50 protein-coding genes (2 of these 50 only partly in view) are annotated in these 57671 nt (G+C 38.2%); 22 read left to right on the forward strand and 28 right to left on the reverse strand.

The genetic code is table 11. From position 1 onward, the window contains the following. From ACFPVY_RS06975 to ACFPVY_RS07030, 12 genes are all read right to left on the reverse strand, one after another. A protein-coding gene (locus ACFPVY_RS06975; protein ID WP_379791251.1) for a translocation/assembly module TamB domain-containing protein crosses the window boundary here: on the reverse strand, positions 1 to 2919 show its 5' portion. 2199 nt of this gene lie to the left of the window's left edge; 2919 of the gene's 5118 nt are visible here — the first part of the coding sequence; the start codon lies at positions 2917 to 2919; its stop codon lies off the left edge, out of view. Positions 2920 to 3045: 126 nt separating this feature from the next. After that, on the reverse strand, positions 3046 to 5685 hold the full coding sequence (gene ligD, locus ACFPVY_RS06980) for a DNA ligase D (RefSeq protein WP_379791252.1): 2640 nt from the start codon (positions 5683 to 5685) through the stop codon (positions 3046 to 3048). A gap of 3 nt (positions 5686 to 5688) precedes the next feature. After that, positions 5689 to 6477: a non-homologous end joining protein Ku gene (ku, locus tag ACFPVY_RS06985; protein ID WP_379791253.1), complete on the reverse strand. Its 789-nt coding sequence runs from the start codon at positions 6475 to 6477 to the stop codon at positions 5689 to 5691. 105 nt (positions 6478 to 6582) lie between these two features. Next, positions 6583 to 6852: a hypothetical protein gene (locus ACFPVY_RS06990; RefSeq protein WP_379791254.1), complete on the reverse strand. Its 270-nt coding sequence runs from the start codon at positions 6850 to 6852 to the stop codon at positions 6583 to 6585. 16 nt (positions 6853 to 6868) lie between these two features. Beyond that, positions 6869 to 7546: a YciE/YciF ferroxidase family protein gene (locus tag ACFPVY_RS06995; protein WP_379791255.1), complete on the reverse strand. Its 678-nt coding sequence runs from the start codon at positions 7544 to 7546 to the stop codon at positions 6869 to 6871. Between the two features lie 152 nt (positions 7547 to 7698). Further along, entirely contained in the window at positions 7699 to 8463 is a 765-nt protein-coding gene (trpA, locus tag ACFPVY_RS07000; RefSeq protein ID WP_379791256.1) for a tryptophan synthase subunit alpha, read from the reverse strand. Between the two features lie 2 nt (positions 8464 to 8465). After that, positions 8466 to 9653: a tryptophan synthase subunit beta gene (gene trpB / locus ACFPVY_RS07005; RefSeq protein ID WP_379791257.1), complete on the reverse strand. Its 1188-nt coding sequence runs from the start codon at positions 9651 to 9653 to the stop codon at positions 8466 to 8468. Next, the gene (locus tag ACFPVY_RS07010; protein WP_379791258.1) at positions 9650 to 10240 is read right to left on the reverse strand and encodes a phosphoribosylanthranilate isomerase; all 591 of its coding nucleotides are present in this window, start codon (positions 10238 to 10240) and stop codon (positions 9650 to 9652) included. The genes trpB and ACFPVY_RS07010 overlap by 4 nt, the downstream gene beginning before the upstream one ends. Positions 10241 to 10269: 29 nt before the next feature. After that, positions 10270 to 11061, reverse strand: a complete 792-nt coding sequence (gene trpC, locus ACFPVY_RS07015) for an indole-3-glycerol phosphate synthase TrpC (RefSeq protein ID WP_379791259.1) — start codon at positions 11059 to 11061, stop codon at positions 10270 to 10272. Positions 11062 to 11063: 2 nt separating this feature from the next. Continuing rightward, positions 11064 to 12056: an anthranilate phosphoribosyltransferase gene (gene trpD / locus ACFPVY_RS07020; RefSeq protein ID WP_379791260.1), complete on the reverse strand. Its 993-nt coding sequence runs from the start codon at positions 12054 to 12056 to the stop codon at positions 11064 to 11066. Between the two features lie 113 nt (positions 12057 to 12169). Then, positions 12170 to 12736: an anthranilate synthase component II gene (locus ACFPVY_RS07025; protein WP_379791261.1), complete on the reverse strand. Its 567-nt coding sequence runs from the start codon at positions 12734 to 12736 to the stop codon at positions 12170 to 12172. Positions 12737 to 12748: 12 nt separating this feature from the next. After that, positions 12749 to 14149, reverse strand: coding sequence for an anthranilate synthase component I family protein (locus tag ACFPVY_RS07030; RefSeq protein WP_379791262.1), 1401 nt, complete (start codon positions 14147 to 14149; stop codon positions 12749 to 12751). Positions 14150 to 14464: 315 nt separating this feature from the next. On the opposite strand from ACFPVY_RS07030, the gene ACFPVY_RS07035 reads away from it, so the two are divergent. Continuing rightward, positions 14465 to 15154 (forward strand): SRPBCC family protein, encoded by a 690-nt coding sequence (locus tag ACFPVY_RS07035; RefSeq protein WP_379791263.1) that lies wholly within the window; start codon positions 14465 to 14467, stop codon positions 15152 to 15154. 80 nt (positions 15155 to 15234) lie between these two features. On the opposite strand, the gene ACFPVY_RS07040 is transcribed toward ACFPVY_RS07035, so the two are convergent. Next, complete coding sequence (locus tag ACFPVY_RS07040; RefSeq protein ID WP_379791264.1) at positions 15235 to 15426, reverse strand: hypothetical protein; 192 nt, start codon at positions 15424 to 15426, stop codon at positions 15235 to 15237. Positions 15427 to 15771: 345 nt separating this feature from the next. On the opposite strand from ACFPVY_RS07040, the gene ACFPVY_RS07045 reads away from it, so the two are divergent. Next, a complete protein-coding gene (locus ACFPVY_RS07045; RefSeq protein ID WP_379791265.1) occupies positions 15772 to 16218 on the forward strand; it encodes a hypothetical protein in 447 nt (148 codons plus the stop codon). A 12-nt stretch (positions 16219 to 16230) separates the two neighbouring features. After that, positions 16231 to 17811, forward strand: coding sequence for an FAD-dependent oxidoreductase (locus tag ACFPVY_RS07050; protein WP_379791266.1), 1581 nt, complete (start codon positions 16231 to 16233; stop codon positions 17809 to 17811). On the opposite strand, the gene ACFPVY_RS07055 is transcribed toward ACFPVY_RS07050, so the two are convergent. From ACFPVY_RS07055 to ACFPVY_RS07065, 3 genes are read right to left on the reverse strand one after another with little or no spacing between them, the layout of a single operon-like run. Next, positions 17812 to 18216, reverse strand: a complete 405-nt coding sequence (locus ACFPVY_RS07055) for a VOC family protein (protein ID WP_379791267.1) — start codon at positions 18214 to 18216, stop codon at positions 17812 to 17814. It lies immediately after the preceding gene. An 18-nt stretch (positions 18217 to 18234) separates the two neighbouring features. Next, positions 18235 to 18657: a VOC family protein gene (locus ACFPVY_RS07060; protein WP_379791268.1), complete on the reverse strand. Its 423-nt coding sequence runs from the start codon at positions 18655 to 18657 to the stop codon at positions 18235 to 18237. Between the two features lie 54 nt (positions 18658 to 18711). Then, a complete protein-coding gene (locus ACFPVY_RS07065) occupies positions 18712 to 19101 on the reverse strand; it encodes a VOC family protein (RefSeq protein ID WP_379791269.1) in 390 nt (129 codons plus the stop codon). A gap of 212 nt (positions 19102 to 19313) precedes the next feature. Between ACFPVY_RS07065 and ACFPVY_RS07070 the strand changes: the two genes are divergently transcribed. Beyond that, the gene (locus tag ACFPVY_RS07070; protein ID WP_379791270.1) at positions 19314 to 20276 is read left to right on the forward strand and encodes a GlxA family transcriptional regulator; all 963 of its coding nucleotides are present in this window, start codon (positions 19314 to 19316) and stop codon (positions 20274 to 20276) included. Here ACFPVY_RS07070 and ACFPVY_RS07075 read toward each other — a convergent pair whose 3' ends face one another. Then, positions 20277 to 21782, reverse strand: a complete 1506-nt coding sequence (locus tag ACFPVY_RS07075; RefSeq protein ID WP_379791271.1) for a PAS domain-containing sensor histidine kinase — start codon at positions 21780 to 21782, stop codon at positions 20277 to 20279. It abuts the gene before it with no gap. A gap of 146 nt (positions 21783 to 21928) precedes the next feature. Here ACFPVY_RS07075 and ACFPVY_RS07080 point away from each other — a divergent pair, with 146 nt between their 5' ends. Next, a complete protein-coding gene (locus tag ACFPVY_RS07080) occupies positions 21929 to 22834 on the forward strand; it encodes a magnesium transporter CorA family protein (protein WP_379791272.1) in 906 nt (301 codons plus the stop codon). Positions 22835 to 22892: 58 nt separating this feature from the next. Here the strand turns inward: ACFPVY_RS07080 and ACFPVY_RS07085 are convergent, their stop codons facing one another. Both ACFPVY_RS07085 and ACFPVY_RS07090 read right to left on the reverse strand, forming a co-directional pair. Beyond that, complete coding sequence (locus tag ACFPVY_RS07085; protein ID WP_379791273.1) at positions 22893 to 23108, reverse strand: hypothetical protein; 216 nt, start codon at positions 23106 to 23108, stop codon at positions 22893 to 22895. A gap of 95 nt (positions 23109 to 23203) precedes the next feature. Next, positions 23204 to 24304: a DNA alkylation repair protein gene (locus tag ACFPVY_RS07090; RefSeq protein ID WP_379791274.1), complete on the reverse strand. Its 1101-nt coding sequence runs from the start codon at positions 24302 to 24304 to the stop codon at positions 23204 to 23206. 143 nt (positions 24305 to 24447) lie between these two features. On the opposite strand from ACFPVY_RS07090, the gene ACFPVY_RS07095 reads away from it, so the two are divergent. The 3 genes from ACFPVY_RS07095 (at position 24448) to ACFPVY_RS07105 (ending at position 27834) form a co-directional block, all read left to right on the forward strand. Continuing rightward, positions 24448 to 26076, forward strand: a complete 1629-nt coding sequence (locus ACFPVY_RS07095; RefSeq protein ID WP_379791275.1) for an NADP-dependent glyceraldehyde-3-phosphate dehydrogenase — start codon at positions 24448 to 24450, stop codon at positions 26074 to 26076. 294 nt (positions 26077 to 26370) lie between these two features. Then, the gene (locus ACFPVY_RS07100) at positions 26371 to 26766 is read left to right on the forward strand and encodes a (R)-mandelonitrile lyase (RefSeq protein ID WP_379791276.1); all 396 of its coding nucleotides are present in this window, start codon (positions 26371 to 26373) and stop codon (positions 26764 to 26766) included. A gap of 9 nt (positions 26767 to 26775) precedes the next feature. Further along, the gene (locus tag ACFPVY_RS07105; RefSeq protein ID WP_379791277.1) at positions 26776 to 27834 is read left to right on the forward strand and encodes an NAD(P)-dependent alcohol dehydrogenase; all 1059 of its coding nucleotides are present in this window, start codon (positions 26776 to 26778) and stop codon (positions 27832 to 27834) included. A 53-nt stretch (positions 27835 to 27887) separates the two neighbouring features. Here ACFPVY_RS07105 and ACFPVY_RS07110 read toward each other — a convergent pair whose 3' ends face one another. Then, a complete protein-coding gene (locus tag ACFPVY_RS07110; RefSeq protein ID WP_379791278.1) occupies positions 27888 to 28517 on the reverse strand; it encodes a nitroreductase family protein in 630 nt (209 codons plus the stop codon). A 117-nt stretch (positions 28518 to 28634) separates the two neighbouring features. On the opposite strand from ACFPVY_RS07110, the gene ACFPVY_RS07115 reads away from it, so the two are divergent. The 6 genes from ACFPVY_RS07115 (at position 28635) to ACFPVY_RS07140 (ending at position 32995) form a co-directional block, all read left to right on the forward strand. Next, complete coding sequence (locus tag ACFPVY_RS07115; RefSeq protein WP_379791279.1) at positions 28635 to 29195, forward strand: flavin reductase family protein; 561 nt, start codon at positions 28635 to 28637, stop codon at positions 29193 to 29195. Between the two features lie 122 nt (positions 29196 to 29317). Further along, on the forward strand, positions 29318 to 30166 hold the full coding sequence (locus ACFPVY_RS07120; protein WP_379791280.1) for an SDR family NAD(P)-dependent oxidoreductase: 849 nt from the start codon (positions 29318 to 29320) through the stop codon (positions 30164 to 30166). A gap of 126 nt (positions 30167 to 30292) precedes the next feature. Then, a complete protein-coding gene (locus ACFPVY_RS07125; protein ID WP_379791281.1) occupies positions 30293 to 31195 on the forward strand; it encodes a helix-turn-helix domain-containing protein in 903 nt (300 codons plus the stop codon). Positions 31196 to 31204: 9 nt separating this feature from the next. Beyond that, positions 31205 to 31588, forward strand: a complete 384-nt coding sequence (locus ACFPVY_RS07130; protein ID WP_379791282.1) for a helix-turn-helix domain-containing protein — start codon at positions 31205 to 31207, stop codon at positions 31586 to 31588. Between the two features lie 78 nt (positions 31589 to 31666). After that, on the forward strand, positions 31667 to 32431 hold the full coding sequence (locus ACFPVY_RS07135; RefSeq protein WP_379791283.1) for an SDR family NAD(P)-dependent oxidoreductase: 765 nt from the start codon (positions 31667 to 31669) through the stop codon (positions 32429 to 32431). A gap of 195 nt (positions 32432 to 32626) precedes the next feature. After that, positions 32627 to 32995 carry a hypothetical protein gene (locus ACFPVY_RS07140; protein WP_379791284.1) on the forward strand — a complete coding sequence of 123 codons (369 nt, stop codon included), beginning with the start codon at positions 32627 to 32629 and terminating at the stop codon, positions 32993 to 32995. Between the two features lie 31 nt (positions 32996 to 33026). Here ACFPVY_RS07140 and ACFPVY_RS07145 read toward each other — a convergent pair whose 3' ends face one another. From ACFPVY_RS07145 to ACFPVY_RS07175, 7 genes are all read right to left on the reverse strand, one after another. Next, the gene (locus ACFPVY_RS07145; RefSeq protein WP_379791285.1) at positions 33027 to 33257 is read right to left on the reverse strand and encodes a hypothetical protein; all 231 of its coding nucleotides are present in this window, start codon (positions 33255 to 33257) and stop codon (positions 33027 to 33029) included. Positions 33258 to 33289: 32 nt separating this feature from the next. Next, the gene (locus ACFPVY_RS07150; protein ID WP_379791286.1) at positions 33290 to 34015 is read right to left on the reverse strand and encodes a DUF72 domain-containing protein; all 726 of its coding nucleotides are present in this window, start codon (positions 34013 to 34015) and stop codon (positions 33290 to 33292) included. Then, positions 34012 to 34743 (reverse strand): DNA-formamidopyrimidine glycosylase family protein, encoded by a 732-nt coding sequence (locus tag ACFPVY_RS07155; protein ID WP_379791287.1) that lies wholly within the window; start codon positions 34741 to 34743, stop codon positions 34012 to 34014. The genes ACFPVY_RS07150 and ACFPVY_RS07155 overlap by 4 nt, the downstream gene beginning before the upstream one ends. A gap of 81 nt (positions 34744 to 34824) precedes the next feature. Continuing rightward, positions 34825 to 35460 carry an alpha-ketoglutarate-dependent dioxygenase AlkB family protein gene (locus tag ACFPVY_RS07160; RefSeq protein WP_379791288.1) on the reverse strand — a complete coding sequence of 212 codons (636 nt, stop codon included), beginning with the start codon at positions 35458 to 35460 and terminating at the stop codon, positions 34825 to 34827. A 35-nt stretch (positions 35461 to 35495) separates the two neighbouring features. After that, on the reverse strand, positions 35496 to 38669 hold the full coding sequence (locus ACFPVY_RS07165; RefSeq protein ID WP_379791289.1) for an error-prone DNA polymerase: 3174 nt from the start codon (positions 38667 to 38669) through the stop codon (positions 35496 to 35498). Continuing rightward, entirely contained in the window at positions 38669 to 40159 is a 1491-nt protein-coding gene (locus ACFPVY_RS07170; protein ID WP_379791290.1) for a Y-family DNA polymerase, read from the reverse strand. Before ACFPVY_RS07170 ends, ACFPVY_RS07165 begins: the two co-directional genes overlap by 1 nt. Beyond that, the gene (locus tag ACFPVY_RS07175) at positions 40159 to 40893 is read right to left on the reverse strand and encodes an ImuA family protein (protein WP_379791291.1); all 735 of its coding nucleotides are present in this window, start codon (positions 40891 to 40893) and stop codon (positions 40159 to 40161) included. The genes ACFPVY_RS07170 and ACFPVY_RS07175 overlap by 1 nt, the downstream gene beginning before the upstream one ends. Positions 40894 to 40977: 84 nt before the next feature. Between ACFPVY_RS07175 and ACFPVY_RS07180 the strand changes: the two genes are divergently transcribed. Then, positions 40978 to 41739, forward strand: coding sequence for an XRE family transcriptional regulator (locus ACFPVY_RS07180; RefSeq protein ID WP_379791292.1), 762 nt, complete (start codon positions 40978 to 40980; stop codon positions 41737 to 41739). A gap of 507 nt (positions 41740 to 42246) precedes the next feature. Here the strand turns inward: ACFPVY_RS07180 and ACFPVY_RS07185 are convergent. Further along, positions 42247 to 42774 (reverse strand): hypothetical protein, encoded by a 528-nt coding sequence (locus tag ACFPVY_RS07185; protein WP_379791293.1) that lies wholly within the window; start codon positions 42772 to 42774, stop codon positions 42247 to 42249. Between the two features lie 1534 nt (positions 42775 to 44308). Between ACFPVY_RS07185 and ACFPVY_RS07190 the strand changes: the two genes are divergently transcribed. The 7 genes from ACFPVY_RS07190 to ACFPVY_RS07220 form a co-directional block, all read left to right on the forward strand. Continuing rightward, positions 44309 to 45868, forward strand: coding sequence for a vitamin K epoxide reductase family protein (locus ACFPVY_RS07190; protein WP_379791294.1), 1560 nt, complete (start codon positions 44309 to 44311; stop codon positions 45866 to 45868). Between the two features lie 78 nt (positions 45869 to 45946). Then, complete coding sequence (locus tag ACFPVY_RS07195) at positions 45947 to 46132, forward strand: bacteriocin (RefSeq protein ID WP_379791295.1); 186 nt, start codon at positions 45947 to 45949, stop codon at positions 46130 to 46132. A 230-nt stretch (positions 46133 to 46362) separates the two neighbouring features. After that, positions 46363 to 48552, forward strand: coding sequence for a peptidase domain-containing ABC transporter (locus ACFPVY_RS07200; protein ID WP_379791296.1), 2190 nt, complete (start codon positions 46363 to 46365; stop codon positions 48550 to 48552). A gap of 64 nt (positions 48553 to 48616) precedes the next feature. After that, complete coding sequence (locus tag ACFPVY_RS07205; RefSeq protein ID WP_379791297.1) at positions 48617 to 49138, forward strand: hypothetical protein; 522 nt, start codon at positions 48617 to 48619, stop codon at positions 49136 to 49138. 555 nt (positions 49139 to 49693) lie between these two features. Next, positions 49694 to 51364 (forward strand): T9SS type A sorting domain-containing protein, encoded by a 1671-nt coding sequence (locus tag ACFPVY_RS07210; protein WP_379791298.1) that lies wholly within the window; start codon positions 49694 to 49696, stop codon positions 51362 to 51364. A gap of 3 nt (positions 51365 to 51367) precedes the next feature. Then, entirely contained in the window at positions 51368 to 54706 is a 3339-nt protein-coding gene (locus ACFPVY_RS07215) for a hypothetical protein (protein WP_379791299.1), read from the forward strand. Further along, positions 54681 to 57671, forward strand: the 5' portion of a protein-coding gene (locus tag ACFPVY_RS07220) for a DUF6443 domain-containing protein (RefSeq protein WP_379791300.1). It continues 555 nt past the right edge of the window; 2991 of the gene's 3546 nt are visible here — the first part of the coding sequence; its start codon is at positions 54681 to 54683; its stop codon lies beyond the right edge, outside the window. Before ACFPVY_RS07215 ends, ACFPVY_RS07220 begins: the two co-directional genes overlap by 26 nt.

Below are 57671 nucleotides of genomic sequence, written 5' to 3' on the forward strand. Positions count from 1 at the left end.
CACGATATTTTCTCGGTCGATATCCCAAGGTTCATAGTTCAAAACCAAACCGTCTGGCTCTAATGAAATCTGCGTATTTCCGTCTTCGGCTTTCAAACTTCCGGCCAAAAGATATTGGTCTTCGTCTTTAATATCGCGAATTAACAAAGTGTAATTTACTTTATTTTCAGCAACTTGGCCAGAAATACTGGTGTAAGGCAAATGAATTTGACCGGCATCAATATCGTCAATGACCAAGCTATAAATCAATGCATTTTCGTCGGTTTCAATGTCTAATTGACCATTTGTAATTGTATTGTTGCCATAAATTATCTTCGGAATTTTTCCGTTTACATTAATCGAATCGCCTTCAGAATTGTATCTCGCATTGATTTCAATAGGCGAGAGGCTTTTCAATTCTGGCATTAATTTCATTAAAATAGGTTCGTCTCTTACCACTAAAGTCAGGTCAAATTGCTGTGGCAAATTTGATTTTTTCGGAGCTGTTGGATTCGTATTGTAATATTTTGAAATCGAATTTGTCAAAGCAGTTCCGATTTGGTCATATTGAAAATTCCCAGTCATCAAGGCATTTGCGAACTGCGATTGAATGCGAATTGTGTCGCTTTCCGCGGAAGAAATCGCATCGACTTTAATTGAATCTAACGAATAAGTTTCCTTAGAATCCACAATCAAGAAATTGTAAACTCGAATTTTTCCATTCAAATTTTCTGGACTGGAATCGGTAATATCGGCAAAAATATCGCCTCTCAATTTCAACGGACCAGCGTGAAGGTTCAGCTTTTCTAAATCAGCAATATCGGTGTTCAATTTCAATTTTACAGCCGGATATTTTCCTTTGAAATTTCCTTCGGCGACCATATCAAAAGTCAAATTGACATCGTTCATTCCTGCGGTTGCGTTGAAATTTCCGTTTTTGATTGCACCTTTTAATTTTAAATCTCGGTATGTATATCGGTTGAAATCGGCCTTTATCAAAGTTCCATCAATAGAAGCATTTGCCGTCTGCGGATTCAATCCGGTTCCTTTTACTTTGGCTTTCAAGCTGATTTTTCCGAGCGAATCATTTTTCAATAATTTGCCTATATCAAAATTGTCAATCGTAGCGTCGGCATCGTATTTTTCGTAATTTTTTCTTATTTGGTCAAAAGTAGCCTTGATTTTCGCTTTTCCAAAACTGCTCGCCAAATACATATCGGTATTAAAATTCGAAATTCCTCCTTTAAAGAATCCATTCAAAGACAATTGCGAAGGAAGCTGAATATTCGCTGGAATCGTTCCTTTTGGTACAAACATATTAATGTCTTTCGAAGTCGATTTCAACTGATTTATCTTCAAATCAAAATACGCTTTTTCCACATCAGGAAGCCCCGTAATTCTTCCGCTTGCGGAAACTACAGTCGAACCAATGCCACTGATTTCTAATTTTGGAATTGAAATATCGCTGACTTTTCCAGAAACTTCGCTGTTGATGTACAAAATCGCATTCGGATTACTTTTGAATGGATTTTGATTTTCCAATGTTGGCACAAATAATAAGATATCTTTGAACCCGATTTGGCTGTTTTCTAACGACGCATCAATTCCCAAATCGCCCAAATTTTCGGCAATTTTAGACAAATCATTATAAGTTACATTGATTTCGTCTTTGACCAAAGTTTGCGGTGTTTTTAAGTATAAATTTTTAAGCGAAGCTCGTTTACTTCCATAAAAAAAGTTGGTTTTCAAGGATTCGATATCCAAACCGCTTTGGTCTTTCACCGAAAATTCTTGAATATTTCCATAAATAGAATCGGTGCTATAATAGAATTTTTCGCCTTGCAATTTGACATTTTCCAAGTTCAAATGCTTGTAATCCATTCCTTTTTTGACTCTTGGGGAATTTTCATCATCAAATCGAAAAGCAATGTTTTGAAGCGAAGTTTCGTTCAATTTCACTTTCCATTTTGGACCAGTCGCTTCCAAAGATTCTGGAGCATCAACTTCAATCGCTTTGTCTAATTTTCCAAAAGTCAATCCGCCAGAAATGTCATCAATTTCGAATTTTTCTAAATCAATAAATTGCTTTTTCAGATTGATTTCGTTGAATTCCAAAAGCAATTTTTTAAGCTTGATTCCAGTATTCAACGCCGAACCTTTATTGTCAAAACCAATGTCAATATTGGCCAATTGAATTTCTCCCAGTTCCAAGTTCAAATCAGGACTTTTAACCGCTTCGTCAGTAACTTCCACGGTATTTTGGGCAACTTCCTGAACAATTTCGCCTTGTTTCAGCATTACTTTAAATCCGTCCAAATTTATTTTTGGAACGGTAAAATCCATTTTGTCCAAATCAAATTTTGTAATTTTTGTATCAAAATGATTGACGTAAGCATTCAAATCATTCTTAGAAATCGCATCTTCAAAACGTACTTTTATTCTATCAAGATTTACATTTTTCACCGAAATTTTCATCGGTGCTGAAGTCGTGTCTTTCGGTTCGTTCGAAGCAAACGCGTCAATAATATAATCGAAATTGAAGATCGAATCTTTGTTACGCTTTACGGTCGCCGTAATTCCTTGCAAATCGATAGAATTTAATTCCACTTCGTTGTCTAAAAGCTTGAAAAGGCTGATGTCAACTTTTACTTTATCGCCAGCCAAAAGCGTATCGCCAGCTTGACTTTCAAAATAAATATCTTCTAAAATAATGTATTTTGGAAGTCCGATTTCTATTCTTCCAACTTTGACCGGAGTTTTTATTTTTCCTTCCAAATAAGTAACGGCTTTATCTTTTATCAGATTTTGGAAATATGGAATTTGTATTAAAATGACAATCAAAAGAAAAAGCCCCAAAATGGAGCCAATAATCCACGCCAAAATCTTCAACCATTTTTTGACGTATTTATTTAATTTGAATGATTTCGTAGGTTTGTTCAAAATTCTAATGTGTTTTGCGAAATTGGTTTTATGGTTGCTCGTTAGGCTACTTAAAAATACTACTTATAACATAGATTTTTATTAAAAAAAACACAAAATTGACAGAAAACGCTTAGCAAGAATCTGCTAAATTCTTTCTAGAATTGATTTCAAATCTATAGCATCATCGAAGAAATTTGACCACAAATCGCCTTTTTCTTCCAATCTTTTTGGAAGCGTTTTGATGTTAAAATCGCTGATTTTTAGTTTGTCATTAATTTCGTCCCAATTCAAGGGCGTGCTCACATTGGCGCCCTCGCGTGGACGAAGTGAGTAGATACTCGCCATCGTTTTTCCCTTTCCATTTTGCAGAAAATCGAGATAAACTTTTCCTTTTCGCTTGGATGGACTTCTTTCCAAACTGACAATTTCGGGCAATTTTTTCAAAACCATTTGACTAACCAAATGTGAAAATTCTCGAGTTTTATTGTAGGAATATTTTGGTAAAACCGGAATAAAAACATGAATTCCCTTTCCTCCGGAAGTTTTTACATACGCCGGAACTTTCAGCATATCCAAAATTTCTTTCAAAGTCAAAGCCGTTTTGACAATCTTTTTCATGTCGGCTTCGTTCGGATCCAAATCAAAAATGATGTAGTCTGGATTGTTCAAAGTTCCAACGCGACTGCTCCACGGATTGAGTTCGATGCAACCCCAATTGGCCAGAAAAATCAAAGTATCGCGGTCTTGGCAAAGCAAATAAGTAACGCTTTCCTCGGTCGATTTTGACTTTAATTTTCTAGTTTTTATCCAATCTGGTACTTGGCCTTCCACATTTTTCTGGAAAAAACCAGGCTTTGAAATCCCGTTTGGCGTTCTCAATAAAGATTGCGGACGGTCTTTTAAATAGGGTAGGATGTAATCGGCAACGGAATTGTAGTATTCAATCACATCGCCTTTTGTGTATTTTTCTTTGGGCCAAAAAACTTTGTCTAAATTAGAAAATTCTACTTTGTTGTCGCTAATTTCTTTAGTCGCTTCAGATTTTTTGTTGGTTTTTGAACTAGTTTTTTTCGTATCTTTTTCTTCCGATTTTATTTCTGAAACAATCTTCTCTGTCGCCACTTCTTTTTCGCGAATCACATCTTTTGCTTCTTTATCAGTTCGCAAGCCCAAATAAACCGGATGGCGCAGACTTCCCGAATCGGTCCATTCTGAAAATTTTATTTGCGCAATCAATTGTGGCGAAACCCAATGTGTTCCCTGCAATTTTGGAGGTGTTTTGAAAGGAGAAGTTTTACGTTCTATTTTATTCAATTTGGCACGAAGTTCTTTCAAGATTTCGTCTGAAAATCCTGTCCCAACTTTGCCAGAATAAATAAAATCATCGCTTTCGTAAAAGCCTAAAAGTAAGGCTCCGAGTCCGGTTCTGCTTCCGCTTGGTTCTGTAAAACCGCCGATGACCATTTCCTGTTGTTTGCTGGTTTTAATTTTCAGCCAGTCTTTTGAACGTCTGTCTTGGTAATATTTTGACGAAGCTTTTTTCGCAATAATTCCTTCGCCACCCAATTTTTCAATAGCCTTGAAAGTTTCCAGACCTTGCCCGATTGTGTGCGAAGAAAAAATGATATTTTTCAATTTTGGAAGAATCGCTTTTAAGATTTTTTTCCTTTGGATTAATTCCAAATTTCGTAAATCATAGCCTTTGAAATAGAGGATATCAAAAACATAAAACTTTAAAGTTCCGTTTTTTGGGTCTTCGTCAAAATGCTGTAACCATTGAAAATGACTTTTTCCTTTGGTATCTTCCACCACAACTTCGCCATCGAGAATCATATCGTCGTTGACTTTTTCTAACGTAGTTACGATTTCCTTATATTTTGAATTGAACGAAATTCCGTTCCGGGAAATCAAGTTCACTTTGTTGTTTTTTATTTGTGCCAAAGCGCGGTAACCGTCAAATTTATTTTCAAAAATCCAATCGTCATTATCAAAAGGTTCTTCGGCTAAAGTGGCCAATTGCGGACGCCAATCTTCCGGAAAATCTTTTATCTTCGCAGCTTCTGCCAAATCTTCTGCCGAAAATTCCGCGTCATTTTTTTTTAATTTCGGCTTTGGTTTTTCTTCTTCGGCTTCTTCTTTTTCTTGTTTTTCGATGACTTTTTTGGCTTCTGTTTTGGTTAATTTCTTTCTTTTATCAGAACTATAAACGTTTCCGTTTTCTTCAATTCCTTTGAAATCTAAACCAGAAACCGCTGAATTTTCATCAAAATTCACTTTTGTACCCGCAAATTCATCCTTTGATTTCATCAAAAGCCACATGTTTTCTTTGCCTTTCATTTCGACCAAATGCCAAGCGCCTTGCAGTTTTTTTCCTTTCAAAATAATTTTTATGGAACCGTCTGCGAGCTGTTTTTTCATCAATTTATTGTCTTGAGAAATAGTTCCGTCGGGATTTTCTGGGCGATACGTTCCATAATCCCAAACCATCACGGTTCCGCCACCATATTCGCCTTTTGGAATTGTGCCTTCAAAATCAAAATAATCCATAGGATGGTCTTCGGTCTGAACTGCCAAACGTTTGTCAGCGGTATTTGCCGAAGGTCCTTTTGGAACCGCCCAACTTACCAAAACGCCGTCAATTTCCAATCTAAAATCGTAATGTAAACGTGATGCGTCGTGCTTTTGAATCACAAAAGTCAGCTTTCCTTTAGAAGTTTTTTTAATGCCTTTTGGCTCTTTGGTTTTGGAAAAATCTCGTTTTTGATTGTATTTTTCGAGTGCCATAATTTAGTTTTTTATAGCCTCTAAACTTGCTTTCAATTGTTCTAATAAATCATCAGAAGCGCCTTTTTTGGCTTTCGGTTTTTCTTCAGTTTTTTCTTTTTTGACTGGTTTTCCTTTGGTTTTTGCTTTCTTTTTGATAAGTTTTACCAATTCATCTTTATAGGTGTCTTTGTATTTTTCAGGCTCAAATTTCTCGGTCAATTGGTCGATAATCGTCATTGCCATATCCAATTCTTTTTTCGAAATTTTCACGTCATCAGGGATTTTAGCTTCCTTTGGGTCGCGCAAATCCTGGTCAAAACGAATTTGAATCAATAAAATAGCATCTTCTTCAACTTTCAAAATTCCAAGATGTTCTGTATTTCGAAGCACGAATTTCGCCAAGCCCACTTTTCCTGATTTCTTCAAAGCTTCTCGAAGCAACGCGTAGGTTTTTTTAGCTTCCTTCGCAGGCTCAACGATATACGGTTTTTCCAAATATTGCGACGGAATTTCTTTCTCCAACACAAATTCGAAAATGTCAATTGTTTGTGTTTTTTCGGGCATCGCCTTGGCAAAATCGGCTTTATCGAGAACCACATAATCGCCGTCCTCTTTTTTATAACCTTTTGCAATTTCGTCCCAAGGCACTTCTTTTCCGTCTTTTTTGCACACGCGAACGTATTGGATTTTGCACTGATCTTTCTTACGAATCATATCCAATTCTACGTTGTGCGTCGTTGCACCACTATAAAGTCTAATCGGAATATTGACCAAACCAAAGCTGATTCCACCTCGCCAAATTGCTTTCATAGTCTAATTTTTTAGTTAAATTTATTCCTTTTTAAGCAGAAAAAACAGTGATTTAACACGGCTTAAACAAAAAAAGTGAAGCTTAAAACTTCACTTTTTTGATTACTATCTTTCCTCGATATTGCCACCAGTGCGCTTTTGGTAGGGTTTTGTTTCGTTTGGATCATCATCCGCGTCTTCGTCATCCGTCAGCGAATGTTCATCGTCGAGTCCGTTGGTGTGAAAATCATCGTTTTCATCTTCTTCCTCGGTATCTTCGTCAAAATCTCTGTCTTTGTCGTGAACATTTTTCTGATCACGGTTTAACTCCGGATTGTCAATGCCGCGTTTGTCATTTTCGGCAAAATTTTCTTCGTTATTTCTATCGTTTATCATAGCACTAATTTTTAGATTATTCTTCGTCGATATCGTCTGCAGCATCAAAGTTAATTGTGTTGTAAGCGGCTTCAGTCAATGTCACGTCAGCTTCTTTTTCTTCTGCTAAAGTTGCTTCCAAAAGCTGCATCGCTTCATCTTCGCCGAGTGTTTTTGCGAAAGCACAAAGCGTTCCATAAGTGGCAATTTCGTAGTGCTCAATTTTTTGCGAAGCGGCAATAATTCCGGCATCACGAACGGCGCCTGGTTGGGTTTCTTCCATAATGCTTTCGCCTTCTTTAATCAAACCTTCCATAGCATCGCATTTTTTTGCAGTAGCTTTTTTTCCGATGATTTCAAAAACTTGCTCCAATCTTGAAACCTGTTCTTGTGTTACATTTAAATGGTCTTCTAACGCTGTTTTTAGATTTTCAGAAGTAGCGTTTTTAGCCATTTTCGGAAGCGCTTTTGTCAATGCTTTTTCTGCCCAATAAATATCTTTTAATGAGTCGATAAACAATTCTCTTAAACCGTCTGCCGCGCTCGCTTTTGGTTTAATTGTTCTTGTGGAATTCGCTGTTTTTGGAGTCGCTTTTTTAGCAGTTGTTCCAGTAGATTTTGATTTTGTAGCCGTGCTTTTTGAGTTGGAAGCCGTACTTGATTTTGTAGCCGTAGTTTTGCTGTTCTTTGAACTTGTAGCATTTGAATTTTTCATATTGAGATTTTTTAAAAATGTTTCTTTCTCAAAGTTCATCATTCGATAGCCAAATCGATTACATAATTTTTTAATTAGCTTATAATATATTTTGTTTTGTAAGTTGTTTATTAATAAGTAGTTGAATTGTGATTTCTTTAACTGAAATTCCTCTAATTTTTTATATTTTCTAAATATTCATTGACTTCTGTAGTTCCAAATTTATTCAGAAAGTTTACAAAATGACTTCCGATGATTGCTCCATTTTGAAATTTTGTAGCTTGATCAAACGTCGTTTTGTTGTTGATTCCAAAGCCAATTATTTGCGGATTTTTCAAATTCATGTTCGAAATCCTTTCAAAATAAGCCATCTCTTTATCTCCAAAACCATTCGTGCTTCCGGTTACGCTCGCGCTGCTGACCATATAAATGAAAGCGTTTGAGTTTTCATCAATTTCAAGAATTCGCTTTTCAGAAGTTTGTGGCGTAATTAAAAAGATGTTGGCCAAATCATATTTTTCAAAAATCGATTTGTATTCAGAAAGGTAAATTTCCAAGGGCAAATCTGGAATTATCAAGCCGTCGATTCCAGTTTCTTGACATTTTTTGCAGAAATTTTCAACTCCAAATTGCAGAATCGGATTAAAATAACCCATAATCAACAACGGAATTTTTACGCTTTCGCGGATGTTTTTCAACTGGCTAAAAAGCAATTCAGAGGTCATTCCGTTTGCCAAAGCTTTTGTTGAACTTGCCTGAATCGTAGGTCCATCAGCCAAAGGATCGCTGAACGGAAGCCCAATTTCAATCATATCGACTCCGGACTTTTCAAGATTTTTAATAATGGTTTTGGTGTCGTTTAAATTTGGAAATCCAGCCGTAAAATAGATGGAAACCAATTTTTTATTTTCTCGTAATTTATCTTGGATTCGTTTCATTTTTAAAGCTTGAAATAATTAATGTAAGTGTTTAAATCTTTGTCGCCACGACCAGAAAGATTGATGACAACGACATCTTTTGGCTTGAATTTTTTGTGGTTTAATACGGCAAAAGCGTGCGCACTTTCAATCGCGGGAATAATTCCTTCTAATTTTGCCAAATCCATTCCGGCTTGCATCGCTTCATCGTCAGTAATAGCTAAGAATTCGGCGCGTTTTGTCTCAAATAAATTGGCGTGCATCGGACCAATTCCCGGATAATCTAAACCGGCAGAAATTGAGTAAGGTTCGGTAATTTGTCCGTCGTTAGTTTGCATCAAAAGTGTTTTGCTTCCGTGAATAATTCCGATTTTTCCAAGCAAAGAAGTCGCCGCACTTTCGCCAGAATCAACGCCTTTTCCGGCCGCTTCCACAGCAATTAATTTGACATTTTCATCGTCTAAAAAATGATAAAAAGCGCCTGCAGCATTGCTTCCTCCACCAACGCAAGCGATGACATAATCAGGATTTTTACGATTTTCTAGTTCCAAAAGTTGGATTTTAATTTCCTCAGAAATCACGCTCTGAAAACGCGCCACCATATCTGGATAAGGATGCGGACCCACAACCGAACCGATGATGTAAAAAGTGTCTTCAGGATTATTTATCCAATCTCTAATAGCTTCATTCGTAGCGTCTTTCAGCGTTTTTGAACCCGAAGTCGCGGGACGAACTTCAGCGCCAAGCATCTTCATTCGCGCCACATTTGGCGCTTGTCGTTCAATATCAATTTCGCCCATGTAAACGATGCATTTTAAACCCATCAAAGCGCAAACCGTGGCCGTCGCAACGCCGTGTTGACCAGCTCCAGTTTCTGCTATAATTCGTTGTTTTCCAAGTCGTTTTGCCAATAAAATTTGCCCGATTGTGTTGTTGATTTTATGCGCGCCCGTATGACACAAATCTTCTCGTTTCAAGTAGATTTTCGTTCCAAATTTTTCAGAAAGTCTTTTGGCAAAATAGAGCGGAGTAGGTCGCCCGACATATTCTTTCAAAAGCGATTGAAATTCCTCTTTAAAAGAATCTTCTTCAGTGATTTTTAAATATTTTAATCGCAATTCTTCCACATTTGGATAGAGCATTTCTGGGATGAAAGCACCGCCGAATTCGCCATAAAATCCTTTTTCGTCTGCATTGTATTTTGAGCTCATAATTTCGATTTAAATTCGATTATTTTTGCTGTATTTTTTAATCCGGGTTGTTTTTCAAATTGGCTGTTGATGTCGATTGCAAAACAGTTTTCTGCGGATTTTGTTTTTAAAAATTCTAAAAGTTTTGGAGCATTTTCTAAACCGATTCCGCCACTTAAAAAATACTTTTTGTCTATTTTATAGTTATCCAAAAGCGACCAATCAAAAGTGATTCCGTTGCCACCGTGATTTTTTCCTTTGGTATCAAACAAGAAATAATTACAGGAATTTTGATATTCATTTAAAGTTCCAAAATCAAAATCTTCATCAATTGAAAAAGCTTTAATTACCGGAATTTCTGTTTGGATTTCATTGCAAAATTCAGCCGATTCGTTTCCGTGCAATTGGATAAAATCCAAATTGTGTTGTTTCGCTTTTCTCAAAATTTCTTCGGAAGAAGCATTTACAAAAACTCCCACTTTTTTAATTTCTTTCGGCAAGTCTGGAATTTCACTTTCAAAATTTCTTGGCGATTTGTTGTAGAAAATAAATCCTAAAAAGTCAGGTTTTAATTGGCTGATTTCTAAAATATTTTCGGAAAATTTCATCCCGCAGATTTTCAGTTTTATTGGCATAATCAAGAATTTTTTAGGTCTAAATCTTCGATAAATTGTCCCAAATATTTTCCTGGATTATCGGTTTTCATAAATGTTTCGCCAATCAAAAATCCGTTGAAACCGTATTCTTTTAAAACCAAAACATCTTGAGGCGAATTGATGCCACTTTCTGAAATTTTTAAAAATTCATTCGGAATCATTTCGGCCAAATCAAAGCTATTTTTCAAGCTGATTTCAAAGTTTTTCAAGTTTCGATTGTTCACTCCGATTAAATCCAAGCTTGGCATTAGCGCTTTTTCAAGTTCTTCTTGGTTGTGAATTTCGAGCAAAACTTCTAATGAAAGTGCCTGCGCAAACTCTGACAATTGCTTGATTTCACTTCGAGTCAAGACACTTGCGATGAGCAAAATGGCATCAGCTCCGTTTGATTTTGCTTCTAAAATTTGATATTTGTCAATGATAAATTCCTTGCGCAAAAGTGGCGTATTTACAGAAGCTCTTGCCAACTGCAAATCTTCCAAAGAACCACCAAAATATTTGGTATCCGTCAAGACAGAAATTCCGGAAGCACCAAATTTTTCATATCCTTTTACCACTTCTTCCACAGAAAAACTGCTGTTGATTGTCTGTTTTGAAGGCGAACGACGCTTGTGTTCCGCAATAATTCCGGAAGAATTTTTGATGCTTTCTGACAGTGAAATTGTTCTTTTTCCGAACAAATCTGAAACTTCTAATTGCTTTGCCGAAATGATGGATTTTTTCAGCGCTACTTCGCGTTTTTTGTCTTCGATTATTTTGTCTAAAATGGTCATAATTATCGGCTTAATTGTTGTAGTTTCTTTAATTTCTCTAAGGCTTTCAAGCTTTTTAAACTTTCTTCAGCTTTGTGATAACCTTCTAAAATCGTGCAGTTTTCAACCGTTGCAATCGCCAAACTGGCATTGGCCAGAACCACTTGATTCTGAGCTTCGGTTCCTTTTCCGGAAATAATATCTAAAAACATTTTTGCTGACGCTTCGGTTGTAGTTCCGCCTTTGATTTCTTCTTGATTTAATGTGGAAAGATTAAAGCTTTTCGGATTTAAAATGGCTTCTGAATTTTTGGAAATCATCTTGGCTTCGCCAGTTAAGGAGATTTCGTCATAACCGTCAAGCGAATGCAAAATCGTGTAATTTACATCTGTATTTTGGTATAAATAAGCATACATTCGAGCTAATTCCAAACTAAAAACGCCTACGATTTGGTTCTTTGGAAACGATGGATTTACCATTGGTCCGAGCATATTAAAGAACGTTTTTATGCCTAATTCTTTTCGAATCGAGCCCACATTTTTCATAGCCGGATGAAAAAGTGGAGCGTGAAGTATCGCGATGTTAGCTTCAGAAATACAGCGTTTTAAAAAGTCTTCATCATTGCTGAATTTCACTCCAAGATTTTCCATCACATTACTTGAACCTGAGATGGACGACACGCCATAGTTTCCGTGTTTTGCGACTTTGATTCCGGCGCCAGCGACGATGAACGAAGCTAAAGTTGAAATATTAAAAGTGTCTTTTCCGTCGCCACCGGTTCCGCATAAATCGATGGTGTTAAATTCTGAAAAATCAACTGGAACGCACAATTCTAACAACGCTTCACGGAATCCAGAAAGTTCGTCGATTGTGATATTTCGCATCATAAAAACGGTCAAAAATGACGAAATCTGACTTGGATTGTATTGTCCAGATGAAATATTGACCAAGACTGATTTTGCCTCTTCTTTGGTAAGTGTTTCTTGATTTATAAGGCGGTTTAAGATATATTTCATTTTATTTAAATTTAAAGTTTTCTCGCTAAGGTGTGGAGTCGCAAAGTTTTGATACTCAATATTTCTTCGCGTCTTTGTGACTTAGCTAGAATATTATCAAGCTAATTTAGATTCTAACTTTCTAACCAATTCTTCAAAATCGTTTTTCCATGAGGCGTTAAAACACTTTCTGGATGAAATTGCACGCCTTTTAAATCGTATTTTCTGTGGCGCAACGACATAATTTCTCCGTTTTCATCTTTGGAAGTTATCTCTAAATCTTCCGGAAAACCTTCGTTTGAAACTACCCAAGAATGGTATCTTCCGACTTCAAATTCCTTCGGAATATCTTTAAATAAATCTTCATCATCTACTTCAATTTTTACTTTAGTTGCAACGCCGTGATATACTTTTTCTAAATTAGTTAGGCTTCCGCCAAAAACTTCACCAATGGCTTGCTGTCCGAGGCAAATTCCCAAGATACTTTTGGTCGGGGCAAAATGCTTTATGACCTGTTTCAAAAGCCCAGCTTCATCAGGAATTCCGGGTCCGGGAGAAAGCAAAATCTTTTGGAACGATTCTAACTCTTCCAAATCAAATTCGTCGTTTCTCAAAACGATGACTTTTGCACCCAAATCTTCCAAATAATGAACAAGATTGTACGTAAAACTGTCGTAATTATCGATAACTGCTATTTTCATTTCTGTATTTTTTTAGATATTTTGAGCCAAATCAAGCGCTTTTGTCAACGCTCCTAATTTGTTATAAACTTCTTGCATTTCGCTTTCTTCGCTTGAACTTTCGACGATTCCCGCGCCAGCTTGATAATGAAGTTGGTGGTTTTTACTCAGGAAAGTTCGAATCATAATTGCGTGGTTAAAATTACCTTGAAAATCCATAAAACCAATCGCTCCGCCATAAAATCCGCGATTTGTTTTTTCAATTTTTTCTATTAACTGCATCGCTTTGTGTTTTGGAGCACCACTTAAAGTACCAGCCGGAAACGTGTTGGCTACCAATTTCATAGTGTCTGCATTTTCTTTTAAATTTCCGGTCACTTTTGAAACCAAATGAATTACGTGAGAGAAATATTGCACTTCTTTATAATTTTCGACTTGGACATTAGAACAATTTCGACTCAAATCATTTCTGGCCAAATCCACGAGCATTACGTGTTCGCTATTTTCTTTTTTATCTTCTGATAATTTCTTTGCTAAAATGGCATCTTGTTCATCGTTTCCGGTGCGTTTGAACGTTCCGGCGATGGGATGAATTTCGGCTTTATTATCCTTAACGATTAACTGTGCTTCGGGCGAAGAACCAAATATTTTAAAATTTCCGTAGTCAAAAAAGAAAAGATAAGGTGACGGATTGATACTTCGCAAAGCTCTGTAAACATTGAATTCGTCGCCCTTAAAATCTTGCGTAAAACGTCTTGACAAAACCAACTGAAACACGTCGCCACGATGGCAATGCTTTTTGGCCAGCGCCACATTTTCCTTAAATTCTTCGTCGGTCAAATTTGATTGTGGATTTCCTTGTTTTGAAAAGGAATAAGAGGCGAAGTTTTTTGCGACAAGCATTTTTTCAATTTCGACGATATTATTCGTTTCATCAATGCTGTGACAAAAAATATAAGCTTCATTTTTAAAGTGATTGATGACGATTATGTTTTGATATACGGCATAAAAAATATCTGGAATTTCAAGATTTTCTTGTTTTGAATTGATTTCAATTTTCTCGAAATAACGAACTGCGTCATAACCGATGTAGCCAAATAAGCCATTGTTTATAAATTTAAAATAAGAAGTTTCTTGCTGGAATTGGCTTGCAAATTTTTGGATTTCCTGTGGAAGATTTGTATCTGAATTAATTTTGATTTCTTCAGAAGTTCCATCTGGAAAAGTCTTCGAAATAACTTCAGAAGCTACTTTTATTGATGCAATAGGGTTACAGCAGATGTATGAAAAGCTGTTATCGCTGGCATGATAATCAGAACTTTCGAGTAAAAGACTGCTTGGAAATTTATCTCTAATTTTCAAATAAATACTCACCGGCGTAATCGTGTCAGCCAGAATCTGCTTGAAATTTGTATGTAATTGAAATGTTTTCATAAGTTGGGTTTTGGCAATAAAAAAAGGCTTGTCGTGATTGACAAGCCTTATTATATTTTGATTTAAAAATACAGATAGAAGGATTCGCTCACGAAGTCTGACGTAAGTTTTTCCACCACCAAGTATTGTTTAAAATTGTGTTCATCTGAAATATTGTTGGGACAAATGTATAAATGTTTTTTTAATAAAAATCATTTCTGCAATTTTTTTTGAATTATTTAGGATTTCGATTTCTGACGTTAAAGGTTGGTTAATAGTCTAAAAAGTGTTAACTTTTGGTGTTAAATTTATAGTAATCAACCAAAAACTGAATCTATGGAAAATCAATTACACACCACGCCACACAAGCATTTGCAGACTTTAGGAACAGATTTAGAAGTAAATGTTTCTACGACAGAGCGCGTAGTTTCACTACTTTCGGGCTCGTTAATGTTGTATAATTCTTTGTCTAAGAAAAATAGAAATTATCCGAGAGCTTTGTTATCGGCTTACATGATTTATCGTGGCGCAACTGGCCATTGTGCGGGATATAAATTAGCTGGAAAAACGCTAGACCCGCCAAAAGTGTCGAACATCAATATTCGGTTTTTTGTGACGGTGAACAAGCCAGTTTATTTTGTGTATCAACATTGGAGAAATTTGGAAAATCTTCCATCGATTATGAAGCACTTGGAAAATGTTACTTTGATTGACGAAGAAATTTCTGAATGGACGGCGAGAGTTCCGGGAGATATTGGGCAATTAAAATGGAAATCAGCAATCACAAAAGACGTTGAAAACAGAGAAATTCATTGGCGTTCTTTTGGCGAAGCTTTGATTCACAATGTAGGAAAAGTAGAATTTCATGATAATGGAAACTTTGGAACAAAGATGGAAGTTATGATTTCATATCGCGCTCCGATGGCTGAAACTGGCGAAATGATTGGAAAAGTCTTAAATCCGATTTTCGCAAATATGATTGAGCAAGATGTGAATCGTTTTAAAGATTTTGTAGAAAATAGCTAAGAAATAAATTTTATGAAAAAAAAAGCAGTTCTTTATCAGAACTGCTTTTTTGCTGAATATATGTGGATTATTAAGAGAATTTATTTGAATTTTTTGCTCACATTTCCTTGTTCTCCTTTTGGAATCAAGTCGCAATAATCAGAAAGTTTTCCTGTCAAACCGTCCGCTCTGCAGAGAATTTTATCCAATAAATGTAATTTTTTAATGATTAACGCTCCAGCTACCAGGGCAACCGCTCCCGCAGTTATTCCTAAAACAACAGTTTTTTTCATAATGTATTTGATTTTGGTTAACAGCGAAAAAAAAAAATTAATTTAAAAATCCCCATCATTTTCACAATGGGGATTTCAAACAAATAATAAACCTCAAAAAACAATACAAACTCAAGAATTCTTGATATTGGAATTTAGTAATATTGAAATTATTATCAGTTGTATTAAAGATTTTCCAATTCTTATATTTCAAAGTTACCACATCAAAAAGCAAAATGCCTTACACAATTTTGCCTTTTGATTACATTATTATTGAATTCAGAAAAATCAGGTATAAATCTTAACCCAAATTATATAATAGAGCTTCCAGATTTTATGACAAACTTTATATGAAAATTCGGTCGTATGGAAATTCTAATAATCATTTTAGCGACAATTGCCGGAACAACGGTAATGACGGCGTTCAGCTATTTTGCGTCGGAAGCTTTCAATAAACTTTGGAAAGAACCGGTGCTATTAAATATCGTAATTTCTCGAGCAAATATTGAACTTTCGCCAAAACGAAAAAGTGCTTTTGGATGGGCAATTCATTATTTAATTGGATTGGCTTTTGTGCTTTGTTATGAGTTTATTTGGAACAATTTCGACGTTGATCCTACTTGGTTTTGCGGACTAATTTTCGGCATGATAAGCGGTTTTATCGGAATTTTTAGTTGGTATTTTTTATTCAAGCTTCCAAAGGAAAAGCCAAAAATTAAATTCAAACAATATTATCTACAACTTTTCATCGCCCACATCTTTTTTGCGCTGACCGTGATCGCGATTTACAAGCTTTTCAATTACAACCAATAAACCCCAAATTTTATGAATAATCCAGAAAAAATCAACGAAGATAAAACCAGTGGCGTTCACAATTCTTATTGGATGGACAGCGTGGAACCACTTTCCTTTAAAAAATTAAGCGCCGAAATGGCAACAGACGTTTTGGTAATTGGCGGCGGAATCGGCGGATTAACCACAGCATATTGCCTTGCAAAATCTGGAAAAAAAGTGATTTTGGTCGAAGACGGATTTTTAGGAAGTGGTGAAACCGGACGAACAACGGCACAAATAGCCTACGCTTTAGACGACAGATATTATGACATCGAAAGTTATTTTGGCCTAGAAAAAACTAAAAAAGTAGCCCAAAGTCACAAGGAAGCTATTGATTTCATAGAAAGAATCGTCAAAGAAGAAAATATTGATTGCAATTTTAAGCGCGTGAATGGTTATTTATTTTTAGATCCAAGTGATAAAGAAGAGAATTTAGACGAAGAATTTGAAGCGACACAACGACTCGGTCTTCCAACGGAAATGTTGTATGATATTCCAGATTTTATTGGAGAATATAGAGAAAAATGTATTCTGTTTCCAGGTCAAGGTCAGTTTCATATTATGAAATATCTCAAAGGTTTGGCCGATGCTTTTGTAAAATATGGAGGCGAAATTTATACTGAATCAAGAGCTTCTGATATTGACAAAAACGGAGCAAAAGTCAACGGTTTTCAAGTCAAAGCAAATCATATTGTGGTGGCAACAAATTCCCCGATCAACGATATTTTGACGATGCACACCAAACAATGGGCATATCGAACGTATGTAGTTGCGGTTAAAGTTCCCAAAGGAAAACTGCCGTATGCAATGTGGTGGGACACCGGAAACCAAGAATCAAAATGGAATGCAAAACCTTACCATTATGTGCGTTTAGAACCTTTTGATGACGAAAATGATTTGCTGATTTCAGGTGGGGAAGACCATAAAACAGGCCAAGCCGACGAAGAAAATTTACCCGAAGAACATCGTTACGCTTCGTTGTTAAGCTGGACAAAAAGGCATTTTCCTTATTTTATTGAAATCGTTTATAAGTGGTCAGGGCAAGTTATGGAACCGATCGACTGTTTGGCTTTCCTCGGAAAAAATCCCGGCGATGAAAATATTTACATCATCACTGGAGATTCTGGAAACGGAATGACGCATTGCACCATCGGAGGAAACTTAATTTCTGATCTAATTAATGGCAAAGAAAATCTTTATGAAGAAATTTACAATCCAAGCCGAATGACTTTTAAAGCCGGCGTAGATTTTATTTCTGAAGTAGGAAGTATGGCTTACAAAATGGCCAAAGATTGGGTGAATGCTGATATCAACATGCCTTCAGAATTGAAAGCAGGCGAAGGGGCAATTATGTCAAAAGGCTTGCGAAAACTTGCCGTTTACCGTGATGAAGCTGGAAAATTGCACAGTTGTTCTGCGGTATGCCCACATTTGGGAGGCGTTTTACAATGGAACAATGACGAAAAATCATTTGATTGTCCGCTTCACGGTTCCCGTTTTACAACTGATGGAACCGTGATTAATGGACCCGCGATTTCAGACTTGACAAAAGTTGACGTTCGCGATGAATAATTATTGAGGCATTGCGCCAAAATCCATAAAAGAAAATTCCCAATAATGACCGTCTAAATCTTGAAAACCGTGGCCATACATCCAGCCGTGGTCTTGCTTTTCGTTTGGAATTGTGGCTCCGGCATCTTTTGCTTTTTGAACCAATTCATCGATTTCTTCGCGACTTTCTGCTGATAAGCAAGTTATTGATTCGGTATATTTTTTGGTATCGCAGATTTCGTTTTTAATGAAACCCTTGAAAAAAGTTTCGGTCAAAAGCATCACGAAAATGGTGTCGCTGATTACCATACACGTTGCGTTTTCGTCAGTAAAATCAGGATTGAAAGCATATCCTAATTTGGTAAAAAAATCAACTGATCTGTTCAAATCATTCACGGGAAGATTTACAAAAATTTGCTTTGGCATAACTTATATTTTTAAAAATTAATTTTTTGGATATTCATAATTTATCATCCATTGGATGCCGAATTTATCAGTAAACATTCCGTATAAATCGCCCCAAAACATATCTTGTAGCGGAATTTCAACAGTTCCGTTTTCAGAAAGTTTGGCGAAAATATCACGCGCTTCTTGCTCAGTATCTGTATTTATTGAAATGGAAACACTCGTACCGTTAACCGCTTTTGGACGATTTGGAGGAATATCAGTTCCCATCAAAATATTGCCACCAATCGGAAGCGAAATGTGCATAATTTTTCCTTTTTCAATTTCGTCTAAATCTTCACAGCCCGGCGTATCGCCAAAGCGCATTATCGTGATAAATTCAGTTTTGAAGCAATTTTTGTAGAAGTTGAAAGCTTCCTCGGTAGTTCCGTTGAAGTTCAAATAAGTGTTCATCGTTGCCATTATTCAGATTTTAGATTGTTAGACTTTCTGTAATTCGTAATTTCAAATTCATAATTATTTCCCTTCTTCAATAAGAGAAAGTATATTTCCCGCCGGATCTTTGAACCAAGCGATTGCCATTCCGTTGTCTCTAAAAATTCCTTTTTCATCAGTTTTGATATCTTTTGTATCGTATTGTTCGAAAGTAACGCCTTTAGAAATCAACGAATCGACCTCTTTGTCAATGTCATTTACTGGGAAATTTAAAACGGTGTAAGTAGCTGGTTCGTGGTTTTCCTTCGGATAAATCAAGACGTTATTGCCACCTTCAATTTGCAGATTTACCATTCCTTCCATTTCAGTTTGCTCTTTCACGTTTAAGCCTAAAACTTCTTTGTAAAACTTTTTTGCTTTTTCAGGATTATCTACCGAAAATCCGCTGAATGCTTTGCTTTTTCCTAACATAACTTTTATTTTAATTATTCAATTCTTCAATTCTTATCTTTTGATTTTATTATTCCTAAATTTAGTATAAAAAAATTGTCGGATATTTTATCTATCAATTGATTTAGTAAATTTACTGTAACAAATTCACTTTTGTGCTGTGGTTAAAAGTCATTGTGAGGGGGTATTTAGGACAAAATTTTTATATTTGTTGGGCTAAAAATTCAATCCGTATGAAATTAGGAATCTTATTAACCAATGAGCACCGACTTTTGAGCGTTGCTGCAATGCTAGACGTTTTTGAAACCGTAAATCGTTTTCACGAAGAAGAAAAAGGAACGCCTTATTTTAAAATTTATCTGTTGCATTTTGGAGATGTTTCTCAAACATATTCTGATTATAAACTTAAAAATGCAAGTAACGCAGACACTTATGACATCGTTTTGATTCCGGCTTTCAAGCAAGATTCGATGCCAATTGCGCTACAAGAAAATAGAAAATGGGTTTCGTGGCTTTTAAACCAATATGATTCTGGTGCGGCAGTTGCGAGTTTTTGCACGGGCGCGTTTCTTTTGGCGTCCACAGGATTGCTTGACAACAAACCAGCAACCACGCACATCAACGCTGAATATGCCTTTGCAAATGCGTTCCCAAATGTTCGTTTGCAGGCGGATGCAGTGGTCACTGAAGAAGATAAAATTTACACGAGCGGTGGCGCGACAAACAGTTTCCATTTGATGATGCGCTTGATCGAAATTTATTGCAGCAGAAAAATGGCGGTCAAAGCGGCAAAGGTTTTTTCAATTGATTTGGATAGAACGCAACAGTCTTATTTTGGGACATTTGCGCCAATTGAAGACCACGGTGATGAATTGGTAAAACAAACTCAAGAAGAAATCAAAAAGAATTTTAGGGAAGCAAATACCATCGAGGAAATTATCACGGATGTTCCCGCGAGCCGAAGAAATTTGGTGCGAAGATTCAAGCAAGTCACCGGAATCACGCCAATCGAATACCTCCAAAAAACTAGAATTGAAGCGGCGAAGCAATTGCTGGAACACTCGCGTCAAAGCATAATGGAAGTGATGTTTGAATCGGGTTACAACGACCTGAAATCCTTCCGTTCGCTGTTTAAAAAGAATGTGGGAATGACTCCGACGGCATATCGTGAGAAATTCAATAACTTGGTGGCATAATTATTTTATAGGAACAAACACCGAAAAAGTGGCGCCAATTCCAGGATTTCCAATCGCTCTGATGAAACCGCCGTGTTTTTGGGCGATTTTTTTGCAAATGGCAAGGCCAATTCCGGTTCCTTCATAATCCGTTTTTCCGTGGAGACGCTTGAAAAGTTCGAAGATTTTGTGTTCGTATTCTTGCTCAAAACCAATTCCGTTATCAGCAACATTTATTTTCCAGAAATTTTTTCCGGCAAATTCTTCCAAAGAAATAATCTCGGCATTTATTTTAATGTGAGGCTTGATTCCGGGCTTTCCATATTTAATTCCGTTGGAAATCAAATTAGACAAAAGCTGTTGAAACTGAACCGGAATCACAGCTAAAGTCGGAAGATCTTCCACTTCAATTCGTGCGTTTCTTTTCTCGATTAATTCTAACATATTGCTCTTAATTTCATCAACGGCTTTGTTTAAATCCAAAGGAATAAACTTGATTTCAGACGCATCCATACTTGAATAATTCAAAAGTGATTCGATCAAATTTTGCATTCTGTTGGCCGCATTCGTGATGCTTTTAAAATATCCGACGGAAGAATCGCTAAAATTTTCACGCTCGCGTTCAAGAATTCTGCTGGTAAACAGCTGAATCTTGCGAAGTGGTTCTTGCAAATCGTGGGAAGAAACATACGCAAATGAAGCCAATTCCACATTTTGTTTTTCTAATTCGGCGTTCATCGCTTCGATTTCAAGTGCGGCCTGTTTTTCGGCAGTAATATTTTTTGAAGTAACCGCCACTGAATTATTTACTTTTTCAATAGACGCACTCAGCCACATTTCGCGACCTTCGTGCGTTGCCAGAATTTCATATTTTTCTGGAATTCCGGTTTCCATACAATTGGCCATTTTTTCGAAGATTCCGTTGTCAAAAATTCCGGGATAAACTTCACTACATTTTTTTCCGATGACATCTTTTGGGTCAAGCCCAAAATTTCTCGGAACTTCAATATTAGTATAAGAAATTTTAAAATCGATCAATTTTCCGGCATCATTTCTCACGGCTTCATAACTCGCAATTCCATAATTGGTCGAATTTAAAACCGAACTTAAAAACGATTGCGTTTGGCACAATTGCTGGTGTTGTTCGCTATTTTTGTCTTTTTCTTTGAAAGCTAAAATTTTAAAATTATTGCTTCCGTCAGAACTATTTTGGATGTTCAAAAGGAATGTTTTCTCACCAAGAAGCGGAAAATTTTGGGTAAATTCTAAATTCTGAACCAAACCATTTTCGGATAATAAAACCAGAAAAGCGTTTTCAATTTCGCTAATATGAAACGATTTGTAGTTTATTTCGAACAAATGTTTCTCGATAATTTCTTCTTCGGATAAATTAAATTTGGTTAAAAAAGAGCCATTTGCGTTGCTAATTTTGTTTTCAGCATCAATGACAATCATTGCTTCATGCGCCACAGCAATGATGTTGGCGACAGAAATAACAGGTCGTGTAGTTTTTTGGAATTCTGACATCGTTTTGGGCTTCTGAATCAGTTAGACCAAAGTTAATAAAATCTTAAAATATAAAGGTAAAGTGATGATGATTTTTTTGCAATTTCTTCACAAAATGCGATAAAATAAAAGCGTAAATTTAGATAACAAAAAATCCGTACAAAATTATGGCTGTTGAAACCTGCAAGCTGACTGACACTGAAATCGTGTGGACAGATATCACGAATCCCACTCAAGAAGAACTCGAAGAAGTCAGTAAAATGTATGATTTGAATCCTTACACTTTGATGGATAGTTTGGATCCAGACCATCTTCCAAAGTACGAAGAACACAATAATACACACTTTTTTATCGTCAGGATTTTGCAACATTCAAAAGACGAACATGAGCAAACCGTTCGGGAATTGAGCAGTAAAATTGCGGTTTTTTACAATGATAATTTTATTATCACTATTCATCGTTCGGCACAACCGATTATGGAACAAATTAAGGAACATTGCATCAAATTAGGGAAAGTAAAAAGTGCTGCAGGAATGGCCGTTCGCGTGATTTGGGAAACATTACATTCGTATGATGCGCCTGCTTTTGAACTTTCGGATGAAGTTGATTTTTATGAATCAAAAGTGTTTTTGAAGAAAAATATTCCGGCTGATATGATCGAAGGAATTTATTATCTCAAGCGTAAATCTGGACTTTGCAAGAAATTACTTTTGCTCACAAATGAAGTCTTAAACTCAGTGAGAGTCGATGATAAAGACAAGCCGGCCTTGCAAGATGCGCGAGATTTGCACGTAAAATTAGTGACGCTTTATGACCAAGTTCACGAAGATACGAACAACTTGCTGAATATTTATCTGTCGCTTTCTGCCAGAAAAACAAATGATGTGATGAAGATTTTGACAATATTTTCGGTATTTTTCATGCCGTTAACTTTTATCGCCGGAATTTATGGAATGAACTTTAAATTTATGCCAGAACTCACAGCAGAATGGGGTTATCCGCTGACTTTGTTATCAATGGGAATTATTGTGGTTGTGATTTTCATTTGGTTCAGAAGAAAACATTGGCTATAAAAAAAGTGGAAACTTGCGCTCCCACTTTCAAACAATAAAATTAAAACTCTAAATTGTTTTAAGGAATTCCCACGGTTTCATCGCCTTGGGATTGATCTTTTTTAGTCTTTTCTTCTAATTCGGTTTCTTTTTCAGGCATTGTTCCGCCTTCACTTTTTTTGTAATCCTCGTCGTCGTCCAGCTTTTCAACCTGAATATCTTTTACGTGAATGTATTTTTCGTCAGGAGATTTTCCAGAATCTCTGTTTTCCATTTCGTGATTTTCTGTGTCCATCGTTTTTGTTTTTTTGATTTATCTAAAGATACTTAAAGTTCGTCAAACCAAACAGAAACGAATTATAAAATTCAACCGAAAATTTGCAAAATTGATTAGGTAATCAACTGAAATTCGCCAATTATTTTTTCTTCGCCATTGACAATTACCGAAACTTTGTGCAAACCAGAATAAAATTTTTTAGTCGTAATTAATTTGAAAGATTGCCTTTTTATGACCAAATCTTTCTGCTTCGGCTGATAAATTCTTTCGCTTATTTTAAAGACTTTTTTTGAGAGTAATCCATTTGCTTTGTTGTAATAAATCGCATATTCCAAACGAACAATTTTTGGAACTTCATATTTGTTTTTTACGTCAAAAGAAAACTGCAAAGCATCTGGAACTGTGACTTCAGGAGTATCAATCTTGAAATTTGTCACCTCAATTTCTCTGCTGTCCAAACCATAATGCGAAAGGATTTCAGGATGACCTTGTTTCAATAAAGTGCGACATCCGTGTTTGATAATCGCATCGGTTTCCTTGCTTAAATTTTTCCAACTTTGGGCTAATTTCAAAACAATTTCTGGATGATCTTTTGCAATGTCGTTCAAGTTATTCGCCACACTTCTTCGTACAAAATCTGACGGATCATTTTTCAAATTTTCTAAAATCGGAAGAATTTTTTCTGGATTTTTCTTTAAATCAGGCAAACCCATCGCCCAAGGAAGTCGCGGTCTGCATCCTTCTGTCGCCAATCTTCTCACTTTGTGATTTTCGTGTTTTGACCAAGCCAGCATTTGAGGCATCATTTTGTCAAAATACTTCAATATAAAAGGACGAATTCCGAATTCACAAGTAATAAACTGTGTTGTAAATTCAATAGCTTTCACGGAATTTTCATAATCCTCTAAACCATAAATTTCGATATAATCTGGGAAAAATATAAAAGCCAAGCTGTCTTCTCCGATATTGTTTCGTCGCAATTCGTCGATGGTTTTTTCAATGATTTTCACTGCTTTTTCAAAATCTTCGGGCATAAATTGATGCAAAACTTTTGTTGTATGTCGCATTCTTTCTTTCAATTCCATTTGGTTGAAATCATCCGTAAAAATCTTAGAAACAAAATTTTTCTTATCAAATGAAGGAATCGTTTTGACAAAAACATCTGATAGTTTGTCATAAAATCGTGGAGAATAAATGTCTTTTAAAGCGCTCATCGGCAAATATTTTTAAGGTTTAAATTTGTGTAAATATAAAATTTTAGGCATTTAAATCTATCCTAAAATATACAAACTTTTAAAGATTTTCTGACTATATTTACAAGACAACCAACTGATTTTATCATTTCAAAAAGACAATTATGGAAAACACTTTTGAAGAAAAATTGAATAATTTATTTATAAGAGAAGATCAAATTCCGGAGCAATTTAAAATTGAAGAAATTCACCAAAAAGAATATTTAAGTAACGGAGAAATGAAGCAATGGAGTGGCGATGTTCACGAGGTTTATTCTCCGGTTTACATAAAAAATGGCGAAGAATTAAAGCCGAAATTAATCGGAAGTTATCCGGTTTGCACTGAAAAAGAAGCGCAAGAATCACTCGATGCCGCGGTGGAAGCTTATAATGATGGTCGAGGCGAATGGCCAACGATGAGTGTTTCTGAACGAATTGAACACGTGGAGCAATTTACCCGAAAAATGATTGCTACGAAAGACAAAGTGGTCAAATTAATTATGTGGGAAATTGGGAAATCGCACGCTGATTCGGTGAAAGAATTTGATAGAACAGTTGAATATATTTATGCGACGATTGATTCCTTGAAAAATTTGGACAGAGATTCTTCCAAGTTTGAAATTGCCGAAGGAATCGCCGCACAAATTCGCCGCTCACCATTGGGAGTCGTGCTTTGTATGGGACCGTTTAATTATCCGCTAAATGAAACTTTTACGACTTTAATTCCGGCTTTGATTATGGGAAATACGATTCTTTTCAAACCGCCAAAATTCGGAACTTTGTTACATTATCCTTTGCAAGAAGCGTTTCAGGAAGCATTTCCAAAAGGCGTAATAAATGTAATTTATGGACGTGGAAACGTGATAATTCCAGGTTTGATGGAATCGGGAAAAATAAATGTTCTAACATTAATTGGTTCAAGCAAAGTCGCAAATGAATTGAAAAAACAACATCCAAAAGTGAATCGTCTTCGTGCGGTTTTAGGTTTGGATGCTAAAAATGCTTCGATAATTACGGCGAATGCAGATTTAAATTTGGCAGTAAAAGAAACAATTACGGGTTCGCTTTCGTTTAACGGACAGCGTTGCACGGCGCTGAAAATCGTTTGGGTTCACCGAAGCAAAGCTGATGAATTTATAGAAGGTTTCAACAAGGCAGTTTCTGAATTGAAATTTGGATTGCCGTGGGAAGAAGGCGTTTCGCTGACACCGCTTCCAGAACCTTATAAAATTGATTATTTAAACGAATGTATCGCTGACGCGGAAGCAAAAGGAGCGAAGGTGATGAACGAAAACGGAGGTGTTTCAAAGGCTTCATTTTTCTTTCCGGCGGTTGTTTATCCGGTAAATTCTGAGATGAAATTGTACCACGAAGAACAATTCGGACCAATAATTCCGATTGTGCCTTTTGACGATGTCGAAGAAGTGATTCAATATTTGATTGATGCAAAATTTGGCCAGCAAGTTAGTATTTTTAGCATGGATGCCTCTGAAGTTGGTTCATTAATTGATCCGTTGGTAAACCAAGTCAGCCGTGTAAATATCAACAGTCAGTCGCAACGCGGACCAGATATTTTTCCGTTTACAGGAAGAAAAGACAGCGCCGAAGGAACACTTTCAATTCCAGATGCGATTCGCTCGTTTTCAATTCGTTCGCTCGTTGCATTTAAGATGAATGATGCTAATAATCAATTGATTAATGAAATTGTAAATGATGATAAATCGAAGTTTTTAAGCACTCGATTTATATTTTAATTCGATACCAAAATTTTAAAAAGAGGACAGATAAGTCCTCTTTTTTAGTTTTAACTAAGATTTTTATTGCACTCAATTCACAATCGAATACAAATCAGTAATAATGGTTAGTATTTCAGTAATTGGTATAATAATAGTATAAAAATTAGGCGGAAATTTGTTGGAATTAAAATTTTGCTACCAAAATGAACTACAATATATAGTGATGAAAAATATTGTAACTTTAATATTGGGTTGACGCTGTGGATTTCCCCCAAAGCCGTGGCGCAAGTTCCAACCAAAAACTCGAAAAAGATGAATTTTATTTTAGACAAAGGAAATCCAGCACCAAAGGAATATTTCACAGGAACGGTTTGGGTAAATACGGCGGTAAGTCCCGATGATAATTTGAACAGCTCTATTGGAAAAGTGACTTTTGAAGAAAAAGCTAGAACCAATTGGCACCAACACCGAAACGGACAAACGTTGATAGTCACTGAAGGAATTGGTTATTACCAAGAAAAAGGGAAGTCGATTCAGATTATTCAAAAAGGTGATGTCGTTAAAATCCCAGCAGATGTTGTACATTGGCATGGCGCGTCAAAAGAAAATAGCATGACGCATATCGCCGTTGTTGCAGATGCTGGAAAAGAAGCAACCGTTTGGCTAGAACCCGTGACTGACGAAGAATTTAACAGCGATAAAAATTAAAAACAGACTATGAGTACAACAAACGTTAAAGCTTTTGGGACAGAATCTCGAGAAGCTGATTTACAACAAATGAACATCGAGCGCAGAAATGTGACGGCAAAAGATGTTGAAATTGAAATTTTATTTTGTGGCGTATGCCATTCTGATTTGCATACCGCAAGAAATGACTGGGGCGGAACCATTTATCCGGCAGTTCCAGGTCATGAAATCGTTGGAAAAATTACTTCGGTTGGAAACGAGGTTTCAAAATTTAAAGTTGGCGATATCGTCGGAGTGGGCTGTATCGTTGATTCTTGCAGAACTTGTGAGAGTTGCAAACAAGATTTAGAGCAATATTGCCTTAATGGTTTTACAGGAACTTACAACGGAAAAGACAAACATTTAGGCAAGCAAACTTTTGGCGGTTATTCAGAAAAAGTGGTTGTTGATGAAGGTTACGTGCTTCGTGTTCCAGAAAATTTAGATTTGGCTGCTGCGGCTCCGTTGCTTTGTGCGGGAGTTACAACTTGGTCACCTTTAAAGCATTGGGATGTAAAAGAAGGTAGCAAAGTGGCTGTCGTTGGACTGGGCGGTTTGGGTCATATGGCAATTAAACTGGCAAAAGGTTTGGGTGCATCGGTTACGTTGTTTTCAAGAACTCCAGATAAAACTGCTGACGCGAAAGAGCTTGGCGCTGACGAAGTGGTCATTTCTACGGATGCTTCTCAAATGAAATCTGTTGCAGGAAAATTTGACTTGATTATTGACACCGTTCCTTATGTTCACGACGTAAATCCTTATGTATCAACATTAAATATCAACGGAACCTTAGTTTTAGTTGGATATCTTGGACCATTAGATCCGTTTTTAAATTCAGTTCCAATGATTATGGGAAGAAAATCTGTGGCAGGTTCTGTCATCGGAGGCATCGCTGAAACACAAGAAATGTTAGATTTCTGCGGAAAGCATAATATTGTTTCAGAAATTGAAATGATCAATATGCAGGATATCAACGCGTCTTATGAAAGAATGCTAAAAAGCGACGTGAAATATCGTTTTGTAATTGATATGGCTTCGCTAAAATCATAAAAAATAAAGCATAAAAAAATACCCTCGCGAGATTTTGCAAGGGTATTTTTATTTTAGTCTAATTCTTTGATGAAATCTTCTTTTGGTTTTCTGACCTTTTTCAGATTAACAAGCCAGTCGTTATTTTCTTCTCTGTAACCAAGCGGCAATAACAAAACGCTACGAAGTCCTTTTTCTTTTAAGCCTAATAATTCATCAACAGCTTCCGGTTTAAAACCTTCAATTGGCGTACAATCTACTCTTTCTAAAGCCGCCGCCGCAATGGCAAAGCTAAATCCAATGTAGGCTTGGCGCGCCGCATGTTCAAAATTTTCTTTAGCATCACGACCCACATACATGTCGATTAATCGCTTGCGGTAGTTGTCCCAATCTTGATTAAAACCTCTAATTTCAGTAGAAATTTTAAAGGCGTGATTGATTCTTTCCTCAGTATAATCGTCCCAAGCAGCGAAAATTAGCAAGTGCGAACAGTCTGTAATTACCGATTGATTATTGGCAATTGGCTTAATTTTTTCTTTTAGTTCAGAATTTTTGATAACCAAAACTTCGAATGGTTGCAAACCACTTGATGTTGGTGCTAAAATTGTGGCTTCCAGAATATTGTCAATTTTTGAATCATTGATTTTGACGCCATTCATCGCTTTTGTAGCATAACGCCAGTTTAAATCGTCTATATATTGCATTTGGATTTTTTAGGAATTTAATTTATTGCAAAAATAAATCTAATTATTAAATGAAGCGGTGTTAAATTTTAGGAATTATAAAAATCAAAAATTCGTAAATTTATAAGAAAACAGTTTATGAAAAGGAATTACAAAAAAGAAGAATTTCCGGTAGAAAATATTCGCAAATTTCTAGAACCGGGGCCAATTGTTTTGGTTTCTTCCAAATGGAACGAAAAAACGAATATTATGACGATGGGTTGGCACACGGTTTTAGAATTTTCTCCTTCATTAATAGGATGCATGATTACTGCGGCAAATCATAGTTTTGAAATGATCAAGAATTCAAAAGAATGTGTGATCAATATTCCAACGGTTGATTATATCGAAGAAATCATTGCAATTGGAAATTGTTCTGGCAGAAACACCGACAAATTCAAGAAATTTAAGCTGACAATCGAAGATTCTAAAAAAGTGGAAGCGCCTTCAATTAAAGAATGTTATGCCAATTTTGAATGTAAAATTGTGGACACGACGTTGCTTGCGAAGTATAATTTTTTTATAATGGAAGTTGTTAATGCCAAGGTTGCCAGCTTCCCAAAGTATCCCAAAACTGTACATTATAGAGGAGAAGGAACTTTTATGGTTTCTGGAAAACACATCTCGCTTCCCGAAAAATTTAAACCTCAAAATCTTTAAAATCTTCTGATAAATTAAAATTGTTTGAATTTTGCAAGTTATGATTTGTTCATTGCAATATCTAAAGTCTATTCTCGCCATAACTTTGCCTTATCAAAATCAACAATTAATTTATTAGAAAAATGAAAAATTCAAATCAAAAAGTATGGTTTATCACGGGAGCTTCTAAAGGTTTAGGCTTGTCTTTGGTAAAACAATTATTGGAAGAAGGAAAAAAAGTTGCCGCCACATCCAGAAATATTTCTGACCTACAAAATGCAATTGGCGAACACGAAAATTTCTTGCCATTGGCGATGAATTTAAAAGATGAAGCCAATGTTGGTGAGGCAGTTGACCAAACTGTAAATCATTTTGGGAACATTGATGTCGTGGTAAACAATGCTGGTTATGGACTTGTGGGAGCAATCGAAGAATTGACAGGCGAAGAATCTAAAGAAAATTTTGAAGTCAATGTTTATGGAACTTTAAACGTGATTAGAAAAGTTTTGCCTTATTTACGCGAACAAAAATCAGGTCATATTTTTAATATTTCTTCCATCGGAGGATTTACTGGAGCTTTTCCAGGATTCGGAATTTATTGCGCCACAAAGTTTGCAGTTCAAGGACTTACAGAATCTTTGGCAACCGAAGTAAAAGATTTTGGCATAAAAGCAACGGTAGTTTTTCCCGGATATTTTAGAACTAATTTCTTGAACCAATCGTCTTTAAGTACTCCAAAAGTGCAACTTGCAGAATATGAAAGTGTGAGAAATGTACAAAAAGCACACGAAGAAGAAATCAACGGAAACCAGCCTGGCGATCCTGTGAAAGCCGCTAAAGCGATGATTGCCATTGCAGAAAGAGAGCAACCTTTGGTACACTTTTTTCTTGGCCAAGACGCTTACGATTTAGCTTATGCCAAAATGAAAACGGTAAAAACCGACTTAGAAGACGCCAAAGAATTGTCAATTTCCACTGGATTTTCAAAATAAAAAGCTTACTTTTAAAATGAATTACAAACCGAATAAATATTTGAAATTTACAATTTATTCCAAATAAGATTCGATCCAGACCTGCAATTTAGCAGGTTTTGGAGTTTGTACTAAATGTCAAAGATTATGTCAAGAATAGAAACAATCGAGGATTTTTACAATCACAAATTCAATTATCTTCCTGATAATTTGAAGAACGATATTGGTCATTTTAACGTTTTTAAAATGGAAGATTGTTTCATGGAAGGAGCGAAGCCAATCGTTTACACAAGGCGAGATTACTATAAAATCACGATGATTCGCGGTAAAAATATTTATCATTATGCTGATAAAAGTATCGAAGTTGACGGAACCGCATTGGTTTTTTTCAATCCGCAAGTTCCTTATACTTTTGAATCGCTTTCTGATGAAAAAACCGGTTTCTTCTGCATTTTCAAGGAGTCATTTTTCACAGAATCGCTCAGAAGTAATATTCACGATTTGCCGATGTTCAAGATTGGCGGAAAACCCGCGTATATTTTGACCAAAGAACAAGAAAGTCAAATTGGCGGTATTTTTGAAAAAATGCTTGATGAAATTAATTCTGAGTATCAATATAAGTATGATTTGATCAGAAATTATTTGACGGAAATCATTCACGTGGCGATGAAAATTGCGCCTTCAGAAACTATTTTTCAGCACGCGGACGCCAACTCCAGAATCACGGCAGTTTTTACAGAATTACTTGAAAGACAATTCCCAATTGAGTCACCGTCACAGCGTTTTGCATTTCGTTCGGCCAAAGATTTTGCTGAAAAATTGTACGTTCACGTCAACCATTTGAACCGTGCAATCAAAGAAACAACCGGAAGAACGACCACAAATTTAATTGCCGAAAGAATGACGAACGAAGCAAAAGCTTTATTGAAACACACCAATTGGAATATCTCAGAAATAAGTTATTCGCTTGGTTTTGAAGAACCATCACATTTCAATAATTTCTTCAAAAAGCACACCGAAATTTCGCCTTCCGCTTACCGAACTGCTTAAAAATTAATTATGTCGATACCCACAAAATTACTCACCCGAAAAGATGAAATCACGGCTGATTTTTTAAAATTATTTGACAATCACGTTTCTGATTTGCTTAATTTAAAAACTGAAAAGCGATTCAGCACAAGCGATTACGCCTCGATGTTATTCATTCATCCAAGACATTTGACCAATACGATAAAGTTGACCACAGGAAAATCTCCATGCAATATTATGGAAGAAAGACTGGTAGATGAAGCCAAGAAAATGATTTTGGAAACCGATCTTTCGATGGCAGAAATCGGGCAGAAAATTGGTTATGATGAACCAACTAATTTTGTAAAATTCTTTAAAGGAATGGAAGGAATCACGCCATTACAATTTCGAAAATTACAATTGCAATTAAAATAAAATACTGAAGTCTTCATCATTTTTCGAGCGATTTTCAAGCGTAAATTTGCATAGATATAAATTTTAAAAAATAATAAAATGTCAGATAAATCAAAAATTGCCTTAGTAACCGGAGGAAGTCGCGGACTGGGGAAAAATATGGCTTTGAGCATTGCTAAAAAAGGTTTGGACGTAATCTTAACTTACAACAGCAAAAAAGAGGAAGCCGAAGAAGTTGTAAATCAAATAGAAAAATTAGGCCAAAAAGCTTTTGCATTGCAATTAAATGTTGCAAATTCTAGCACTTTTGACGCTTTTTATTCAGAAATAAAAACAGCTTTAAAGGATAAATTCCAAGCTGAAAAATTTGATTTTTTGGTAAACAATGCAGGAATTGGGATTCATGTTCCTTTCGCAGAAACTACTGAAGAACAATTTGATACGCTGGTAAATATTCAGTTAAAAGGAACGTTTTTTATGGCTCAAAAAGCCTTACCGTTGTTAGCCGATGGCGGTGGGATTGTGAATATTTCTACTGGTTTGGCGCGTTTCAGCCTTCCAGGATATTCGGCTTATGCAACTATGAAAGGTGGCGTTGAAACCTTGACAAAATACCAAGCAAAAGAATTAGGTTCAAGAGGAATCAGAGTAAATGTTGTTGCTCCGGGTGCCATTGAAACTGATTTTGGCGGTGGCGTAGTTCGTGATAACAATGATTTGAATGCTCACATCGCTTCAACAACGGCATTGGGAAGAGTCGGTCTTCCAGATGATATTGGTGGCGTGGTTGCATTTCTTTGCACCGAAGACGCGCGTTGGGTAAATGCTCAAAGAATCGAAGTTTCAGGTGGTACACTTCTATAAAAAATTAAAAATCAAACGCTCTTTTACAGAGCGTTTTTTTTTGCTCAAATGTTTTTCAAAGCGTTGACAATCTTCCGATTAAAATATAAGTTAATGTAAAAATTATATAATCATTCTCAAGCAAATACTTCGGACTTTAGCAAAGACAAGATTAGGATATAAATTGATTTTGACAATAACTAAAAAATAAGAGCTATGGTTGCAGTTTGTGAATTTAAAATGCCTCAAAAATTTGAAATTGCTGGAATGAATCTGAACGATGGAACAGCAAATACACTTATTGACAAGATTATCGATGACCTAAAAAAGGAAAAAGCAACGCTTTCAAAAGTGCAATCTTATTGTGATATTATGGAAGGAAAAAATAATTCTAAAGTCACTGAAGACGCCACTTTTGTGGAAATAAACTTAATTTTAGACGAACATCAAATCCAGGATTATAAGATTTATGACAATCTGATTATTGACAAAGCCATTTCAAGTTTTCAGAATGACGATCATTATATTTCAAAATATTGGCTCAACGGTCAAGAAGAACACATTGCTTTTGAAACTGAGTTTTAAAAAGAAAACCACCTTTTTTTAAGGTGGTTTTTTATTTTGAATTTTCTCTTCTGACCCTTTCAATATCCTCCAAAGTGGCGCATTTTGTCTCAATTATTTCCTCGTCATATTTAAAAGGAAGGTGGATAAATTCTACTTCAGATAAATCTTCGTTTAAATAATCTTCCATATCTTTTAAGTCGAAAAACCATTCTTTATCGAACTGAATTTTGTGGACAGAAGCGTCTTTCAGCAATATATTTAGTTTTAGATTTTTGTTCATTTGTAATTTTTAAGTTTGCAAAGATACCAATTTCAAGAGATTATTTTTTTCATTTCCACAGCATTTATGATTCCGGCGGAACTCGCAGTATTGTTGAAATAAATATACACTTCGTCAAAATTCTTCTGCTTAATTTGGTTCCAAAATTCCTGCAATTCATCCGAAGAATATTCGCTGTAAAATAATTTCGGATTTCCGTGGAAACGAAGATATCCAATAGAATTTGTTTCAATAATTTCAGTCGGAAGCTTTGGATAATTCGGACTGCAAAACGTAATATTAGTTGTTTTAAAAGTCTCAAAAACTTCAGGATTCCACCAAGTTTCATTTCGAAATTCAACTACGTTTTGATATTTTGTATCCAATTGATTTAGAATTAATTCCATCCGTTCTTCGGTATAATTAAAACTCGGCGGAAGCTGAAATAAAATACATTTTAATTTTTCTTTCAGACCTTCAGAAGCAATTTCATAAAAAGAATCAATCTCAGTTTTGCAATCTTCAAATTTCTTTAAATGCGTAATTATTTTTGGAGCCTTGACAGAAAATAAAAAATCTTCTGGCGTTTTTTTGTACCAATTATTTAAAGTTCTAACGGTCGGAAATTTATAAAAAGTAGCATTTAATTCATAAGTTTTGAAATTTTCTGCGTAGAAATCAAACCATTTTGAACGTGGCAATTCTTTCGGATAAAAAATTCCAGACCAATCTTTTGTGTTGAAACTTGAACAGCCGATATGTATTTTTAAATTTTTCAATCGTGCAGTTTTTGACAATTAGTACAAAAAAAACTTCTGCGTTTTTTGGTTCCCGTATATTCTTTAAACATCGGAAGATCGCACCGTTTGCAGATTTTTTTTGTGTGGGCAAGCCAATGTTTTTTCAGTTCGTTTTTCTTTTTCCATTTAAAGAATTCAAAACTATAAATTCGAGATTCGTCCACGATTTCCTTTATTTTTTTACTCGGAATTTTCCCAACCAATGATTCCGGATGAATTCTGGCGCGGTACAAAACTTCATTCTTGATAATATTTCCTAATCCCGAAAAAATATCTTGGTCTAATAAAACATCGCAAATCATTTTATTTGGATATTCTTTTAGTTTTTTTATCGCTTTTTTTGCGTCCCAATCGTCATTCATAATGTCTTCTGTCCAGTCATAATGCGAGTTTATGTCACCTTCCAAAACTTTAATGGCGCAAGCATAAAAATTAATTTCTCCTTTCTGAAAGACCAAACTTAGCTTTGGAACGGAAGCTTTTTGTTCGTTAATCAAATAACTTCCAAACAATAAAAAGTGAATCCAAATCGTGAAATCGTCAAAACAAATCAAAAAATGTTTTCCCCAGCTTTTAAACGATTCGATTTTTTTGTTTTGAATTCGGTCAAAATCAAGCTTGGCACTTCCGTTGGCTTCAATGATTTTCTTGCCTTCAAACGAATGCACTTCTTCCTTTAAAATAACAATACTCGGACCTTCAGGCATTTTCTTAGAATTTAGTTCTATTAAAATTCCGATTTTATAAAGCAATTCCGTTATACGTTTCAGCCTAATATTTACAAGATTTTAAACGGAAATTTCTCTTTTCTTTTGCCTGAAAGTAAGATTAATTCGGGGCAAGACATTCTTCGCCGTTTTTGGAACTTGGTGTTCCCAAAAGCTTTGCATTTCACCGCCCATCAGCAATAAAGTCCCGTGATGCAACGGAATATCAAGCTGTGCGACATCTTTTCTAAATTTATGTCGAAGCTTAAACAATCTCGTTTCTCCAAAAGTTACCGAGGCAATGTAAGTATTTTTGCTCGTGGTTCCCACTTTGTCGCTGTGCCAAGAAACGCCATCTTTTCCGTCTCGGTATAAATTTAAAAGCACGCTGTTGTAATTTACTTCGGTTTCTTTTTCAACTTTTTCTTTGATGAATAACAATTCCGGCGTCCAATCCAATCCATTTTCATCAGCACCTGGATTTTGCTTGTCTTCATACCAAGAAATCATCCGTGGCGCTTTTACAGTTTTGTCATACATGGGCATTTCATACTCGCGCCAAGGCGTTTCATGCAACAGTTTTTCATAAAAATTATCAGATTCTTCCTTTGAAAAAAAGCTGTCAAAAAGCATCATATCAGTATCTGGAAGATCATAAATAATCTTGCCAGCACGTCCCGAAGTAAACAATTCGGTGTCGTTAAAAAGTGTCATCATCATGTTCATTTTTAAATTAAGTGGTAGTTTAATTTTTACCTAAAATTTCGACCTTTGTGAAAAATTTCATCCGTAGGATCTTCGTCAGATCTTGATAAAGTCGAAAGTTTTGAGGCGTCTGAATCAACAGTCATATTTCGCAAAAGCGGTGAAAGATTGAAACATTTGTTGGCAATCACGTGAATGACTTTGCCTTCAATTTGCAGTTTTCCTTCCACCATAAGCAATCGCGCTTGTACAATTTCCTTTCTATGTTTTTGAAAAACGGTGTCCCAAACGACCAAATTGGCGAAACCGCTTTCGTCTTCTATCGTAATAAATAATACGCCTTTTGCCGTTCCCGGCCGTTGCCGAACGGTGATGAGTCCAGAAACTTTTATCGGATCACCATTTTTCATTTCAGAAAGTTTTCCGGTTTTAGTAACTCCCAAACTATCCAATTGCGGACGCACAAAACTAACGGGATGCGCTTTTAACGAAAGTCCGGTCGAAGCATAATCGCTGACAACGTGCGCAGCTTCGGTCAATAACGGCAATGAAAGTTGGGTTTCATTCGTGCTTGCCGAAGGCTGTCCTTCAAACAAACCAATCGGGTTATCTGACAAAGCGGAAACTTCCCACAAAGCCTGTCTTCGGTCTAAATTAATCGAGCGAAAAGCATCAGCATCGGCCAATTTTTCAAGCGAAACCATCGAAACTCCGGCATCCAAAACAGAATTTACAGTTAAAAAAGGCTTTTTTCTAGCGTTTACCAAAACTTGCATATCTTCTGAAGACAGACCTTTTATTTGCCTAAAACCCAGTCGCAACGCGCAATATTCTCCTGATTTTTCTTCCAGCGTATTGTCCCATTGAGAATAATTTATGTCAATCGGACGCACGATTACATTATGATTTTTTGCATCGATGATAATTTGTGCCGGCTGATAAAATCCCATCGGAAGACTGTTCAGCAACGCGGCCGCAAAAACGTCGGGATAAAAACATTTCATATACGACGACACATAAACCAGCAAGGCAAAACTCGCCGCGTGACTTTCTGGAAAACCATATGAACCAAAACCTTCGAGCTGGCGGAAAACGCGTCGTGCAAAATCTTCTTTATAACCTTTTGCAATCATTCCGGCGACCAATTTTATCTCCCAATCGCTGACTTTTCCTTTGGCTTTAAAAGTAGCCATACTTCGGCGCAGGCCGTCTGCTTCGGCGGGCGTAAATCCGGCGGCAACAATAGCAATTTCCATGGCTTGTTCTTGAAACAAAGGCACTCCGAGTGTTCTTCCTAAAATATCTTCTAGCTCTTTTGAAGGATATTCTATTTTATCAATTCCGTCGCGTCTTCTCAAATACGGATGAACCATATCGCCTTGAATCGGTCCAGGTCTTACAATCGCAACTTCAATAACCAAATCATAAAATTTTCTGGGTTTCAAGCGAGGCAACATCGACATTTGGGCACGGCTTTCAATCTGAAAAACGCCCAAAGTATCGGCATTGCAAATCATATCATAGACTTCAGGCAAATCTTGTTCTATGTTTGCCAAAGTATAATCTTTGCCATAATGTTGCTTGCACAAATCAAATGTTTTGCGAATACACGTCAGCATTCCTAGTGCCAAAACGTCCACTTTCAAGAACCCGAGTGCTTCGATATCATCTTTGTTCCATTCAATATTGGTACGATTTTCCATTCTCGCATTTAAAACCGGACACAAATCTGAAAGTTTGTCTTGGGTAATGACAAAACCGCCGGTGTGCTGGCCTAATTGACGCGGAAAACCGACATATTCTCGAGTCAATTCTATAATTTTGACCAAATGCGGGTCGGCCAAATTAAATCCTTCCGAAGTAATTCTTTCGTCGTCAAGTTCGTCCCGAAATTCCCAAATCGAAGAAGCCAAACGGTCCACCGCATCTGCTGAAAGTCCCATCGCTTTTGCCACATCCCGAATGGCGCCTTTCCAATGCACTTGGGTAACCGTGGCCACGATTGCTGCGCGATCCCGACCGTATTTTTCATAAATATATTGGATGACTTCTTCGCGTCGTTCGTGCTCAAAATCGACGTCAATATCTGGCGGTTCATCACGCGCATCTGACATAAATCTTGCAAAAAGCAAATTAAAATGAGCGGGATTAACAGAAGTAATTCCCAAGCAATAACAGACTACAGAATTAGCGGCAGAACCTCGGCCTTGGCACAAAATATTTCTGCTTCGGGCAAAACGTACAAAATCATGGACAGTCAAGAAATAAGCCGCATAATTTTTTCGGGCCATAAAATTTAATTCATAGACAATTTGCGGGTACAGTTTTGCAAATTCTTTGTCATCAAATTTTTCTCTTGCGCCCGCCCAAGCCAGCATTTCCAGCTCTTCTTGAGGCGTTCTTTCGCCAGAAGTGATTTCTTCGGGATATACGTATTCCAAAGTGTCGAGTGAAAACTGGCAGGCTTGCGCAATTTCCTGCGTGGCACGCAAAGCATTGGGATATTGCCTAAAAAGACGCTTCATTTCTTCGGTAGTTTTCAAATAGCGTTCGGCATTTTGGTACAACTTGAAACCCGCACTATGAATTGTACATTTTTCTCGAATGCAAGTCAAAACATCCTGCAACTGTCGGCGTTCTGCAATGTGATAATGCACGTCATTGGTGGCAACTAATTTGATGCGAAAATGCTCTGATAACTGCCAAAGCCGATGCATCCGTTTGGTGTCATTGGCGTGATACGAACGGCTTACGCCAAGATAAAGTTGGCTTCTTAAATTGGCGCTGTATTCTTCCAAAGAAGCTTTAAATTCGGATTCAAAATCAAAATTTTCATTTAAAGAAAGTGGCGCAATGGCAATGAATTTAATGCCTTTTGAATGTTCATACACATCAGATTTATAAAGATGACAGTGTCCTTTTTCGGCACGCAAATTTCCGACAGAAAGCAAGCCAGAAAGTCGGCCATACGCTTCTTTATCAGTAGGATAGGCGAGTAGAGGAGGTCCGTCGAGTAATTCTAAATGGCAACCAATGACAAGCTTGATTCCGAATTGTTTTGCAGTAACGTGCGCACGAACGATTCCGGCCAAGGTGTTTTTATCGGCAATGGCAATTTGTTTATGGCCAAGCACAGAAGCCTGCTCCACGAGTTCTTCGGGGTGCGAGCCACCGCGGAGGAAGCTGAAATTGGTCGTGACTTGTAATTCTGTATATTCCATCAGGCAAAAAATCCGTGTAAAAACCATTGTGGCTGTTCTTTTTCATAAGGTCCCGAGCGAAACAGCCAATATCGCGCGCCTTCAGTGTCTTCCACACAATAATAATCGCGGTACAATCCGTCAGAAATCCACCATTCTTGCTCGATTCTTTCTGGTCCGTCTGATTTTGAAACGGTGTGAATTTTTCCTTTGTATCTAAAAAATAACGGCGGATTATCCGGAAGCACCGCTGTAACCTGAACAATTTCTGGCTTCGACAAAAGATGAATCGGTCGTGGCAAATCACTTCGAAATTCAACTGTCGCTTTTTCCCATAACGGTTCGGCCTCTTTCACCGACCGTTCTGGCCAATAATGTTCTGTGGCGAGAAAACGGCTGATAACATTTGTGTTTTTTCTCGCTGTTATTCTGTCAATCAATTCGGCAATTTTTTTGTCATTCTGATTTAAGGCATTCCAAATCACGGCTTGTTCTTCAGAAACGGGTTCGGTTGTGGGCGCTTCCAAAACAAATAATTCAAAACCAAGTGAAGGTTCTAACGTGGCAATTTTATGTTCAAAAAGCTTGAAAAGATGCACCGTATTTCTGGACGGATGACCGGTGCCGATTTCAATCTGCTGAATGTCTCCGTCAATTCTATAAGCGCTAAATGTTGCCTTTCGCAAACCCAAACCTTCGGATTCTAATCGAGTGCATAAAGTTTGTAATAATTGTTCCAAAGCAATTGTGATTCCGGTGGCCGTGGAAATGGGTTCCAAGCAATAAAGCCTTTCCATATAAGGTTCCACGGGTTTTATTGGAACAATTAATTCGAGTTCTTGCCCCAAAGCTTGTCCGATTCTCAGAGGTAATTCGGGACCAAATCTTCGCCTTAATGATTCCCGAGGCATTCCGATAAAACTATCAATTCGTTTTAAGCCGAGTTTTTTTAATTTGGATAAAATAATTGGATTAAGTCGCAACGCATTGGCAGGAAGGCTTTTAAGTGCTTCATATTGTTTTTTTTCAGGAACTATATTTTGAGGGCTATATCGAGCAATTCCCCAAGCCATCCCGATAGTATCTGCAATGGCGATGGAAACTGTGTAGCCGAAAGACTTCATTTTCTCTTTAATAGTTTCAATATAAGCACTTTCGCCACCCCAAAGATGTGTGCAACCGCTGGTGTCTAACAGCAATCCGTCGGGAAAATCAGTGGCTACAAAAGGCGTGTATCTGATGCACCATTCGGCCAAAGCCAATAATAATTTTTCGTTTTTTCCGGGTTCCGATTCTAACATTTCGAGTTCTGGAAAAAGCGCTTTGCAATCGGCCAAAACCATTCCTGAAAAAATCCCTTTTTGTGTGGCTAATTTGCTGGAAGCGTCAATAACCATGCGTCCTTTTTTACGCGAAGCCAGCACAAACGGAACCTCGCGAAGTTCGGGTTGTTTTCGAATTGCGTGTTCTGAAAGCAGAAAAGGAAACCATATTGAAGCGTATCGTGTCATTATCCGGCGTGACGTTCGTTAATTGAAATAGGATTATTTTCTTTAGAAAAGGTTTGGAATTGACCATTTTGCCAGCCAATTTGCCAAGAATCAGGCTTGCCATTTTTGACTTTTAATAATTGAATATCCCAATAAGGATGGCCAACTCCCGGCAAATCATCGTCAAAAGAGCTTTGTAACGGCGTGATTTTCCAGCGTGCTGTGCAAGCCACGGCATTTTCGCCACTTGGCATAAATCGGTGAATGAATCCGGTGACACCACTGCGTTCTACGGCCAGTTGCAATTTTCTGGATTCGGTGAAAGTCAGTTGTTTGATTTCTCCAATCACAGCTGTTAGCGATTTACATTTTAAGGCTTCTTCAATAATCCAAAGCATTTCTTTTTGGTTGGATGTTGTGATAAAAATGATGCGTTCAGGTGCTAAACCAAATTGTTTTAATCCCGGAGGGAATACTTTTTTTTCACGGCTGACCCAGAGGCAGATGCCGTCATTTTTAGCCAATTTTCCGGTAAGTGTGGCGATAAAACCACCAGTTGAAGCGGCCGAAACAGCTTCATAACTGCTAAATTCATGGAGCGCACCCACAGGAAATGTATGATTTGGGAAAGCTTCAGAAAACGGGAAAAAATTGTCTGTTGCTACTTCGCTCGAAACTCTTCCCAAGCTTTGCATGGCATTGATTTTAGCTTGGAACATTTTGACTAATTCTCTTTTTTCGGCTTCCGTTTTCATGTGAATTTCTTTTGATACAAAATTAGCAAAGATTGTAACATTAATTATTATATTTGTAGTTACAAATTGTAACATTAACATACCATGTCTTTATTTTCTGATAACATAAAATATTTGAGAGTTAATAAATCACTGACACAGCAAGGTGTTGCAGACCAATTGATGATTACGCGTGCCAGACTTTTAAAATATGAAGACGGAACTTCACAGCCTCCGATTGAATTATTAAAAAAGATATCTAATTATTATCATGTTAGTATTGATATTTTGATTTCAGTTGATTTGCGTAAAATTCCAATGGATGACTTGCTTAAGTTAGATGACAATAGAATTTTGCTTCCGATAACTGTGGATAAGCAGGGCGAAAACTTCATTGAAATTATTCCTCACAAGGCAAAAGCCGGATATACTTCGGGTTATGCTGATCCAGAATTTATCGAAAATTTACAGCAGATTTCGTTGCCTTTTCTTAGAAATGGAAAATTTAGGGCATTTCCGGTGGAAGGAGATTCGATGCCTCCGCATAAGGAAGGTTCCTTTATCGTGGGGAAATATGTCGAAAAATTAGGCGATGTGATGGACGGAAAAACCTATATTTTGCTGACCAAAAATGAAGGAATTGTTTACAAACGATTGAACAAAAACGGCAGAAACCTGACGTTGCAATCCGATAATCGTGTTTATAGACCTTACGAAGTAAAAGCTTCAGAGATATTAGAAATATGGGAATATGCTTGCAGTATTGCTACAAAAGAGTTTTTGCCAGATGACCTTGGAACAGAAAATGTAAAGGATATGTTCAGGGAATTGCGAAAGGAAATCTTAGATTTGAAAGGGAAAGTTTAATAGAAAATATTGTAAAAAAATAAAACCCTCAAAATCATTTGATTTTGAGGGTTTTTGCGGAGAAAGAGGCTCCGATATACTTTAAATAACATCAATGTTTATAAGGCTTAACGACGGTTGAATTTTATAGGTGTATCAATAGGGAACTATATAATCTACTTGTTTTTAGCCGTAGTAAATATATAGCTTTTTATTTAAAGCAATAGATCTTGGAACATTTTAATTTCTACTTATTTGATAGATTATTTTTTTAGATAAAGTTTTATCTAGATGCCTATAATTTTACTATTGATTTTTAAAAGATGTTAGTTAACTAAAGAATATTTTTATAGAAATAGAATTAGATGAGACCAATCAGAAAATAAATATCTTTTACATGTCTTAATACGTATTCATATACATTCAATTCGAGTGAACACGAATAAAACTCTATTAAATTTCGATAATTGTGTATTTATAAAATTATTAAAAAAGCCACTCATGCGTAGGAATTTTATTTTGCATATTCTAGAAATCTCTTCCAAGAAGAATTTTGTTTTTATATTTTTTCTGCTTAATATTATATTCTTTTATTTTTTCTTGAAGTTCTGCTGTAAGGTTCAAAGGACCATTTAATTCCTCAAATATCGTCTTTTGAATTTTATATAAATAGTCTTCAGGAATTTCGTTCTTATCATACCAACCGGAATAAGCGCCGTTACTGTCCTTATACCTGATCTGTCTCCTCATGGAAAAAGTTACCTTGTAGGGTTCGGTCCCTATTAACTCAGTGATAAGAGTTTCCTTAAAATTTTCAGCCTCTGCATATCCCTCTATTATTCCCTTGTCAAAATCCTGCATCTGAATGTCTGAATATTCCTGTTTCATCATTACGTATACAGCATCCCATATCTTTTGCTTGGGTACATTGTAAGAAGCATTGATAAATGCTTTTTTCTGTAGGTTGGAGATCTCAAGCACAATTTCCTTTTTTGACTGTCCTAAGGCAAGACAGGAGGTAATTAAGAATACTCCGGTAATTAAGATTGTTTTCATTTTGTTTTGATTTGCCGCCGTCCCAAGAAGCTTTAGATGGTTTAAACCAAAAGCGTGGGACAAACTCAAATCGATCGACCAAGGTACCGCCAAGCACCCAAAATACAGATAAGAGAAAGCCCACGCCATAGCGAGAGCGATTCTGCTTATTAATCTGTATCTTTTTGAAGTTTTGGCGGTTTCGGTCGATAGACTAATAGCTTACGCTAATGATTATATGTATAAATTATTTTATCGCATAGTTTTATTATTTTCTGATTTCAAATGTAGAATATTTTATTTTAAGTTTTCATATGTTCGTCCATTTTTCAAATATTTTGAACTAATTATTTCTGAGTGTTTTATCATATATAAATATTTAATTATTAACTAATTAAGTGTAATTAAACAAATTTATAATAGATGAGTGTGTAAACGATTTATTTGAATGCGAGAATTTAACAGACTCAAAAATTGCGTATCCGCTAGATTGGAAATTACCAAAAGGAAACCTATTATCAAGAATATAGAATCCTTCAGAAATTGTTTTTGATATTACCATTAGACACATTAAACTGATTAAGTTTTAAAAACAATCTCAGTAAACCGCTAAAGGCCAGATATTAATTGGAGTGCTTCGTATTCAAAAAAAAATTAAAAAAAAAATGCAAGAAAATGATCTAATAAGATCGAATCGCGGTTAAGCAAAATGAAATTCAAGTTGCAAAGCCCGCACTAAAAAAGGATAAATTAAGATAACATTGATACTAAACAGCAAAAGTCAAATCATAGAGGTAGACTCAGTACGTGATGAGTTGTCAATCACTAGGATAATATTTAAAAGACATTAAGTTTTATCTGTTAACGACTTCAAATAAAAATCCTCGAAATTTATTACAAGCATTTTTATTTTGCTTTTCGCTTAACAATATAAATCTGGTTTGTGGCATCATTACCAATAATCCTATGGTGACATACAATAATAAATATATTTTAAAAAAGGAACTTTCTGCCTCTTACCAAAACCAAATCGTTAATGCAATAAGTTTTTTTCACCGTTTTGGACACAAAAATGAAGATTGCAAAAATGCATCGTCCCAGACTGAAAACGATCACTAAATAATTTAAGCACGGAAGAGGGAAAGACGCTATCAGAAGCACATTCAAATGTTAAGCACAAGGTAATGCTTTCTCTTTAATACAATTGCGCTTTGTGACGAAGCGAGCTATTGAAATTTAAGCCAAATGATATTAATTCACAAAGAAATATCGTGATCATTAGACAAAACAAAGGCGAGAAAAACAGAATTACACTTCCGCAAAAATTATAGAAACTTCCGTAGCTGATGTTTAGCATACCAACCAAAGATTTGGCTATTTGAAGGACAAGAAGGGGAACAGTGTTCGTGTGGCATCTTTGCTGACATTTTTAAGGTTATGCTGATACGTTCTTCAAATAAGTATTACAAAAAATGTTAAATTATTACAAAATTTAAAAAAAAACGTTTAGCTTTGAGTTAAGTAATAATTTGGAATACCAACCCGCACGACTTTTATGAATGAACTAGTAAAAAAATATTTTGCCATAAACAACAACATTCAATTAAAGTCTGATTTCGAAGAATTATACTTTTCACATCCCAATTATCCAAGTTTGTTTTCAATAACAGATTCGCTGGAAGCTTTAGGCATCGAAAATGTTGCAATTAAATTTCCAAAAGAAAAAATATCGGAACTGCCTGATATTTTTTTAGCGAATTTTGATGGGCATTTTGTCCTGGTTCATAAAAATAATACGGAGGTAAGGATTGAAAACGAAAATGGGGAAAACAGCAAATTAAGTATTTCTAGCTTTGTTGATGGATGGAACGGTATCATACTAATCATAGAGCCTAAAATTTTTATTGGTAACGATGTCAGAAAGTCGAAAAGCAATTTTAGCTCATTTTTGGTATTATTTTTTTTTGTTGCCGCTTCGTTTCTATATTTCGGCGTTTCATCCGTTCAAATTTTTTGTGTCTTAATTTCATTGGCTGGCGTGTTAATAAGTATATTAATCTTAAAAGAGAAATTTGGGATTTCAAGTGATATTGTTTCAAAAATATGTACTGGGCAGGAAACTTCCTGTAATTCAGTCATAAAATCTGGAAATAGAAAAATCATCAAAAACGTGACTTTTTCAGATATCCCAATCATCTTTTTCGGTTCAAGCCTTTTCTCTCTACTTTTAGATCCGGCAAACGCTGTTGCGATAATTGCACTTTTGAGCTTTTTTTCAATTCCTATTATATTATATTCTATTTGGTTGCAGAAAGCAGTTTTGAAAAAGTGGTGTCCGCTTTGTCTGATCGTATCGTTGTTGGTAATAATTCAAAGTTTGCCACTATTTTATTTTCAAAGCATATCGATGCCGGAAATTCTGGGTAATGGCTATTATTCCTACCTATCTTTTGGGGCCGTTTTTATCTTGTGGGTTTTTATCAATCCTTTGATAGAGGGCAAGACTAAGTCTTTTGAAAAGGTAAATGAGCTTTTACGATTCAAGAGGGATATTAACATATTTAAATTTTTAGCCAGGGAGGTTTCTTCTCTGGAAGGAATCGAGTACTTAACAGGCATAAATATCGGTAGCAATGACTGCAATTTGAATGTTAAGCTGTTCTTAAGTCCGAGTTGCGGTTATTGCCACTCATCTTATTCGGATGCCTGCAGCCTTGTAAAGAAATATCCAGATAAAGTGAATCTCTCTGTTTTTTTTAACATTAATCCTGAAAACTTATCGAATCCCTATCTCAAGGTCGTTCAAAGTTTAGTTGCAATTCAATCTGAAAGCGGAAGTAAAGCTTTCGAAGCCATAAACGATTGGCACATTGAAAAAATGCAGTTAGACGATTGGTTAAAGAAATGGAACAGGAATGAGATTAGTGAAAACGTTAATGATGAAATCCAAAAACAATATGACTGGTGTTTTAAAAATGGTTTTAATTATACTCCTGTAAAATTGGTCAACACCTTTATCCTTCCAAAACAGTATGAAATAAACGAGCTTAGCTATTTTGTTAACGAGTTTGGCGATATTGAAAAAGAATTAGATAGTATGGCGGTTTCGTCTTAAAAATATTGTTGCAACGATAGTCAGAAGACTCAACTGACTTAAAAGGATTGAGTTCAATCAAAATTTACTATTATAATTATGAAAAAATCAATTTTAAGTTTAGAGGGTGTTGAACAATTGTCTACTACTGAATTAAAAAGTATTAGTGGAGGTGCTCCTCCAAATCTTCCATGTGGAGCAGTTTGTACAAACGTTGGAAACAGGGGTTGTGCAAGCGGCAAATGCGAAATGACGCTGGAAGGCGTTGCCTATTGCATTTGTTAAAAATTTGTTTGATTTGTCTAAAACAAAGACAACATTTTTTTTTTTTAAATGCTAAAACTTGAGAGTGGGATTAATTTCTTCTCTCAAGTTTGTTTTTTAATTTTATGAAGCAGTGAGTTCAAGTTTTTAATAATATATAATAATATATGTGAAGAGGTGATGACGTTAAAATTTGCGATCAATTTGATGAAAAGGGGGAATATCCACTAATATTTTGATAAAAATTAATATTGAGTAAATTTAAGATTTTTTTACAAGCAGATTCAAAAGATTGCGGACCAACCTGTTTGAAAATGATTGCCAACCATTATGGCAAATTAGTGGACATACAAAAATTAAGAGACCTCAGTGAGACAACGCGTGAGGGCAGCAACCTGTTGACTTTATCTGCTGCGGCGGAAAAAATTGGTTTTAGTGCGGCTGGCGTTAAGCTCGGCTTGGACAAGTTAGAAGAAGCGCAGCTCCCGTGTATTTTGCACTGGAATGATAACCATTATGTGGTACTGTATAAAATTAGCAGGGGCTTGTACCATATAGCGGATCCTGCACACGGATTGATGAGATATTCCAAGAATGAATTCGTAAAGTTTTGGACTGGAAAAGAACCGAATGAAAGTCTTAACGGCGTCGCGCTTCTTTTAGAGAAATCTCCAGAATTTAATCGGCTTGAGCTAAATGGCGATGATAGTGGGACTTATGGATTCAAATTAATTTTCAGATATCTTATCCCTTACAGATCGTTCATGTTTCAGCTTTTTCTAGGTTTGTTTGTTGGCAGTGTCCTTCAGTTACTTGTTCCGTTTTTGACTCAAAGCATAGTCGACGTGGGCATTCGAAATAGAAATATCAAATTTATCTATTTAGTCTTATTTGCGCAGCTGTTTCTGTTTCTCGGAAGGACTGCCTTAGAAGTAATTAGAGGTTGGATATTGTTACATATCTCTGTGAGGATCAATATCACGCTGGTTTCGGACTTTTTTATAAAGTTGATGAGTCTGCCGATTTCGTTTTTCGATGTTCGGATGACTGGTGATATAATGCAACGAATAAATGACCACCAGCGTATTGAAAAAATTTTAACGACATCATCGTTAAGTGTCTTATTCTCTGTTTTTAACATGTTTGTAATGGGAGGTGTCTTGGCATATTACAACTTTAAAATTTTTCTTGTTTTTTTTATTGGGAGCGCTTTTTATTTTTTATGGATAATCGTGTTTTTGAAAAAGCGGGCTGACCTCGATTACAAAAAATTTTCTGAGGTTTCTCATGAACAAAGTAAAGTTATCGAGCTCATAAATGGAATGCAAGAAATCAAACTGCACAATGCCGAGAAAAAGAAACGGTGGATGTGGGAAGATGTTCAGGTGAGGCTTTTTAAAGTGTCTATAAAAAGCTTATTATTAGAACAGATACAAAGTGTTGGCTCTAACTCAATTAATGAGTTCAAGAATATTTTAATCATTTTTCTGTCAGCAAAATTAGTGATTGACGGACAGATTACACTTGGTATGATGATTGCGATTTCAAGCATAGTCGGAAATCTAAATGCCCCTATACTGCAGTTGATAGAGTTTGTCAGGGAAGCGCAAGATGCTAAGATTTCACTAGCCCGGTTATCAGAAATCCACAACAAAGAAGACGAAATCCAGGAAGAGCGCAGCCAAACCTCTAAAATTCCGGAAAACGCAGATATTATAATTAAAGATTTATCTTTTCGCTACAGGGGAACTGATTCGCTTGTTTTAAAAGATTTGAATCTTATTATAAAAGCCAATAAGATTACTGCAATTGTAGGTTCTAGCGGCAGCGGAAAAACAACATTGATGAAATTGCTACTGAAGTTTTATGAACCTTCGAAAGGGCATATTGATGTAAATGACATGCCGCTCAAGGCGATTGCTCAGACCGCATGGAGAAACCATTTAGGATGCGTAATGCAGGAAGGTTATATTTTTAATGACACGATTGCAAATAATATCGCTATAGGGGATGAAGCTGTTGACAAAAACAGGCTGATTTACGCCTCAGATGTTGCAAATATTGGAGAGTTTGTCGAAAATTATCCTTTCGGGTTTGATACCAAAATAGGAATGGAGGGGATAGGCATGAGTACAGGCCAAAAGCAAAGGATGCTGATTGCGAGAGCCGTTTATAAGAATCCTGAAATGCTGCTGTTCGATGAGGCAACGAGTTCCCTTGATGCCAACAATGAAAAAGAAATTATGGAAAAGCTAGGTGTTTTTTTCGAAAACAGGACAGTGGTAGTAATTGCGCATCGGTTGAGTACGGTCATGAATGCAGATCAAATTGTAGTATTAGAGAAAGGTGAGATTGTGGAAATCGGAACCCACGAAGAATTGGTTAGCCTAAAAGGTTACTATTTTAAATTAATAAAAAATCAATTGCAATTAGGGAGTTAGCAGTACAGCCAATAGATGATTAAATTACTGGTGGGAATACTAAGTGATAACAAAATAAATAGAAATGTTAATTGATAAAAAAAATCATTTGAGAAGCAGGGAGATGCAGCAAATGCTATCCCAAACGCCTATTTGGACAATTCGTTTGGGCACCGTCGTAGTTCTTTTGGTGATCATGATCTTTGTCTCAATCTCGTGGTCTGTGAAGTATCCAAATGTTGTTAAAGAACAAATAGTCATTACCTCCAATTCTTCAACGCAAATACCTAACGAGTATGTAGGGGTAATTACGTTAGATGCCGTCAATTCTGATAAAATAAAAATCGGCCAGGACGTCAATATGACGTTAGATAACTATCCAGAATCAGAGTTTGGTATTTTATACGGAACAATTAGTCATATCACATCATTACCAAATAAATCAGATGAATTAAAACTTGAAGTATCATTGAAAAGCGGGCTTAAAACTTCATACGGCAGACAAATTGTTGTCGGTCAAAAAGCCACGGGCACCGCAGTTATAACTACACATGAGTCAAGACTTATAGAGAGTTTGTTTTATCAATTTAGAGGTGTTTACGAATAGGTCAAGAAATTGGTTTTCTTAAAGGCTATTGTCAGAAAACTGTCTTTTGAGGCATTAGAAAATACTATTACACGTTGGGTATATATCGCTTTAATTTAGTCCAATTATTAAAATAGCCTGGCGTCTGACGGAAACATATGAATCGCATTTACGGTTGAGTGTTTCCGGAATCTACTCCCTTATTTCTTGCCGAGATAAAATAGCAAGAGTGAAACTGGCAATAATATTCCACTCGAATATGGTGCGATGCCTAATGGGAACTGCGGCCAGAAAGGCAAATTTCCCTTAAAAAGGCAACCTTCAAATACCCCCGCTTTCTTCGATAAACGCAATCTTCAGAAGTGTTCGGTACCTTACGCCTGCAGCTTCTATGTTACGTCCTTTTCGGGCGCTCCTCAGTCAGTATAAAATTGGAATGAATATAATTTCAGTTCTTAAAATATACCATAATTTGGTGAGGGCGTAGAACAAATTACATCACTATATTTGCAGCCAAATACTTTTTAAAATTTGTTAATAGTGTCAGCTGACCCTGCCTAGCTTAATACAGTTACTATGAAAAACAAACTTACCTATCTCACGATAGCCGCCTTCCTGTCCCATTTCGGATATTCCCAAGACATACAATGGGAAAAGTCATATGGGGGAAAGCATTCGGAATATCTTTTTGATGCCGTTCCTACGCCTGACTACGGATTTATACTCGCAGGCAGTTCGCTTTCCAACAAGACCGGAAACAAGACCGAGGAGGGGAACGGCAATCTGGACTACTGGATATGGAAAATGGATGAAAAGGGTGACCTGGACTGGCAGAAGAGCTTTGGCGGCACAGGCGCCGACCTGCTCCAGAGCGTGAGGCTGACCAGCGACGGCGGCTACATCCTTGCTGGAACTTCAGACTCCGGCGGGGGCGCCCAGAAGAAAGAAGATCGCTACGGACAGCAGGACTACTGGATCATAAAGCTGAATGCGATGGGAAATGTCCAGTGGGAGCGCACGATCGGCGGGATCGGTGAGGACCGGGTTACCGGTGTGATCCAGACCAAGGACGGGGGCTACTTTATCGGAGGCTCCTCGAGCAGCCCGATCGGAAGGCCCAAGAAAGGCATCCCCGAGCCTGGAGGAGCGCCGATACTGAAAAACGAGGCGGGGAGAGGGAATCTGGATTACTGGGTACTGAAGCTGGACCCGAAAGGCAATCTGGAATGGCAGCGAACGCTAGGCGGGCAGCATGCCGACGTATTGGAAGGCTTCGAGCAGACCAGGGACGGCGGCTTCATACTGGGAGGCTACTCGAACAGCCCGGCAACGCTCGACAGCGGGCGTGCAGGCGACAAGGAGAAAGACCCGATCGGCAACGGAGATTTCTGGATTGTAAAGCTGGACGCAAAAGGGCAGCTGGAGTGGCAGCAGACACTGGGAGGCGAAGGCGAAGACCACCTGTATTCGATCCACCAAGCCCTGGATGGAAACTACATTGCAGGCGGCAGCTCAAACAGCGCCTCTATATCTGGAGGCGCGGGCGCGCGCGATATGGATTTTTTGCTTATAAAGATAAACGAGACAGGAGAAGTAATCTGGAGCAGGACCTACGACTACGGGAAGCAGGATATCCTTATTTCGGTAACGGAAAATACAGACCAGACGATGCTGCTGGGAGGGTATTCAAAAAGCCCGATGACGCACACCGCCCTGCAGAAGAAAAAAGAAAAGGAAGGAATAAATGACTACATAGCCCTGAAAGTCTCATCGGAAGGCGAAGTCCTTTGGGACGCCACCGTGGGAAGCAACGGAGAGGACATCCTGAAAAAGCTGGTGAAGACGCGGGACGGAGGCTACCTGCTTGCGGGAACTTCCACGCCTGCAGTCCCAAAGGGAATGGCGGTGAAGACAGCGTCGAGGGACCGAAATTCCGCGATCGGCAGGAGCGACTTCTGGGTAGTGAAGCTCCGCGACAAGGATAAGAAAGAAGAGAAAAAGAGGGCTATCGAAGCGTTTCCCAACCCGGCGGTGCAGTACACGAATGTCGTGGTCGGCTATGAATTCAAGTCAGGCACCTGCACCATATTTGACCTCGCCGGACGCCAGCTCCAGGAGTTTGAGATCACAGACAGGACGGTGCCGGTGGACCTGGGCAGCTATCCGGAAGGTATCTACGTCATCCAGATCAGGACAGAAATCCAGAGCGACGGCATCAAGGTAGTAAAAGCACTTAACAAAGAGTAGATCATGAAAAACAAAGTAACTATAGGAATGCTTCTGGCAAGCGCGATGGCTTTTGGCCAAGAGGTAGAACTCCCAAAAGTGGTACTTCCTTCCCCGGAGGCCTACGAGATAACCAAATACGGGGACATCCCGGCAGACGAGCGTACGGGCATGGTGAATACGTCAATACCGATATATACCTACAGGGCAGGAAAGCTGGAAGTGCCGATCTCCCTGAACTATGCGGGGGCAGGCGTAAAAGTCGACCAGCTGGCAACCTGGACCGGCATCAACTGGACGCTTGCCGCAGGCGGCGCGATAACCAGGACGATCAACGGAGCTGCGGACGAAGGATCTGAGATAAGCAGGCTCGAAGTGGAAACAATATTTGCGATGGATTTGCGAGATGGCACTGATGATACAGCTAATCTTCATTCTCTGCTCACTAATACAAGACCGCTGTGGGATTTCAATCCTGACCTGTTCAGCTTCTCTTTTCCGGGCTATTCGGGAAGCTTCTTTCTGGACAAGGATTATATACCGAGGCTGTCCAAAGCAGAAAGCAACCTGAAGATCGAAATCTTGGGGAGCGAGGCAGACCTGCGGGCCAGGCTGCGCAACGAGAAAAGATTCTGCATCACGACCCCGGAAGGCATAAAATATTTTTTTGGAGGCACCGGAGCGACGGAGTTTTCCTATACCACCAGTGATCCGCATGCGGCGCATCTTTTCTATCCTACTTCTTTCTACCTTTCCTCGATACAGCATCCAGACCACGGGACCATATATTTTGATTATTTAGAGGCAGGAGGGGCAAACCTCAGTTTGGGCAGAACCCAAAGCATTAATATTATTACCAGCATAGTCATTCCTAACGCCCCCTACTGCTCAGGAGCAACACCCAGTACGGTTCGTCAGACATCCGCAACGTTCAGCCGTTTCGAAAATGGCCTGTTCTTGTCAAAAATAAGAAGCGACAATAACACTGTGGAAGTTAGTTTCTCTTCAAGTTTCGGGTCGGCCTCAAATTACAGAAGGATATTGAACGGCATTGCCGTCAAGGACGGGAGCAATGAGCTGTCAAAAATAGACTTTTCCTATCTGTTTCCGAACCTGGCTGGCAATTCCCAACGGTTTTTCCTAACGAAGCTGGAATTTAACAGGGACCATTCCGACGCGGCGCCAGGGAAAAAAAATGAACAGTATGTAATGGAATATAATGATCCGATGGGGCTGCCGGACCGATTGAGCTATGCTGTCGATCTAGCGGGTTACTATAATGGAAAGATTGGCAACACCACACTATTGCCAAAATATGTTGATCCTCTTTTTGATGCCTCCATTCCAAATCTTGCCGACCGCAGGGGAGATTTTTCTTTTGCGGCAAAAGGCTCACTGTCGAAAATATATTATCCGACAAAGGGACACACAGCATTCGAGTATGAGCCGATACAGTCGAAAGAATATGACAGGGCGGGCAATTACCTGACGATCTGGAGAAACGAGAGCACGCGAATTCCGGCATCGAAAAAGACGGCCAGCTATGGATTCGTCACATTTGTAAACAACGGCGAAATGATAGAGTCGGTAGGATCCTTGATGGACCAGCAGGTGAAGGTATACGTAAACGTCGTTGCGGCAGGCCAAATGGGGCATACCGATACCATAAAGCTGAAGATGATAGATAATACGAACAATACCGAGGTAGTGGTGCAATTAGCCATGCCTCTGGCGGCACCTTCCGAGGGACTTCCGGTCGACTACACGGCAGACAGGGAGTATACATTCAATTTCCTGAAAGACCACGTCTATACCCTGGAAGTTTCCAGCAGCTATGCATTCTCCACCGTACCGTTTACAGCTACGGTGAGCTTCAGCCATATAAAGGGCTACAAGATCGCTGAAAATGGCGGAATACGCATCAAAAGGATTACTGATTTTACAAACGAAGGACACAAAGCCGGCACCAAGCGCTATTATTACCATGAGGCTACTGATTTATCCAAAAACATTCTCGATATCTTGGAACTGAAAAGCGATTACAACTTCGTTGAAAATGGTTACATGAACCAGTGCTGTTCAGTATATGCGGATCTGGCTTTTTTTGAAGCCAAAGAATACTTTTACAGAACCTTGTCCTCTGCATATCCCTTTCCCGAGCTCTTCGACAGAAAATACGAATACGTTACGGTAAGCTACGGCGGTGATGATTTTGAAGCTGGCGGCACGGAAAAAAGGTTCGACAACCGAGGCTTGGCCACCAGCATTGGAATTTTTCCGTCGGGATCGCAGGGATCAGAAGGCTATTCGAAAGGAAACCTGGAAGGAATCTACCACGGCACATTGCTGAAGGAAACCCAGCTGGCAAAAAGAAACGGGTTGCTCTGCAAGACCAGAGAGGAAGCCTTTACCTACCGTTATCTGCCGACCGGATACATGGACGGGGTGACAGGGCATATACAGGGGCAGGCTTGTGCGAGGCAATTGATTTCGTCATCCAATGTGAATGTAGGCATGTACAGCTTCCTGTCCAAGCGGGCAGAGTTACTTTCCAGCACGGCTGTGGAATTTACGATCCCGATGCCGCTCGGCGCAACCGGGGAGACATCATACAATCCGATCAGGACAGTAAGAAGCATGGAATACGGCGAGCTGATCGGGCTGCCTGTGAAAGTGACTTCTTCCATCAGCGGAGAAGGGCGCATTACCGAAACAAGAAATACATACGTGCACGAGGCATCGCAGCTGGCGGGCCTGACCAGCCAGCAGGCAGAAGCCTACCAGAAGCTGGCAGGAAGAAATCAGGTTTCGGCGCCGGCAGAGACAAGAGTCTACCGCTCTGATCCGTCTTCGCTGGCTCTGGTTTCTACGCAGAGGATGCTCTTTAGGGAATGGAGTGGCAGCCCAAATCTGATACTGCCGCACATCGCCCAATATTCGAAAGGGGATGGCGCCCTTGAAGACCGCATTGCTTTTGAGGGCTATGACAGCCGCGCGAATGCGGTGCTGGTTTCGCTAAAAGATGGACCGAGAACCCGATATGCTTATAACAATCTTGGAAAGCTGACTCTAAAAATAGAGAACTATATCGTGCCGCCCTCGGCCGGCAACGGTCCTTTCGACCAGCTTCCAGCCCTGGATGCAATTCCGGATACAGCGTCGCCTTGCGCACTTTCCCAGCTGTATCCAAAATCGAGCGTCACACGTTTCTATTACAACAGCAGGTACCTGATGGTAAAATCGACAGACACGAACTGTACCAGCACCTTTTTCGAATACGACGGGATGGACAGACTGAAGCGCATACGAAACGAACAGCAGGAAATTCTGAAAGAGTTTGACTATAGCTATAAAAACCAATAATCGAGCCATGACAAAAAATATATTTTACGCACTGCTGCTGCCATTCATGCTTCAGGCACAGGAGGAAAACTTCATGAAGGTTTCGATCCCAAAGCAGCCGATAACCGCGTCCAGCCCTCAAGGGGTGGACGAAAGCCTGTCGCTGGTCGACGTGGTTTATGCGGACGGCCTTGGCCGGCCGATACAGCAGGTACAGAAAAACCGATCGGCTACAGGGAAGAGCATCGTGGTCCACACAGAGTACGACAGCTACGGCAGAAAGACAAGAGACTATCTACCGTATTCCTTTGCAGGCGACTTCGACGCAGCAGCGCAGGCCAGCGTGCTAGGCTATTACAGCACGCCCGCCTACGGCAATACGCCCAATCCCTACAGCGAATCGGTATTGGAACCTTCCGTTGCGGGACGCGTACTGGAGCAGGCAGCGCCTGGCGCCGACTGGGGCATCGTTCCGGGAAGCGATCTGGGTCATACGATAAAAATGGACTATGGAACCAATGTTTCTGACGAGGTCAGGCATTATTTCGCGGGCACATCTTGGGATGATTCCGAGAAACTCTATCAGCCCTTCCTGCAGGATAACGGCTATTATGGGCCGGGCCAGCTCTACAAGACCATCACCAGGGATGAAAACTGGACGCCTTCCTCAGGTCTTGCAAGCACAGCACAGGAGTTCAAGGATAAGGAAGGGCGCGTGGTGCTCAAGAGGGTCTACGGGGCTTCTATTGTCAGTGGTTCGGAGAGCCAGGCCTGGCACGATACCTATTACGTCTACGACGTGTACGGTAACCTTACCTATGTGATTCCCCCGTTAGCAGACAGCCCGGCCTCACAGCTGGACGGCTTATGCTACCAGTACAAATACGATGCGAGGAACCGCCTGGCAGAGAAAAAGCTCCCGGGGAAAAGCTGGGAGTTCATCGTGTACGACCAGATCGGTCGGACGGTACTTACAGGTCCCGTGACCAGTCCATTCGCACCGACGCAGAAAGGATGGCTCTTTACCAAATACGACGGGCAGAGCAGGGTGGCGTACACCGGATATTACTCGGGCGCGCCCGCCGGGGCACCAGAACGCAGTTCGATACAGGGGCAGCTTGACGGGGAGGCCAATATTTCGGAGTCAAGGACTTCAGGAGCCGGCCTTGCAGGCGGGGTTCCACTGGCTTATACGAACACAGCATTTCCAGCAACTGGAATTTATACGATGATTGTCAGCTATTACGACGATTATTTGTTTCCAGATGTGCCGGCGCTGCCTTCTACGGTAGAGCAGCAGCAGGTGACCCAAAACACGAAAGGCATGCAGACGGGTTCTTGGAATCGGGTGATTACGATAGTTTCGGAGACCCTCGGAGAAACTTCCTATATTTTTTATGACATAAAGAACCGGCCGGTGCGCAACGGGAAGACCAATTACCTGGGAGGCCATACCGTTACCGACAACAAGCTTAATTTCAGGGGCATGCCAGAATATACAGTCCTCAGGCACAAGAGAAAGGCTGGCGATACTGAAATTGTAGTGAAAAACAAATTTGCATACAGCAGCCAGGAAAGGCTGGTTTCCCATCTGCACCAGATAAACGGAGGCGCGGAGCAGCTGATGGCGGCAAACACGTATAACGAGCTGGGACAGCTGACCCGAAAAAGTACTGGCGGAGCGCTGGGGGCACCTTTCCAGAACATAGACTTCCAGTATAATGTAAGGGGATGGCTTACCGAAATAAACCCTGAAACGGCCAGGCCTTCACTGCCGCTTGACTTCTTTAACTTCAAGATCAGCTACAACAGCGTGGTAGAAAGCCTTGGGGGCGATGTCAAGCCTCTTTACAACGGGAACATAGCCGAAACTTCATGGAGAAGCAGTTCAGACGGAATCTGGCGCCGGTACGGGTACCGTTATGATGCGCTGAACCGGATGCGCGACGCCTATTTCCAGAAACCATCGATAGGGCTTACCAATTCTTATAACGAGTCAGTCTCTTACGACAAGAACGGCAACATCATGTCGATGAGCCGCAACGGAAACCTGGACAGCGGGGTGGACGTGATCGAGATTGACAGGCTCGACTATGCCTACCATGCCCAATATAAAAACCGGCTTCTTTCGGTGGGCGACGAGACCAACAATCCGGCTGGATTCGCTGATGGCGCCAATCAAGGCGATGACTTTGAATACGATGGATTCGGCAACCTGAACCTCGACCGAAACAAAGGGATAGATGCCATCGAATACAACCACCTGAATCTCCCGGTCAAGATAAAATTCGGTTCAGAAGCCAAAAAAATTGAATACCTTTATGGCGCAGACGGGGCCAAATTAAAAAAGACAGTTACAGACGGTGCAGTGGTTAGTGTTACGGACTATATGGATGGCTTTCAGTACGTCGGAGGGCAGCTTGATTTTTTTCCAACAGCAGAGGGATACGTGAAATGCGTTGCGCTTAATTCGCGTGGAGGTTCATTTGAGGCCTTTCCGTCTTTCAATTACGTATTCCAGTACAAGGACCATTTGGGGAACGTAAGGCTTTCGTACGGGTTGGACCCGATGTCAAATTCGGTCGCTGTTATGGAGGAAAGCCACTATTACCCATTTGGGCTGAAGCACCAATCGTATAATGCGGTGGAGAAGGTACACGTCCCTGTGGAGGGAACTGATGGCTATTATACGAGTGTAGCCCTTGAGTTCTCGCAGAATAATACCTATAAGTATAAGTACAACGGGAAGGAGTTCCAAGACGAGCTGGGGCTGAACCTGTACGACTACGGGGCCAGAAATTATGACCCAGCAATTGGAAGATGGATGAATATTGACCCGTTGGCGGAGAAAATGAGAAGGTGGTCGCCTTATAATTATTGTTTTAATAATCCAATGCGGTTTACTGACCCTGATGGAATGGGACCCAATGATTGGATTAAACATAAACTTACGGGCGAGGTATCTTGGAGGTCTAATGTTACTTCT

The organism is Flavobacterium qiangtangense, from assembly GCF_042658345.1.
Classification (GTDB): domain Bacteria; phylum Bacteroidota; class Bacteroidia; order Flavobacteriales; family Flavobacteriaceae; genus Flavobacterium; species Flavobacterium qiangtangense.

Bases quoted from the DNA above. Each gene is read 5' to 3' on its own strand.
- ligD (WP_379791252.1), bottom strand. From the start codon at position 5,685: ATGGCACTCGAAAAATACAATCAAAAACGAGATTTTTCCAAAACCAAA.
- ku (WP_379791253.1), bottom strand. From the start codon at position 6,477: ATGAAAGCAATTTGGCGAGGTGGAATCAGCTTTGGTTTGGTCAATATT.
- ACFPVY_RS06990 (WP_379791254.1), bottom strand. From the start codon at position 6,852: ATGATAAACGATAGAAATAACGAAGAAAATTTTGCCGAAAATGACAAA.
- ACFPVY_RS06995 (WP_379791255.1), bottom strand. From the start codon at position 7,546: ATGAAAAATTCAAATGCTACAAGTTCAAAGAACAGCAAAACTACGGCT.
- trpA (WP_379791256.1), bottom strand. From the start codon at position 8,463: ATGAAACGAATCCAAGATAAATTACGAGAAAATAAAAAATTGGTTTCC.
- trpB (WP_379791257.1), bottom strand. From the start codon at position 9,653: ATGAGCTCAAAATACAATGCAGACGAAAAAGGATTTTATGGCGAATTC.
- ACFPVY_RS07010 (WP_379791258.1), bottom strand. From the start codon at position 10,240: ATGAAATTTTCCGAAAATATTTTAGAAATCAGCCAATTAAAACCTGAC.
- trpC (WP_379791259.1), bottom strand. From the start codon at position 11,061: ATGACCATTTTAGACAAAATAATCGAAGACAAAAAACGCGAAGTAGCG.
- trpD (WP_379791260.1), bottom strand. From the start codon at position 12,056: ATGAAATATATCTTAAACCGCCTTATAAATCAAGAAACACTTACCAAA.
- ACFPVY_RS07025 (WP_379791261.1), bottom strand. From the start codon at position 12,736: ATGAAAATAGCAGTTATCGATAATTACGACAGTTTTACGTACAATCTT.
- ACFPVY_RS07030 (WP_379791262.1), bottom strand. From the start codon at position 14,149: ATGAAAACATTTCAATTACATACAAATTTCAAGCAGATTCTGGCTGAC.
- ACFPVY_RS07035 (WP_379791263.1), top strand. From the start codon at position 14,465: ATGGAAAATCAATTACACACCACGCCACACAAGCATTTGCAGACTTTA.
- ACFPVY_RS07040 (WP_379791264.1), bottom strand. From the start codon at position 15,426: ATGAAAAAAACTGTTGTTTTAGGAATAACTGCGGGAGCGGTTGCCCTG.
- ACFPVY_RS07045 (WP_379791265.1), top strand. From the start codon at position 15,772: ATGGAAATTCTAATAATCATTTTAGCGACAATTGCCGGAACAACGGTA.
- ACFPVY_RS07050 (WP_379791266.1), top strand. From the start codon at position 16,231: ATGAATAATCCAGAAAAAATCAACGAAGATAAAACCAGTGGCGTTCAC.
- ACFPVY_RS07055 (WP_379791267.1), bottom strand. From the start codon at position 18,216: ATGCCAAAGCAAATTTTTGTAAATCTTCCCGTGAATGATTTGAACAGA.
- ACFPVY_RS07060 (WP_379791268.1), bottom strand. From the start codon at position 18,657: ATGGCAACGATGAACACTTATTTGAACTTCAACGGAACTACCGAGGAA.
- ACFPVY_RS07065 (WP_379791269.1), bottom strand. From the start codon at position 19,101: ATGTTAGGAAAAAGCAAAGCATTCAGCGGATTTTCGGTAGATAATCCT.
- ACFPVY_RS07070 (WP_379791270.1), top strand. From the start codon at position 19,314: ATGAAATTAGGAATCTTATTAACCAATGAGCACCGACTTTTGAGCGTT.
- ACFPVY_RS07075 (WP_379791271.1), bottom strand. From the start codon at position 21,782: ATGTCAGAATTCCAAAAAACTACACGACCTGTTATTTCTGTCGCCAAC.
- ACFPVY_RS07080 (WP_379791272.1), top strand. From the start codon at position 21,929: ATGGCTGTTGAAACCTGCAAGCTGACTGACACTGAAATCGTGTGGACA.
- ACFPVY_RS07085 (WP_379791273.1), bottom strand. From the start codon at position 23,108: ATGGACACAGAAAATCACGAAATGGAAAACAGAGATTCTGGAAAATCT.
- ACFPVY_RS07090 (WP_379791274.1), bottom strand. From the start codon at position 24,304: ATGAGCGCTTTAAAAGACATTTATTCTCCACGATTTTATGACAAACTA.
- ACFPVY_RS07095 (WP_379791275.1), top strand. From the start codon at position 24,448: ATGGAAAACACTTTTGAAGAAAAATTGAATAATTTATTTATAAGAGAA.
- ACFPVY_RS07100 (WP_379791276.1), top strand. From the start codon at position 26,371: ATGAATTTTATTTTAGACAAAGGAAATCCAGCACCAAAGGAATATTTC.
- ACFPVY_RS07105 (WP_379791277.1), top strand. From the start codon at position 26,776: ATGAGTACAACAAACGTTAAAGCTTTTGGGACAGAATCTCGAGAAGCT.
- ACFPVY_RS07110 (WP_379791278.1), bottom strand. From the start codon at position 28,517: ATGCAATATATAGACGATTTAAACTGGCGTTATGCTACAAAAGCGATG.
- ACFPVY_RS07115 (WP_379791279.1), top strand. From the start codon at position 28,635: ATGAAAAGGAATTACAAAAAAGAAGAATTTCCGGTAGAAAATATTCGC.
- ACFPVY_RS07120 (WP_379791280.1), top strand. From the start codon at position 29,318: ATGAAAAATTCAAATCAAAAAGTATGGTTTATCACGGGAGCTTCTAAA.
- ACFPVY_RS07125 (WP_379791281.1), top strand. From the start codon at position 30,293: ATGTCAAGAATAGAAACAATCGAGGATTTTTACAATCACAAATTCAAT.
- ACFPVY_RS07130 (WP_379791282.1), top strand. From the start codon at position 31,205: ATGTCGATACCCACAAAATTACTCACCCGAAAAGATGAAATCACGGCT.
- ACFPVY_RS07135 (WP_379791283.1), top strand. From the start codon at position 31,667: ATGTCAGATAAATCAAAAATTGCCTTAGTAACCGGAGGAAGTCGCGGA.
- ACFPVY_RS07140 (WP_379791284.1), top strand. From the start codon at position 32,627: ATGGTTGCAGTTTGTGAATTTAAAATGCCTCAAAAATTTGAAATTGCT.
- ACFPVY_RS07145 (WP_379791285.1), bottom strand. From the start codon at position 33,257: ATGAACAAAAATCTAAAACTAAATATATTGCTGAAAGACGCTTCTGTC.
- ACFPVY_RS07155 (WP_379791287.1), bottom strand. From the start codon at position 34,743: ATGCCTGAAGGTCCGAGTATTGTTATTTTAAAGGAAGAAGTGCATTCG.
- ACFPVY_RS07160 (WP_379791288.1), bottom strand. From the start codon at position 35,460: ATGATGACACTTTTTAACGACACCGAATTGTTTACTTCGGGACGTGCT.
- ACFPVY_RS07165 (WP_379791289.1), bottom strand. From the start codon at position 38,669: ATGGAATATACAGAATTACAAGTCACGACCAATTTCAGCTTCCTCCGC.
- ACFPVY_RS07170 (WP_379791290.1), bottom strand. From the start codon at position 40,159: ATGACACGATACGCTTCAATATGGTTTCCTTTTCTGCTTTCAGAACAC.
- ACFPVY_RS07175 (WP_379791291.1), bottom strand. From the start codon at position 40,893: ATGAAAACGGAAGCCGAAAAAAGAGAATTAGTCAAAATGTTCCAAGCT.
- ACFPVY_RS07180 (WP_379791292.1), top strand. From the start codon at position 40,978: ATGTCTTTATTTTCTGATAACATAAAATATTTGAGAGTTAATAAATCA.
- ACFPVY_RS07185 (WP_379791293.1), bottom strand. From the start codon at position 42,774: ATGAAAACAATCTTAATTACCGGAGTATTCTTAATTACCTCCTGTCTT.
- ACFPVY_RS07190 (WP_379791294.1), top strand. From the start codon at position 44,309: ATGAATGAACTAGTAAAAAAATATTTTGCCATAAACAACAACATTCAA.
- ACFPVY_RS07195 (WP_379791295.1), top strand. From the start codon at position 45,947: ATGAAAAAATCAATTTTAAGTTTAGAGGGTGTTGAACAATTGTCTACT.
- ACFPVY_RS07205 (WP_379791297.1), top strand. From the start codon at position 48,617: ATGTTAATTGATAAAAAAAATCATTTGAGAAGCAGGGAGATGCAGCAA.
- ACFPVY_RS07210 (WP_379791298.1), top strand. From the start codon at position 49,694: ATGAAAAACAAACTTACCTATCTCACGATAGCCGCCTTCCTGTCCCAT.
- ACFPVY_RS07215 (WP_379791299.1), top strand. From the start codon at position 51,368: ATGAAAAACAAAGTAACTATAGGAATGCTTCTGGCAAGCGCGATGGCT.